This is a genomic window from Streptomyces sp. NPDC018019, assembly GCF_044327805.1.
Lineage (GTDB): Bacteria > Actinomycetota > Actinomycetes > Streptomycetales > Streptomycetaceae > Streptomyces.
In genome coordinates this window covers 57,672-115,342 of the sequence record NZ_JBIRGD010000019.1, presented here as the reverse complement: position 1 = coordinate 115,342, position 57,671 = coordinate 57,672, and the positions used below count along the sequence as shown (strand labels likewise).

The following is a 57,671-nucleotide window of genomic DNA, read 5'->3' as shown; positions in this document are numbered from 1 at the left end:
CTGGGCGTTCCCGCCCGCAATGCCGGTCTTGCAGGGCACGCTCTGCTGCATGCCGGGGGCGGAGATGATCCGGCCGTCCAGGACGATCGCCACCCGCCGCGCCGGATCGCCGGGGGCCGCGCACGCCGCCTCCCCGGTGATCCGCGCCCAGGCGTCGGCGGCGGCGCCGCGGAAGGCCAGGTCGACGGTCCAGCCGCGCCCGCCCTGCGGGTCGAAGACGGCCTCCGCGTCCTTGACGCCCTCGCCGGTCAGGGCAGGGGCACCGAGCCGCAGGGCCTGGCCGGGCGAGTCGGGGTCGGGCAGGGTGCGGGTGCGGTCGCCCTTGGGCTTCGCCTCCGGCGTGCCCTTCGGGTCCTGCGTGGTCCCGAGTACGGGATGGAACGTGAGCTGCGCGGTACGGCCGATGACCTCGACGGCCTCCTTGGGGTCCCGGACCCCGGGCAACTCGGCGACGATGCGCCGCTCACCGGAGCGGGACAGCGAGGGTTCCGCGACGCCGAGCGCGTCGATCCGCTGCCGCAGCACCTCCAGGGCGCGGTCGGTGGCGGCGGAGTCGGCGCGGGCGGTGGGCGCGTCCTTGGTCTCCAGGACGATCTGGGTGCCGCCGCGGAGGTCGAGTCCGAGGCGGGCGGGGGTGGTCAGGGCGAGGAACAGCGACACGGCGACGACGGCGAGCGCGAGCAGCGCACGCCACGGACGCCGCGACGGAGCGCGGGACGGCATGGGTCTCCCCTTCAGGGATACGGAGGCGGAGCGCCGGCCGGGGCGCGCGCCGGTCAGCGGCGGCGCGCGGGGCGTCGCCGGGCATGCCGGTGCTGCGGGCGGCCGTACGCCTGGGGCGTCAGCTGCTCCGTACGAAGGGCGGGGCGCGCGGGCTGCGCGGGGAGTACCGGGTCCAGGGCGGCGCCCGTTCCTGGCGGGGGCCGACGGTCTCGCCGTACCCGAAGGGGGAGTGGTGCGGGGCCGGTGCCGCGGACGGCAGCGCGCCCGGCAGACCGGGGAAGCGCGGGTGCGGGAGGACCGCCTGCGCCTGGGCGGTGGCGGTCTGGCGGGCCACCGGGCGGTCGGGGGCGGTGCGGACGTCGGCCCGTGGCGGGGCGGGCGCGGTGTGTGCGGTGAGCACCTGGGGTGCGGCGGCGGACGAGGGCTGGGAAGCGCTGCCGGTGGGGCCTGATGCAGCCGCTCCCAGCGGCCCGGGCCCCAGCGGTCCGGAAATGGCGCCCGCCGTTCCGGACGTACCCGCCAGCACCAGCAGGACGGCCCACAGCCCGGCCAGCGCGCGGGGCAGGAAGCCCGGCAGCGCCCGACGCGCGCGTCCGCTCACCGCCCACCCTCCCGCTCCGCCTGGCACCTGCCGTCCGGCTTCCGCCCTGTATCCGGCCCCCCGCCGCGATTCCGGCCCAGCGTAGTACGCCGTCTCCGGACCGCCCCGCCGGAGGAGCCGGCTGACCCGCTGGAAAAGTCTGTCTGCCCCATCGGAGAAGCCTGTCTACCCCGCCGGGAACCGGAGACGGAAGAGCGCCCCGCCGCCCGGCGCCTGCGCGGCCGTCAGTTCGGCGTGGTGCGCGCGGGCGATCTGGCGGGCCATGGCCAGTCCGAGGCCCGAGCCGGGCAGCGCGCGGGCCGCCTCCGCGCGGTAGAAGCGGTCGAAGACGTGTGGCAGGTCGTCGGGCGCGATGCCGGGGCCGTGGTCGCGGACGGTCAGCTCCAGGCCGTCCGCGGTGGCGGTCAGCTCCGTCTCGACCGGGCCGCCGGGCGGCGAGAACTTGGCCGCGTTGTCCAGGAGGTTGGTCAGCAGCCGGGACAGCCGCGCCGGTACGCCGGGGACGGCCGCCCCGGCCGCCGCCGCGTCGATCCGGGCCGTGAACGTGATCTCCGGCCAGTGCCCGCGGGCCGCCTCCACCGCGTGCTCCAGCAGCGCCGCCGGGCGCACCTGCTCCACCAGCGGCTGCGGCTCCTCGTCCCGGGCCAGCTCGATCAGGTCGTTGACGAGCGTGGTGACCTCGCGCAGCTGCCGGGCCAGGGCGCCCGAGGCGCGCTCGCGCTGGGCGTCGGTCAGCCGGCCGGAGCGGGCGAGGAGTTCGGCGTTGGTGCGCAGCGCCGTCAGCGGCGTCCGGAGCTCGTGGGAGGCGTCCGCGACCAGCCGCCGCTGCGCCGCCACCGACTGCTCCAGCTCGCCGAGCATGGTGTTGAAGCTGGCGGCCAGCCGGGTGACCTCGTCCTCGCGGCCGGGCGGCCCGGCGGGCAGCTCGATGCGGTGCCGGGCGTCGCGGGTGGCGGCGATGCGTTCGGCGGTGGCGGTGAGCCGGGCGACCGGGGCCAGGCCGGTGCGCGAGACCCAGTAGCCGAGCCCGGCCGCCAGCAGGACACCGGCGCCGCCGACCGCAGCCAGCGCCAGTGCGGCCTTCCGCACCCCGCGCTGCACGGTGTCCGACCGCAGTGCCACCTGGAGCGCCTCGTCCTTGCCGCGCAGCCTGGTGGTGTACATCCGCACCGGTTGGCCGGCCACGGTCAGCTTGCTGTAGTACGGCGCGTGCCGGCCGGCGGCGACCGCGCGGGTGGCGTCGGTGACCGGCAGCGCGTAGGCGTCGCGCGGGTCCCTGGCCCGGTCGGCGGGGACCGACTGGACACAGGGCACGGCCTGGAAACGGCAGCTCGTGTCACCCGCCGTCGGCCCCCACGTGCGGTACTTCTCGGTGTACTGCGACGCCGTCTGTGCCAGGTTCAGGTCCAGCTGGCGGGTCATCTGGTGGTGGATGATGAAGAACGCGGCCGCACTGATGCCGATCGCGACCAGCGCCACGGCGGCGGACGCGGCGATGGCCAGCCGCGTCCGCAGCGGGCGGCGCCGCCGCCAGCGCGCGCCCAGACCGCGCCGGCCGCTCATGCCCGGCCCGTTCTGCCGCCCCGGTCCGGCCTGCCGTTCCGGCCGGACTTGGGCTCGCGGTCCGGGTGGTCCGGCTGGTCCAGGCGGTAGCCGACGCCGTGCACGGTGTGCACCAGCCGCGATTCGCCGCCCGCCTCCAGCTTGCGGCGCAGGTAACCGACGTATACGGCGAGGGAGTTGGAGTCCGGGCCGAAGTCGCGGCCCCACACCCGCTCCAGGATCACCTCGCGCGGCATCACCTGGCCCGGGTGCAGCAGGAGCAGTTCCAGCAGCGCCCATTCCGTACGGCTGAACTCCAGCGGCCGGCCGCCCCGGTGGCCGGAGCGGGTCACCGGGTCGACGACCAGGTCGGCGAAGGACAGCGAGGTGTCGTCGGCGGCGCCGGCCGAAGCGCGGCGCAGCAGCGCCCGGACGCGCGCGACCAGCTCGTCCAGCGCGAACGGCTTGACCAGGTAGTCGTCGGCGCCCGCGTCCAGCCCGTCCACCCGCTCGCTGACCGAGTCCAGCGCGGTCAGCACCAGGATCGGCGTACGGTCGTCCAGCGCGCGCAGCCGGCGGCACACCGCCAGGCCGTCCAGCACCGGCATCATCACGTCCAGGACGATCGCGTCCGGCTGCCAGGAGGCGACCTCGGAGAGCGCGGCCAGCCCGTCGGCGGCGCCGCGCACCGCGTACCCCTCCACGCTCAGGCCGTCCTCGACGGCGGCCCGCACTTCCGGTTCGTCGTCGACGACGAGGATCTTCGGCGGGGACGCGGCGGGCTGCGGGGCGGCGCTCCGGTGCGCGGGATGCGGTGCAGGCGTGGACGGCATGCACACAGGCTGCCAAAAGTCCGTCTTAGAACCTTCTTAGGGCGCCTCGCGAGCGTGGCGGCCATGCGCACACCACTCTCAGTCGTCATCGGTGCGGGAGGTACCGGCGGCCACATCTACCCCGGGCTCGCCCTCGCGGACGCCCTGCGCCGGGCCGTGCCCGACGCGGTGGTCTCCTTCGTCGGCACGGAGCGCGGGCTGGAGACGCGGCTCATCCCGCAGGCCGGATACCGCCTGCACACCGTGGACATGATCCCCTTCGACCCGTCGCTCGGCGCCAGGCGGTACCTGCTGCCCGCCGCGCTGCTGAGATCCGGCAACCAGTGCCGCTCGATCCTGCGCACCCAGAACGCCCAGGTCGCCGTCGGCATGGGCGGCTACCCGAGCGCGCCGGTCATCGTCGGCGCCCGGCTGGCCGGGCTGCCCAGCCTGATCCACGAGTCCAATGCGGTACCGGGCCGGGCCAACAAGTTCGCCGCCCGGCTCACCCCGCACGTCGCGCTCGCCTTCGACCGCAGCCGCGAGCACCTGGTGGGCGGCGAGCACGCCGAGACCGTCGGCATGCCGCTGGTCGGGCCGCTGGCGAGCCTGGACCGTACGGCCCTGCGGGCCCGCGCCCGCCGCGAACTCGGCATACCGGAGGGCGCCCGGCTGCTGCTCGTCAACGGCGGCAGCCTGGGCGCGGCCCGCCTCACCGAGGCCGCGGTCGGCCTGGCGGCCCGCTACCGCACCCGTACGGACCTGCGGCTGCTGGTCAAGACCGGGCCCGCCGCCCTGGAGGAGACCCGGGAGCGGCTGGCCGCGACGGGCGGCGCGGCGGTCGCCGAGGCCGTCCCGTACCTGGACCGGATGGACCTGGCCTACGCCGCCGCCGACCTGGTGGTGTGCCGGGCCGGTTCGGCGACCGTCGCCGAACTGGCCACGATCGGTATGCCGTCGGTCCTGGTGCCGTACCCGCACGCGCCCGGCGACCACCAGACGCACAACGCGCGGGTGCTCTCCGACGCCGGCGCCGCGGTGCTGCTGCCGGACGCCGAGACCACCGCGGAGCGCCTGGACGCGCTCGTCACCCCGCTGCTCGACGACCCCGCCCGGCTGGCCGCCATGGGTCAGGCCGCCGATCCCGGCACCCACGCCCGGGCCGCCGACCTGCTGGCCGCCAAGGTCCTGCGGCTCGCCGGCCACCCCACCACCCCTCGCCTGAAGGAGACCGTATGACCACCGCCGACCACACCCTCATGGAAGCCCGCTGGAAGGGCCGCACCGTCCTGGTCACCGGCGCCGAGGGCTTCATCGGCTCGACGCTGGTGGACCAGCTCGTCGGGTACGGCGCGACGGTGCGTGCCCTCGTGCACTACAAGCCGTACGCCGAGAAGGGCCACCTCGCCCGCTACCTGGGACCGGACAGCCCGGTCGAGATGATCGCGGGCGATGTGCGCGACGCCGGCCGGGTCTCGGACGCGGTGGCCGGCTGCGACACGGTCTTCCACCTCGCGGCCCTGATCGGCATCCCGTACAGCTACGACTCGCCCGGCGCCTACGTCCAGACCAACGTCGTGGGGACCGAGAACATCGCCGAGGCGTGCCGCCGGCACGCCGTGCGCCGCCTCGTGCACACCTCCACCAGCGAGGTGTACGGCACCGCCCGGACCGCGCCGATCGCCGAGGACCACCCGCTCCAGCCGCAGTCCCCGTACTCCGCCTCGAAGATCGGCGCGGACATGATGGCGCTGTCCCACTGGCACGCCTTCGAACTGCCGGTCACCGTCGTGCGCCCGTTCAACACCTACGGCCCGCGCCAGTCCGCGCGCGCGGTGATCCCCACCATCCTCGCCCAACTGCACACCGGCTCCCGGCAGATCCGGCTGGGCTCGCTCACCCCGACCCGCGACTTCACCTACGTCACCGACACCGCGGCCGGATTCCTCGCGATGGCCGACTGCGACCGGGCGCTGGGCGAGGTCGTCAACCTCGGTACGGGGCGCGAGATCTCCATCGGCGACCTGGCGCGGGCCCTGATCGCGGCGTCCGGGCGGGACGCCGAGGTGGTGGTGGAGGGCTCCCGGCTGCGGCCCGCCGGCAGCGAGGTCCAGCGACTGCTTTCGGACAATTCGCGGGCACGCGAGTGGGCGGGCTGGACGCCCGAAGTGTCCCTGGAGGAGGGCCTGAAGCGGACGTCCGAGTGGGTGGCGGAGCACGTCCACCTGTTCGCCGCGGACCGGTACCAGGTCTGAGCGCAGGCCGTACCCGACGAGGGCCCGCTCGGAGGCAGGCCCGTGCCCGACGACGGCCCGCCCGGAGCGCTACGCGCCGGGCGGGCCCGCCCCGGTTTCCGTGTGCCCGCCCAGTCCGCCCAGTCCGGCCAGCAGCAGCGTGCTGAACTGCTGCGCCCACAGCTCGTCGACCGGCTCCGCGCTGACCAGCGCCCGGTGCACGACCGCACCCGCGATCACGTCGAAGATCAGCCCGACCGCCCGTCCGGCGGCCGCCGCGCCCTCCTCGCCGGCGGCGTCCGGCGGCAGCTCCCCGCGTGCCTGCGCCCGCTCCCGCCCGAGCACCACCAGCCGCTTCTGCCGCTCCACCACCGCGGAGCGGATGCGCAGCCGCAGCGCCTCGTCGGTGGTGGACTCGGCGACCACCGCCATCAGCGCCGTCTTGGTCTCCGGCCGGGCCAGCAGCGACGCGAACTGGAGGACGACGCCCTCGATGTCCGCCTGGAGGCAGCCGCGGTCGGGCAGCTCCAGCTCGTCGAAGAGGACCGCCACCGCGTCCAGGACCAGTTCGTTCTTGTTGGCCCAGCGGCGGTAGAGGGTCGTCTTGGCCACCCCGGCACGGGCCGCCACATCGCTCATCGTGAGCTTGCCCCAGCCCAGTTCGACCAGCGCGGCGCGGGTGGCGCCGAGGATGGCGCGGTCGGCCTCGGCGCTGCGCGGCCGGCCCGTACGGCCCCGGGGGCCCGTACGGCCCTCGGGGGAGCTGGTGCCGGTGAGGGGGCAGCGGTGCATGCGGGCGACCATACCGGCCAGTACGGCCCGTCCGGTCCGCCCCCGTGAGGCAGATCACGCCGGGCGTTCCCGACAGGTCTTGCCCGGCCGGGGCGCCGGACAGTTACGCTACGGGTCGTAGCGAAAGGGTCCGCCGTCGCGGCGTGCCCCGGATGCGACAGCCACTGGCCACGGGTGGGGACCCGGGGCCGTACGACACCGTCCGCCGGCCCCCCGGGACCGGCGGGAACGCGGCACCACCGTCCTGCGCCGGCACACCGGCGGGCCGCACGGACGCGCCCGGCGCCGCGTGTTTTTCGCGCACCGTGAATTTTCGGCACCGCTTTTCGCACCGGTCCGCGGAAGGGGGGAGGATAGGCCCATGCAGCCACGCAACATGTCCATGAGTGGAGTCGTCGACCTCGCCGCGGTGAAGGCGGCCGGGGAAGCCAAGCAGAAGGCGGAGCAGGCACGCGCCGAAGCCGCCCGTACGGGCAGGCCGGCCGGCGCCGGTGCCCGTCTGGTGTTCGACGTCGACGAGGCGGGGTTCCAGCAGGACATCCTCCAGCGCTCCACCGAGGTGCCGGTCGTCATCGACTTCTGGGCCGAGTGGTGCGAGCCGTGCAAGCAGCTCGGCCCGCTGCTGGAGCGGCTGGCGGGGGAGTACGCCGGCAAGTTCGTGCTGGCCAAGATCGATGTCGACGCCAACCAGGCGCTGTTCCAGCAGTTCGGTGTGCAGGGCATCCCGGCGGTCTTCGCGGTCGTCGCGGGCCAGCCGATCCCGCTGTTCCAGGGCGCGGCCCCGGAGGCGCAGATCCGCCAGGTGCTGGACCAGCTCGTCCAGGCCGCCGAGCAGCAGTTCGGAATCGTGGGCGCGCCGGTGGACCCGGCCGCCGCCGCCGAGGCCGATGAGGCCCCCGCGCCGGCCGGCCCCTACGACGCGCTCCTGGAAGCCGCGAACCAGGCCCTGGACAACGGCGACCTCGCCGGCGCGGTCCAGGCGTACAAGAACGTGCTCGCGGACGACCCGGCCAACCCGGAGGCCAAGCTCGGCCTGGCGCAGGCCGAACTGCTCCGCCGTGTCCAGGACCTGGACCCGCAGGAGGTGCGCAAGGCGGCGGCCGACGCCCCCGGCGACGTGCAGGCGCAGATCAAGGCGGCCGACCTGGACCTGGTCGGCGGCCACGTCGAGGACGCCTTCGGGCGGCTGGTGGACGCCGTCAAGCGCACCGCGGGCGACGACCGCGAGGCCGCGCGCGTACGGCTGCTGGAGCTGTTCGAGGTCATCGGCGCCGACGACCCGCGGGTGATCTCGGCGCGTACGGCACTGGCGCGGGTGCTCTTCTGAGCCTTCGGCGCTCCGTCTCCCGCGTCTCCTGGAGCGCGCGGGTCCCTTCCTCAGCGGCGGCCACGTTTTGCCAAATCTTGGCAAACGTGGCCGCTGTTACTTGGAGTAAGAGCAGCGCGGGTATTTGACGGATTTTGTCCGTGCGTACCCCATGTGGCATCACCGTTAGCGACAACCCTCGGTGCGCGCCCGATTTCGCGCCGTCGCGGGCCGGTTATCTCTCCGTTACTCGCAAGTAACGAACCCCTTGTGCGACGGCCCGCGATGCACCACGATCGGCCACGCTCGGTCCATTTCCCCCGCCCGGCAACCGGTCGGCGTCGCGGGGGCCGTGGGTCCCCACCGAGTGGCCGGCGGCACCGCCACCGGTCCAGGACAGGGGGGTTCCTGCCCACCCGGCAGGGCCTGTCCGACAAGGCCGCGCGCGAGCGTGGCCCGTGGTTGTCGCTCGGGGGTGATCGCCGGTGATTCGAAAACGCGCTACGCCTGTACGCCTTTCGATACGGGCGCTCTCCTTCCCGAGGACGTAGCACTTCTCCCATCCCAGGTACGGCCGCCGTCTCCCCGAGACCCGGACCGCAACCGGAGATGTACGTCCGAGAAGGAGGAAAGTCATGGAGTCCCTGGCTCGTGGCGGGACCAGATGGAAGCGGTTCGCGGTCGTCATGGTCCCGAGCGTCGCGGCGACGGCGGCCATCGGTGTCGCCATCGCGCAGGGTGCGCTGGCGGCGTCGTTCAGCGTCTCCGGTCAGCAGTTCAAGGTCACCGCGTCCGAACTCGACGGTGACGGATTCGTCCAGTACGGCGCCCTCGACAAGGGCAAGAACGGCCAGCACCCGGTCGCCGTGGTGGGCCTGAACTCCGCGAAGATCACCAACCTGTGCCAGTCGGTCGTCGTGCCGGTGCCGGTCTTCGGCGATGTGACGATGCAGCTCAAGGCGGGCGGTGGCGAGGACAAGGTCCTGGCGAAGAAGCTCTACATCGACGCCGACGACCTGCAGACCAACGCGACGTTCACCAACGTGGACATCGGCGTCTCGGTGGACGACACCGGCGCCGATGGCAAGACGCCCGGCCCGGCCAAGCCCGGCGAGGGCGGCAGGGGTGCCTACCTCCCCGGCTCCTTCGCCCAGCAGGCCGAGCATGTCCTGTTCAAGGACGTCAAACAGCGCGCCTGGGCCACCACGGCAGGCACGTTCCAGCTCAGCGGACTGCACATGAGCGTCAGCCGCGGCAAGAACGAGTGCTACTGACGCCTTGAGCGCACGGGTGGGGGTGCGTCGGACGGGCGGAGCGGTCCGCCGTCCGCGCGCCCCGCACCCGTACGCCGGTGACCGCCGCACCACGCACCCCAGCTCACGTACCACCGATTCGCCAGTCCCGAGGAGCTGTACGACATGAGCGCCGACACGCGACCACGGCTGAACGAGAGCATCGGCCGCAAGCGCACTTCGTTCCGGGAGTGGCGAGGACAGCGCCCGTTCTGGGGCGGGGTGCTGACGCTGCTGGCCGGATTCCCGATCATGTACATCCCCTACGCGAACCTCACGATCGGCTCCCTGACCGTCCGGATGGCGACGACCGCGGGCGCCGGCTCGCTGATCATCGGCGTACTCCTGGTCGTGCTCGGCCTGACCATGTGGTTCCAGCCCGCCTCGCGCGTCTTCGCGGGCGTGGCGGCGATCCTGCTGTCCCTGGTCTCCCTGGTGGTCTCCAACTTCGGCGCCTTCATGGTCGGCTTCGTGCTGGGCCTGGTCGGCGGCGCGCTGGGGGTCTCCTGGGCGCCGGGCAAGCCCCCGGCCCCCGAGAACGGCGCCCCGGCGGTCGGCCAGGGTGGCACACCGGACGACCTGTCAGGAGCGACCCCGGTCAACGGGACGAACGGGAGGCACAGTGCCGGGTGACGAACTGCACGAGACGAACGCGGCCGCCGCTGGGGCGAGAACCGGGCCGCGCCACGCGGCCCCGCGCAAGCCGCTGCTGACCCGGCTGCACGTGCCCGCGGGCAAGGCGATCGCCATCGCTGCGATGCCGTCCGCCGTCCTGATGGGCATGGGCCTGACCCCGCAGCTGGCGATGGCCAAGCCGCAGCCGCCGGAAAGCCCCTTCAGGAACGGCCCGTGCGTCAGCGCTCCCGACAAGGGGGAGCAGGACGCGAAGGAGAAGGCGGCGAAGGAGAAGGCCGAGAAGGAGAAGGCCGAGAAGGAGAAGGTCGAGAAGGAGAAAGCGGCCAAGGACAAGGCCGCTGAGGACAAGATGGCCGAGGACGGCAAGTCCGCCAAGCCCGGCAAGGACCAGGCCGCCGGTGGTACGGACACCGCGCCCACCCCGTCCCCCGACGCCTCCTCCCGGACTCCTTCCCCCTCCCCGGACAAGGCCGGAAAGGCCCCCGCGCCCACCCCGTCCCCGTCGGCCTCCTCTTCCTCCTCGGAGCAGAACCCCTGGTACGACCCCCTCGGCGTGGGCAAGAAGCTGCACGACGTCTTCCACCCCGGCCAGGGAAAACCGGCCGGCCCCGGCGCGACGCCGTCCCTGTCACCGTCGGGGAACTCCGGCACCGGCAAACCCGCGGACCAACCCTCCACCAAGCCCACCGGCCCGCTGAAGGACGCCGTCGGCAAGGTGGGCGAAGCGGCCGGGGACGCCACCGGCAAGACCGGAAAGGCCGCGGAGGACGCGGCGAAGGACGCCAAGGACAAGGCGGACGACGCCTCGCCGTCGGCCTCCCCGTCCCCCAGCGGCTACGCCGACCCGGGTGCCCCCGACGCGGACGGCAAGAAGCCGTTCCCCTGCGTCGAGGAGAAGAAGACCGCCGGCACGGACGAGCGGCCCCCGGCCACCGTCCCGAACCAGCCCTGGTACCTGGAGTCCAGCGGGCTCACCCTGCGCGGCCTGGACTACGAGGGCGTCGTCAACCTCACGATGCCCAACGGCCGTACCAAGCAGGCCCTGAAGTTCACCGCCGACAGCATCGACATCGGCGACCTCCACCAGATCGTGGACGGCCCGGCCGGGAAGAAGTACCACGTCCAGGCGGCCGCGGGCTCGACCTCCACGATCCGCGGCGGCAAGGTCACCATGTACACCGAACGCCTCCAGGGCAACCTCTTCGGCCTGATCCCGATCGTCTTCGACCCGGAGCACCCGCCCCCGATCAACGTCCCCTTCGCGTACTTCACCAAGGTCAAGATCACCCAGGCGGGCCAGTTCGGTGGCACCCTGACGATCCCGGGGCTGCATCAGTCGATCACGAGGTGACGACCGCCGCCCGCCCTCCCGTCCCGTTGAGCCTTACGGTCCATGCCCGCCTTTCCGAAGACGGGCATGGACCTTTTGGTGGCGAAGCGGTGGTCGGTGCGGAACAAGTCGAGACGGTCCAGGGCAAGTTGGTCATGTGTCGCAGTGTTTCCGTACCAACCGCCGGACATGAAGGCCCTGGCCCGCTCCGGGCTCAGCGGTACCCCGGACGAGCTGCATGCTGCCGCGGACCCGGAGTACTGGAAGAAAACCCCGCTGGCCACGGCCTACGAAAAGGACCAGGCGTGGTCCGACGGCAAGGTGGCGGAGCTCGACGGCCGGAACCGCGTCTGGGACGAGTCCTTGAACGTCCGGCAGATACCACCGGGTTACACCGTCACGGGTTTCACCTGGACACCCCGTGACCCCTCCATTTTCCAGCAGACCGGCCTCATGGGCTGGATGTCCGATCGGTTCTGGCAGAAAGAATCCGACTTCTACGCTGACCTGACCCCGGCCGCGGGAAGGAGTCCGCCGACGCCGTAACGAAGATCGCCACCAGCCGCTACTCCGAGGACCGCAAGGAGGACTACACGGACTGGAAGGCATGGGAGGGCATGACCTTCATGCACCCCATGTACGCGGATGACGCGCGGATCTTCCTGCAGAACGGCGGTTTCCCCACCTCCGCGCCCGCCGCGGACTCCATGGAATACCGCATCGACGTCGAGAACCTGAAAGCCCGCTTCGCTTCCTGCGTGAGCGCCGATCCGCCCGACCCGCACCAGGTACTCGACGGTGAGCTGGCGACCGCGTCGGCCGAATGGCAGAGCGAACTCGACGGCCAGAAGGCGCAGCGGGACGTCATCCTCGCCGCCGAGGCGAAGGCGTCCTCGGATCTGACTGTGGCGGCACAGGCCATGGCCGAAGCCCTCGGGCAGTCCTTGATCGCCAGTCGGCTGACCGAATGGCAGGCGTACTACCTTGCTGTGAGCCCCGAGAAGGCCGGCCTGGACTACCCCACCAAAGCCGAGTTCGAGACGGTGAAGACCCGCATATCCCAGGCACGGGCCCGCGCCTCGGGACGGCTCTATGCGGCGTCGCGTGCGGCACTGTCGGCGAAGTCGCAGAGCGAGCGGGCCCATGCGGCCCAGCAGGAGGCGTATGCCATCGCCGACCGGGCGGCACAGCCCAGGGGCCGCGGTCTGATGTACGCCCAGCAGGCCGCGCAGGTCGTCAAGGCGTCGGCCGCCGCCACGCAGGCCGCCGCCAAGGCGACGGAGACCGCGGTCCACGCCACCCGGGCGTCGGCCGCGGACAGCAAGACACTCAACGCCCTGGCTGTGACGCAATCCCATGCCACCAAGGCGGAGTTCCGGCGTAAGGCGGCAGAGGAGGCCGCCGCCCAGGCCAAGGAGGCCGCGGAGGGGCAGCCCTCCAGGCCAAAGAAGCTGCCGCGAACGCCACCAAGGCCAAGGAGGCCCAGGCCAAGGCCGAGGCAGCGGAGAAGACGGCCAAGGAAGCCGCGGCCGACGCCAAGGCGAAGCGGGCCACCGCCGAGCGTGAGCGGGATCTGGCCAAGGCGGAGAAGGAGAGGGCCGAGAGAGAGCGGGCCAACGCCGCCTCGGCCGAGGAACGGGCGCAGCAGCAGAGAGCGAAGGCCGCTGATGCCCTGACCGACGCGCGCGCGGCGGGGAACACCGCGAGCCAGAAGAAAGAAGCCGCGCTCGAAGCCGAACGCAAGGCGACCCGGGCGCGGGACGGCGCCCGTACGGCCGAGCGCGACCGCGACGCCCTGTCGGCGCGGGCCAACGCTCTTGAGGCACATGCCGCCGCCGTCGAAGGGACGTCGGCGGCCGGTGAGGCCCGTACGGCGGCCAACGACGCGAGAGCCGCGGCCGACCGGGCGACCACTGCGGCCACCGAGGCCCGGCGCGTGGCGAACGAGGCCACGACCGCGGCGATGAACGCACGCGAGGCCGCGACCCGGGCGGAGGCGGCCGCCTCTCGGTCGCAGGCCGCGGCCGACGGGGCGAAGGCGGACGTCGCCATCACCAACGCGGCGGTGAAGAAGGCCCATGCGGCCGCTGCCGAGGCCATTGCGGCATCCGAGGCGGCGGCACAGAACGCCCGTGCGGCCAAAGCCCATGCCGAGACCGCCACATCCCAGGCCGCCAAGGCACAGGCGAACGCCGTCATGGCCCGCCTGGAAGCCACCGGCGCCGCGGTTTCCGCGGTGCGCACAGCCGGATTCGCCTATGCCACCGCGCAGGCGGCGCAGGCGGCCCGTGACTCCGCCGCACAGGTCATCAAGCCGGCCAACGACGCCATCGAGCTCGGCTCTCCCTACAAGGAGACCGACGCCTCGGCGGGGCTGGCCGTGCTGACCGGGCAGGCCGCGAAGACCGCTGCCGAGCAGCAGCGGGCCGTCGCGAAGGCCAAGGCCGATCAGGCGGCCGCGGCGGCCGCCGAATCCGCGCGACAGGCGGTGGAATCGGCGGACCGGGCCGGTGCGTCCGCCGCGGAGGCAGCCGAGGCGGCGAAGGCGGCCAAGGAGTCCGAGGCCCGCACCGTCGAGTACGACCGGCAGGCCACCGCCGACGCGGAGGCCGCCCAGTCCGCCGCCACCACCGCGGGCGGGTATGCCACAGCGGCGCGGGAGTCGGCGACCGAGGCAGAGAAGGACGCGTCATCGGCGCGAGGAGCGGCGGACGCGGCCGAGGGCGACGCGGCCACGGCCCGCGGCATCGCCGACAAGGCGGACCGCGACGCGGACGCGGCGGAAGCCTCGGCAGCGCGTTCCCGGGAGCTGGCGAAGGAGGCCGAGGACTCGGCCACCCGGGCCGAGCGGGCCGAGGACGCTCAACGCGAGACGGTCCGGATGAGCGACAGTGGCCCCGCGGGCGCGTCGGGCATCGTCTCCTTCACCGAGGGTCTCCAGGACACCATCACGTCCGACGGCGACTGCGAAGGCAGCCACACGGGCTCGGACGTCGGCTGTGAGATCGACGTCACGCACCACATCACCGGCAGAGTGCACTTCATCCTGCTGACCTGCACGCTGCCGAACACCTCCGACGCCGCGTGCATCGGTCACTTCACCGGCGACTACCTGGGCAGCGCGCCGATCGACTTCACCAAGCCCGGCAAGATCCACGTCAACGGCTGGAAGCTGACGGCGGAAGTACTCAAGTCGGTCGCCACCGGCATGGTCCAGGACTACATCGACTGCGCCCATGGCGAGGTGAGCGGCTGCGCCTGGGCGGCGGCGAGTCTGGCCGCGCCGGCCATCATCAAGGCCATCGGCCGCAGCGTGAAGGCGCTGCGCGACGCCATCCGTGCGGGCTCCGGCATCGAGGAAGCGCTCGCGTCCGTCCGGGCCTCCGGTATCAACCCGGCCTCGCTGGCCGCCCTGGAGCGGCTCGCCCGTGCCGCCGCCAACTGCTTCCCGGCCGGCACGCCGGTCGCCGTGGCAGGCGGGACCAAGAAGATCGAAGACCTCCGGGTCGGCGACCGGGTGTGGGCGGCCGATCCGCGCACCGGAAGGAAGCGGCTGCGGCGGATCACCGAGCTGTACCGCCACAGTGCGGACGCGCTGGTGTCCGTCGGTACGGACCACGGCGCTGTGCGGGTCACCCCCGGGCATCCGTTCTGGGTGACGGGCAAGGGCTGGACCCCCGCACGGGACCTGCGGGCGGGCTACCGGCTGCCGCGGCAGGGCGGAGGCGATGCCGAGGTCGGTGCGGTCCGCGTCCTGCGGGGCGTGGTGCCGGTGTTCACCTTCGAGGTCGAGGGCGACCACACCTATTTCGCGGGCGACGCGCAGGTGCTGGTGCACAACTCCTGTCAGTTGTTCAAGAACACGATGCCATGGGCTTTGGAAGCGGAGCTCGCAACCGCCGAGCGGTTCGGTATCACACCGGCCCGGCCCGGTACCGCCCAGTTCGATCGGTACATTGACTACGACGGATCCGCTGAAGTGATCAAATGGGCTGTCCTGGAGGACAATTCCTTGGTGATCATCCCCATGAAAGTGAAGGGCCAAGAGCTTCACCATTCGGTGCTCAGTGGCGGCGCGCCGGTGAGGGCCGCTGGAGAGGCCCAGATCATGGGGAACAAGGAAGTGGGTTACTTCGGTACGAACCTCACCAACCACAGTGGTCATTTCCTGCCCTCGCAGGAGAGCCTGGAAATCGGCAGAGAAGCCTTCGCTGCGGCAGGAGTGCATTTCTGATGACCTATCACTTCACCCACCTGGACATCCTCGACCTGGACGGCCACCTACAGCGCTGGTCCCCGGACGGAGTGCGGACCGCGCAGGGAGATGTCAACCACTGGCTGGGCGCTGTCGGGAAGTTCGCGGACCGGATCATCGAGGCGGCCCCGGAGCTGGACGGGTCGCGGTGGCCCGCCGTGTCGGACGCCTGGCTGCGGCTTCTGGCCGCGGCCGAGAACAGCGTGGGCGGGCAGCGTCTGGAGTGGCGGCGCCGGGACCATAATCTGACGTCTGTGCTGCTGGAAGAGGTCGGGCCGCGGGCGGAGATCCCGTTGCGCGATCCGGCCCGGCTGCTGGACGACGTGCTGGACGCCATGCCGATGGACCGGGCGACGGCCCGGGAGCTGGGGCCGCGGTGGCGGGAACTGCCGCGTGAACAGATCAGCGACCTGCGGCTGATCCGGATGCTCGTCGCTCCGGCCCGGAGGGTGCGCCCCCTGCTCAACGGCCTCCCCCGTGCCCGCGAGCTGGACGCCTGGCTGGAGGTCTGCCCGCTGCTGCCCTGAGGGCGGGGCATCGCAGTACGGCGATGGGCCGCATCCCCAACCGGATGCGGCCCACAGCCGTATTCACGTCGGACGCCGTGCGTCAGGCGCGGTCGCCGCCCAGGTGGTGGACGCGGACCATGTTGGTGGTGCCGGGGACGCCGGGGGGCGAGCCGGCGGTGATGATCATGGTGTCGCCGTCGTTGTAGCGCTGGAGCTTCAGCAGCTCGGCGTCGACCAGGTCGACCATCTCGTCGGTGTGCTCCACGTGCGGGACGACGAAGGTCTCCACGCCCCAGCTCAGCGCGAGCTGGTTGCGGGTGGCCGCGTCGGTGGTGAAGGCCAGGATCGGCTGGGCCGCGCGGTAGCGCGACAGGCGGCGGGCGGTGTCACCGGACTTGGTGAAGGCGACCAGGGCCTTGCCGTTGAGGAAGTCGGCCATCTCGGCCGCCGCGCGGGCCACCGCGCCGCCCTGCGTACGGGGCTTCTTGCCGGGGACCAGCGGCTGCAGGCCCTTGGACAGCAGCTCCTCCTCGGCCGCCTCGACGATCTTCGACATCGTCTTGACGGTCTCGATCGGGTACTGGCCGACCGAGGACTCGGCGGAGAGCATGACCGCGTCGGCACCGTCCAGGATCGCGTTGGCGACGTCGGACGCCTCGGCGCGGGTCGGGCGCGAGTTGGTGATCATCGACTCCATCATCTGGGTCGCCACGATCACCGGCTTGGCGTTCCGCCGGCACATCTCCACCAGGCGCTTCTGCACCATCGGGACCTTTTCGAGGGGGTACTCGACGGCGAGGTCGCCGCGGGCCACCATGACGCCGTCGAAGGCCGCGACGACCTGCTCCATGTTGGCGACCGCCTGCGGCTTCTCCACCTTGGCGATCACCGGTACGCGCCGGCCGACCTCGTCCATCACGCGGTGCACGTCGTTGACGTCCTTGGCGTCCCGGACGAAGGAGAGCGCCACCAGGTCGCAGCCCATGTTGAGCGCGAACTTCAGGTCCTCGATGTCCTTCTCGGACAGCGCCGGGACGTTGACCGCCGCACCGGGCAGGTTGATGCCCTTGTGGTCGGAGATGACGCCGCCCTCGATGACGATGCAGCGCACCCGCGGGCCGTCGACCTCGACCACCTGGAGCGCCACGTTGCCGTCGTTGATCAGGACCGGGTCGCCCTTGGAGACGTCACCGGGCAGGCCCTTGTAGGTCGTGCCGCAGATGGTCTTGTCACCCGGCACGTCCTCGGTGGTGATGACGAACTCGTCACCGCGCACCAGCTCGACGGGGCCGTCGGCGAAGGTCTCCAGGCGGATCTTGGGGCCCTGGAGGTCGGCCAGCACGCCGATGGCGCGGCCGGTCTCCTCGGCGGCCTTGCGGACGCGGTGGTAGCGCTCCTCGTGCTCCGCGTGGGTGCCGTGGCTCATGTTGAATCGGGCCACGTTCATGCCGGCCTCGATCAGCGTCTTCAGCTGGTCGTAGGAGTCGACGGCGGGGCCCAGGGTGCAGACGATTTTGGAACGGCGCATGGGATCGATCCTATCGTTTGTTTCGGAGCGGAATTATTTGGGCTCGGGTGCCCGGAAGCGGGGGAGCGGCCAGGCGCCGGACGGGTGCCGCCGGTGCCTGGCCGCAGCTGCCACGAGTCAGTTGCTGACCAGGGCGTACGTCTGGTTGGCGATCTCCAGCTCCTCGTCGGTGGGGACGACGGCGACCGCGACGCGTGCGTACTCGGGCGATATCAGCCGCGCCTCGTCGGACCGCACAGCGTTCAGGTCGGCGTCCACCGCCAGCCCCAGCTCCTCCAGCCCCTTGACCGCGGCCTCGCGCACCGGGGCGGCGTTCTCGCCGACGCCCGCGGTGAACGCCACCGCGTCCACCCGGCCCAGCACCGCGCTGTAGGCGCCGATGTACTTCTTCAGCCGGTGGATGTAGATGTCGAAGGCGAGCGCGGCCCGCTGGTCGCCCTCGTCGACACGGCGGCGGATCTCGCGCATGTCGTTGTCGCCGCATAGCCCGATCAGACCGCTCTTCTTGTTGAGCAGGACGTCGATCTCGTCCGTGTCCATGCCCGCCACCCGCTTGAGGTGGAAGACCACGGCCGGGTCGATGTCGCCCGAGCGGGTGCCCATGACCAGGCCCTCCAGCGGGGTCAGGCCCATCGAGGTGTCCACGCAGCGCCCGCCGGCCACCGCCGACGCGGAGGCGCCGTTGCCCAGGTGCAGCACGATGACGTTGACGTCCTCGGGCGCCTTGCCGAGCAGCTCGGCGGTCTTGCGCGAGACGTACGCGTGCGAGGTGCCGTGGAAGCCGTACCGGCGGATGCGGTGCGCGTCGGCCGTCTCCACGTCGATGGCGTAGCGCGCCGCGTGCTCCGGCATCGTGGTGTGGAAGGCGGTGTCGAAGACCGCGACCTGCGGCAGGTCGGGCCGCAGCGCCTGGGCGGTCCGGATGCCGGTGATGTTCGCCGGGTTGTGCAGCGGCGCCACCGGCACCAGCCGCTCGATCTCCTTGAGCACCGCGTCGTCGATCACGGTCGGCTCGGTGAACTTCAGGCCGCCGTGCACCACCCGGTGCCCGATCGCGGCCAGCTCCGGCGAGTCCAGGCCGAGCCCGTCCGCGGACAGCTCCTCGGCGACCGCGTTCAGCGCCTCCTCGTGGTCGGCTATCCGGGCCGTGCGCTCCCTCTTGTCGCCGCCGGTGGCCAGCGGGGTGTGCGCCAGGCGCGACGTCTCCTCCCCGATCCGCTCGACCAGGCCCACGGCGAGGCGCGAGCCGTCGCGCATGTCGAGCAGCTGGTACTTCACCGACGAGGAGCCGGAGTTGAGGACGAGGACGCGGGTGGCGTTGGCAGTCATGAAGCAGCTTTCGGTTGGTTGTGGGGGGACGGGCGGGGCGGGGCGTCAGATGCCGGCGGTGGCGGGCGAGCCGCCCGGTGCCGCGCCCTGCGCCTGGATGGCCGTGATGGCCACGGTGTTGACGATGTCCTGGACCAGCGCGCCGCGCGAGAGGTCGTTGACCGGCTTGCGCAGGCCCTGGAGGACCGGGCCGACGGCGACCGCGCCCGCCGAGCGCTGGACGGCCTTGTAGGTGTTGTTGCCGGTGTTCAGGTCGGGGAAGACCAGCACGGTGGCCCGGCCGGCCACCTCGGACTCCGGCAGCTTCGTCTTGGCCACCGCGGCGTCCACCGCCGCGTCGTACTGGATCGGGCCCTCCACCAGCAGGTCGGGACGGCGCTCGCGGACCAGCTCGGTGGCCTTGCGCACCTTGTCGACGTCCGCGCCGGAGCCGGAGGAGCCGGTGGAGTACGACAGCATCGCGATCCGCGGCTCGACGCCGAACTGCGCGGCGGTGGTGGCCGACTGGATGGCGATGTCCGCCAGCTGCTCGGCGTCCGGGTCCGGGTTGACCGCGCAGTCGCCGTAGACCAGGACGCGGTCGGCCAGGCACATGAAGAAGACCGAGGAGACGATCTGCGCGCCCGGCTTGGTCTTGATGATCTCGAAGGCGGGGCGGATGGTCGCCGCGGTGGAGTGCACCGCGCCGGAGACCATGCCGTCGGCCAGGCCCTCCTGCACCATCAGGGTGCCGAAGTACGACACGTCCGCGACCACGTCGTACGCCAGCTCGTAGGTGACGCCCTTGTGGGCGCGCAGCTTGGCGTACAGCTCGGCGAAGCGCTCGCGCAGCGGCGAGGTCTGCGGGTCGGTGATCTGCGCGTCGGCCAGGTCGATGGCGAGGTCGGCGGCGCGCTTGCGGATCGCCTTCTCCTCGCCCAGCAGCGTCAGGTCGCACACGTCGCGGCGCAGCAGTACGTCGGCGGCGCGCAGCACCCGCTCCTCGGTGCCCTCGGGCAGGACGACGCGGCGGCGGCCGGAGCGGGAGCGCTCGATCAGCTCGTGCTCGAACATCATCGGTGTGACGCGGCCGGAGCGGGCGACGGAGATACGGTTCGTCAGCTCCGCGGTGTCCACATGCCGCTCGAACAGGCCGAGCGCGGTCTCCGCCTTGCGCGGCGCCGCGGCGTTCAGTTTGCCCTCGATGGCGAACAGCTCGGCCGCGGTCGGGAAGGAGCCGCCGGCCACCGAGATCACCGGAGTGCCGGGGGCGAGCCGGTTGGCCAGCGCCATGATGTCCGGGCCCGGCCGCTCGTCGAGGGTCAGCAGCACGCCCGCGATCGGCGGGGCGCCGGCGCTGTGCGCGGCGAGCGAGCCGATGACCAGGTCGGCGCGGTCGCCGGGGGTCACGACCAGGCAGCCGGGGGTCAGCGCCTTGAGGAAGGTCGGCAGCATGGCGCCGCCGAAGACGAAGTCCCGGGCGTCGCGGGCCAGCCCCGAGTCGTCGCCGAGCAGCACCTCGGCGCCGAGCGCGTGCACGATCTGGCCGACGGTGGGCGCGGAGAGCGCGCCGTCCTCCGGGAGCGCGTAGCAGGGCACCGGCAGGTGCGCGGCCAGCTGCTCGGCGACGGCCGCGCGCTGCTCCGGCGCCACCCGGTTGACGATCAGCGCGACGACGTCGCAGCCCAGCGAGTGGTAGGCGCGGTAGGCGTTGCGGGCCTCGGCGCGCACCGACTCGGCCTCCTGGCCCTGGCCGCCGACGACCGCCAGCACCGCGGCGCCGAACTCGTTGGCCAGCCGGGCGTTCAGGTTCAGCTCGGCCGGCAGGCTGGTGGCCGCGTAGTCGGAGCCGAGCACCAGGACGTACTCGTGGTCCCTGGCCACCCGGTGGAAGCGCTCGACGAGCCGGGAGACCAGCTCGTCGGTGCCCTGCTCGGCCTGGAGGCGGGCGGCCTCCTCGTAGCCGAGGCCGTAGACGGTCTCGGCGGGCTGGGAGAGCCGGTAGCGCGCCCGCAGCAATTCGAACAGGCGGTCGGGTCCGTCGTGCACCAGCGGGCGGAAGACGCCCACCCGGTCGACATGGCGGGTCAGGAGTTCCATCACTCCCAGCTCGACGACCTGGCGGCCGTCGCCGCGGTCGATCCCGGTCACGTACACGCTGCGCGTCACGCGTGCTCTCCGATCCATCCGTCGCTTCGCAAGGTCAAATTACCCGTTATGGTGAGCTTGCCCCCCTTGACAATACCTGCGGCTGTGGTTAAGCCGCTCTTCCAGTTTTACGCATGTGTCAGCGGGCGACGGCAGCGGTGCCCGGTGCCGTGCGGGCACCGCCTCCCGGCCCGTGAAACAATCGGACCGGCTCACACGAACCAGCAGCGAGCACACAGGAGACACAGCACCATGCGTATCGGAGTCCTCACCGCAGGCGGCGACTGCCCCGGCCTCAACGCAGTGATCCGTTCGGTGGTGCACCGGGCCCTGACGGGCCACGACGACGAGGTCATCGGCTTCGAGGACGGCTTCAAGGGGCTGCTCGACGGGCGCTACCGCAAGCTGGACCTGGACGCGGTCAGCGGCATCCTCGCCCGCGGCGGCACCATCCTGGGCTCCGCCCGCCTGGAGCGCGCCCGGCTGCGCGAGGCGTGCGAGAACGGCAAGGACCTCGCCCGTGAGTACGGCATCGACGTGCTCATCCCGATCGGCGGCGAGGGGACGCTCACCGCGTCGAAGATGCTCGCCGAGGCCGGTCTGCCGATCGTCGGCGTGCCCAAGACCATCGACAACGACATCTCCGCCACCGACCGCACCTTCGGCTTCGACACCGCCGTCGGTGTCGCCACCGAGGCCATCGACCGCCTCAAGACGACCGCCGAGTCCCACCAGCGGGTCATGGTCGTCGAGGTCATGGGCCGGCACGCGGGCTGGATCGCGCTGGAGTCCGGGATGGCCGGCGGCGCCCACGGCATCTGCCTGCCGGAGCGCCCCTTCGACGTGAACGACCTGGTCACGATGGTCGAGGAGCGCTTCGCCCGGGGCAAGAAGTTCGCCGTGGTCTGCGTCGCCGAGGGCGCGCACCCCGCCGAGGGCACGATGGACTACGGCCACGGCGAGATCGACCAGTACGGCCACGAGCGCTTCCAGGGCATCGGCACCGCCCTCGCCCGCGAGCTGGAGCGGCGCCTCGGCAAGGAGGCCCGCCCGGTCATCCTCGGCCACGTCCAGCGCGGCGGTACGCCCACCGCGTACGACCGGGTGCTGGCCACCCGCTTCGGCTGGCACGCCGTCGAGGCCGCCCACCGCGGCGACTTCGGCCAGATGACCGCCCTGCGCGGTACGGACATCGTGATGAGCCCGCTGGCCGACGCGGTCACCGAGCTGAAGACCGTGCCGCTGGACCGGATGCAGGAGGCCGAGTCGGTCTTCTGATCCCGCCCGCCCGCCGAACGGCGCGCGCTCCCCGCCGGGGACGCGCGCCGTTCGCGCTCTCCCGTCCCCGTACCCGGCCGTACGCGGGTTCCCGGCACCCGTACGGGCCAACGTTCCGGTTAACCGGCCCCTGAAGAGGTACCCGGCGCGCACAAGGAAGGAGGCGTGACCGGGATGAGCGATTTCGTGGATCACCGGACGGCCCGGCCGGACGGCAGGCCGGTCAACGAGCTGGTCACCCAGGCGTCGGAGCAGCTGTCCCGCCTGGTGCGCGACGAGATGCGCCTGGCGCAGACGGAACTGGCGCGCAAGGGCAGGCGCTTCGGCGCGGGCGGCGGGCTGCTCGGCGGTGCCGGGACGGTGGCGTTCCTGGCCGCACAGGCGCTGGTGGCGACCGCGATCATCGCGCTGGGGCTGGTGCTGCCGCTGTGGGCCGCGGGTCTCGTGGTCGTCGGAGCTCTGCTGGTGCTGGCGGCGGTCCTCGGGCTGCTCGGCCGGCAGCGGATCCGCCGGGCCACCCCGCCGGTGCCCGAGGAGGCCGTGCGCAGCGTCCGGCAGGACATCGAGACGATCAGGGAGAGGGCCCGGCGATGACCAGTGACTCCGGTGGTGGCGACGGCGCGAGCCCGGCCGAGCTGCGTGCCCGTATCGAGCAGACCCGGCAGGAACTCGGCGACACGGTGGCCGCGCTGGCCGACAAGGCCGATGTGAAGAGCCGCGCGCAGGAGAAGGCGGCGCAGCTCAAGGACCGGACGCGGCACCGGGCCGCGGCGGCAACGGACCGGCTGGCGGCTTCCACCGCCGTCCGCACGGCCGCCGTCGCGGGCGGGGTGCTGCTGGCCGGCGCGCTGGTGCTGCGGCGCCGTGGCCGCGCGCGGATGCGCCCGTACCTGTCGCGTACGAAGCTGCGTACGAAGAAGACCGCTCGCCCGCTCACCACGGCGGGCGCCAAGGCCCGGCGGGCCTGCCGGAGCAAAGGACGCCACTGATGATCAAACTGCTCTACAAGCCCCTGGGGATGATGTTCGGCGCCCTCGGCGGGGTGCTGGCCGGAGTGCTGTTCAAGCGCCTGTGGAAGCTGGCCGGCGGTGAGGAGGACGCGCCGAAGGCCACGGACGAGGAACGCCGCTGGCGGGAGGTGCTGCCGGCCGCCGCGCTCCAGGGCGCGACGCTGGCGGTGGTGAAGGCGGCCGTGGACCGCAGCGGTGCGGTGGCCGTCCGCAAGGCCACCGGCACCTGGCCCGGCTGACCGGTACCGGGACCGGCCGGCCCGTACGGCCGCCCCGGCGCCGCCGTGCCGTACCTCCGCACGGCGGCGCCGGGCCGTCACGGCCGCGGGTTGGTGCGGTGCCGGCGGGGGCGGGCGTCCCCGCCCCGGCACCCGGCCACCGACGCACAGCGCGGGCACACCCGCCGGACCCGGTCCGCGGCCCCGCCCGACTCGGGGAAGATGTCCGGCCATGCGATGTGCGGGAACCGCCCCAGCTGCGAGCGGCTGAGCGAGAGGCCGCACACGGTCTGGTTCAGGCCCTGCTCCCACGCGTGCACCTCGCCCGCGGGGAGCCTGCGCCCGTCCTCGTCGTCCACCCACCGTCCGGACGCCGCGACCGCGTACCGCCTGGGCGCTGCCATACCCGACCGGACCTCCTCTCAGGCGGTGACGACGTGCCGCTCGTCGGGGACGCAGTGGGTCATGGTGAGCCCGGTGACGTCCCGCGGCGGGTTGTCGCCGAGCCGCGCCAGCCGCTTGCGGTCGTCCTCCGTCAGGTCCTGGCTCGCCAGCGGCTCCAGGTGGGCCACGTCCCCGGGTCCGATGCCCAGCCCCTCGCCGACCCGCAGGCCGAGTTCGTTCTCGACGAGCAGGAAGTGCCATACCATCCGCTCCTGGACCGCGCGGTCGGCCTGGGAGAGCGCGGTGGTGAGGTTCGTGACGAGGTCGTCGCGCTCCCAGTCCTCCATGAGCCGGAAGCGCTGCCCGGCCTGGAGGTAGTCGTTGGTGCGCGGGATGCGCTTGCGGGTCAGCCGGCCCCGGATCTCCGGGCCCTGCTCGTCGTGTGTCGGGTACTGCCCCTCGTGCAGGCCCCCGAGGACCGACGGCTCGTAGTTGACCTCCGGGTTCCCGCCGTGCTGATCCTGCTCGTACGCCATCAGGCCGTCGCGCTGGTTGGTGTGCACGGCGGCGTGCTTGGCCCGGTTGACCGGCAGCTGGAGGTAGTTCGGGCCGACCCGGTAGCGCTGGGTGTCGCTGTAGGAGAAGGTCCGGCCGACGAGCATCTTGTCGTCGGAGAAGTCCAGGCCGTCGACGAGGACACCGGTGCCGAAGGAGATCTGCTCGTTCTCGGCGAAGTAGTTGTCCGGCATGCGGTCGAGCACCATCCGGCCGACCGGCTTCGGCGGGAAGTCCTGCTCCGGCCAGGTCTTGGTGTCGTCCAGCGGGTCGAAGTCCAGCTCGGGGTGGTCGTGGTCGTCCATCATCTGGACGAGCAGCTCCCACTCGGGGTGGTCGCCGCGGCCGACCGCCTCGTAGAGGTCCTTGGTCGCGTGGCCCAGCGCGTGGGCCTGTACGGCCGCGGCGTCCGCCTCGGTCATGCTGCGTACGCCCTGCTTGGGCATCCAGTGGTACTTGACCAGGACGGTCTTCCCCTCGGAGTTCACCCATTTGTAGGTGTTGACGCCGAAGCCCTGCATGTGCCGGTAGTCGGCGGGGATGCCGCGCGGGCTGAAGAGGTTGACCAGCATGTGCATCGACTCGGGCGTCTGCGACATGAAGTCGAAGATCCGCCCCGGCTTCTGCTCGTGCGAGACCGGGTCGGGCTTCAGGGCGTGGATGACGTCCGGGAATTTGATCGCGTCCCGGATGAAGAACACCCCCAGGTTGTTGCCGACCAGGTCCCAGTTGCCGTCCTCGGTGTAGAACTTCACCGCGAAGCCGCGCGGGTCGCGGGCCGTCTCGGAGGAGTCCCGCCCGCCGATCACGGTGGAGAACCGCACGGCCACCTCGGTGCGCTTGCCGGCCTCCTGGAACAGCCTGGCCCGGGTGTGGCGGCCGATAGGCTCGTCGCCCCACTTGCCGTAGCTCTCGAACCAGCCATACGCGGTCACGCCGCGCGCGTGCACCACCCGCTCGGGGATGCGCTCCCGGTCGAAGTGGCTGATCTTTTCGAGGAACTGGTAGTTCTCCAGCGTGGCCGGCCCGCGTGCGCCGACCGTCCGCTGGTTCTGGTTGTCGTAGACGGGGTGGCCCTGCCGGTTGGTGAGCACCGGCCGTTCGTCGCCGGGCGCCGGTCCCTGGCTCGCTACGTCTGTCACTGCTCTCGGTTTCCTTCAGCACTCGGAGGCGCTCGGGTCCGCGCCGTGGATGGGGCTCCGGAAGGACAGGGGTACCCGCTGGGGCGGCAGTAGTGCAGACGCTCACCTTTTTGGTGCAGTGGCCGCCCGAGGTCAGTGGTCCGGCGAGGGCTCCGGCCCCGTACGGCGGCGCCTGCGCGGCCGGCGCAGACGGTCCGGCCACGTACGGGTGTCCCGCGGCTCGACGTACGGCTCCTCCCGCGGCGGGTGCCCCTCGGCGATGGCCCGCTGCCGGGCCAGCTCGGCGTCGAACTCCAGCCCCAGCAGGACCGCCAGGTTCGACAGCCACAGCCAGACCAGGAAGACGATGACGCCCGCCAGGGTGCCGTACGTCTTGTTGTACGAGCCGAAGTTGGCCACGTACAGCGCGAAGCCCGCCGAGGCGGCCAGCCACAGCGCGACGGCCAGGAAGCTGCCCGGGGACAGCCACCGCAGACCCGGGCCGCGCACATTGGGTGTGGCCCGGTACAGGAGGGTGATCATCAGCACCACGAGCAGGAGCAGCACGGGCCATTTGGCGACCGACCAGACCGCGAGGCCGGTGTCGCCGATGCCCAGGGCCCGGCCCGCCTGCCGGGCCAGCGTGCCGGTGAAGACCACGATCACCGCGCTGACGGCGAGCAGCACCATCAGGACGACCGTCACGCCCAGCCGCAGCGGCAGCGTCTTCCACGCCGGCCGCCCTTCCGGGAGGTCGTAGACGGCGTTCGCGGCACGGATGAAGGCCGCGATGTAGCTGGAGGCCGACCACAGCGCGCCCAGCAGGCCCACGACGGCCAGCACGCTGCCCGTGCCGGGGCCGTCCTGCAACTGGCGCACCGCGCCGCGCAGGATCTGCTGCGCGGCACCCGGCGTGATCTCCTCCAGGTTCCCGAGGACGGCGTCGGTCGCGGACTTGCCGACCACCCCGAGCATCGCGACGAGCACCAGCAGCGCGGGGAAGAGGGAGAGCACCCCGTAGTACGTGAGGGCCGCGGCACGGTCGTGCAGTTCGTCGTCCACGAACTCCTTGGCCGTACGCCGCAGTACGGCCCACCAGGAGTGGGCGATCACAGCGGTGGGTTTCTCGGATTGCGGTTCGGCTGCCATGCCGGAGCGGGTTGCCCGTCCGGGACGGGCCAACCCTCGCTTCCGGTCCGGGCGGGCCCGGCGTCCGCTCCGCGCCGGAAAGCGTCCGCCCCGTCCCTGGGGGAGGAGGGACGGGGCGGACGGGCGGGAGGAGCGCTCAGGGGCGGGTCACTGGGCGCCGATGGACTCCAGCATGTTCAGCCGGGCGGCGCGGCGGGCCGGCCAGGCGGCTGCGAGGACGCCGACGACCAGGGCGATCGCCAGGAAGATGCCCAGCCGGTCCCACGGCAGGACCATCTCGTACGTCGGCATCGAGCCGGCCGCCATCTTGCCGCCGGCCCAGGCCAGGAAGACGCCCACGCCGATGCCGAGCACCGCGCCGAACAGCGAGATGACGACGGATTCCAGGCGGACCATCTGCTTGATGCCGCTGCGGGCGAGGCCGATGGCGCGCAGCATCCCGATCTCCCGGGTGCGCTCGAAGACCGACATCGCCAGGGTGTTGACCACACCGACCACCGCGATGATCACGGCCATGCCGAGCAGCCCGTAGACCATGTTCAGGACGGTGTCGATCTGCCCGGCGTTCTCCTTGCGCAGGTCGTCCCGGTCCTGGACCTTGAGCAGCGGGCTGTCGCCGAGGGACTTGCGGATCTCCTTCACCAGCCCGGCGTCGGGCCCGTTCGCGGTCTTGATCAGGACCTTCTCGTCCTTGAGGGGCTTGATGTGCGGGTCGACCAGCGCGGTGGCGCCGAACAGATCGCCGATGGCGGCGTTGTCCTCGTAGATGCCGGCGACCTTCAGCCGGGCCTTCTCCTTCTTGTCCGTGCCGGTGAAGAAGCCGACCTCGTGGGTCTCGCCCGTCTTCCAGCCCAGCTTCTCCGCCCGGCTGCGGGAGACCGCGACCCCGCCGTCGCGGACCGCGTCCAGCGAACCGCTGCGGAACGTGAGGTCGGTGACCTTGTCGATGTGCGCGAGGTCGGTACCGGTGAGCTGGCCGTAGCCGCCGTCCGTCTCGAAGGGGGCCGAGCGCATCGGCACCGCCGCGGTCACGCCCGGCAGCTTCGCGGTCCGCTGCGTCAGCTTCGGGTCCAGGCCGCGGAAGTTGGACGTGCTGACCTGGTAGTCGGCGGTCAGGCCCTGGGCGGCCATCTCGTCCGAGGCCCGCTGCCCCGAGACGCCGGCGACCGTCATGCCGGTGATCAGGGTGAGGCCGATCATCAGGGCGGAGGCGGTGGCGGCGGTACGGCGCGGGTTGCGCAGCGCGTTCTCCTTGGCCAGCTTGCCGCTGACCCCGAAGATCCGGGTGGTGACCTTGCCGGCCAGCGCGACCAGCGGGCGGGACAGCAGCGGCGCGAGGATGATGACACCGGTCAGCGTCAGCGCCGAGCCGGCCATGGCCGGCGTGATGTCCTCGGCGTTCTTCAGGGTGGAGACGTAGAGCATCAGCGCGACACCGACGGCGGTGACGATCGCACCGATGACGTTGCGGACGACCAGACTGCGCAGCGCGGGCGGCGCGTCCACGGTGTTCAGCGCCTCGACCGGGGCGATCTTCGCGGCCTTGCGGGACGGCAGCCAGGCGGCCAGCACGGTCACCAGCACACCGACGCCCAGCGCGGACAGCACCGCGTTCGGGCTGATCACCAGCGGGCCGTCGGGGAAGCCCGCGCCGTTGGCGTCGAGCACCGCCCGCATGGTGACCGCGATACCGGTGCCGAGCGCGAAGCCGACGACGGAGGAGACCAGGCCGAGCAGGCCCGCCTCGGCCAGCACCGAGCGCACCACCTGGCGGCGGGAGGCACCGATCGCCCGCATCAGCGCGATCTCACGGCTGCGCTGGGAGATGAGCATGGTGAAGGTGTTGGCGATGATGAAGATGCCGACGAACAGCGCGATGCCGGCGAAGGCCAGCAGCGTCTTGCTCATCGCCTGGTTGCTCTGCTCGACCATCCGGGCCTGCTCGGCCGCCAGTTCACTGCCGCTGGTCGCCGTCGCGTAGTCCTTCGGCAGCAGCTTCTCGACGGCGGCGGTCAGCGCCTTCTCGTCGGTGCCCGGCCGCGCGGCCACCACCAGCTCGTCGTACTGGCCGGGGCGGGTGAAGAGCCGCTGCGTGGTGGCGGTGTCGAACAGCGCGAGGCTGCCGCCCGCGGTGACCTTCGGGTCCTCGGAGTGCACGATGCCGACGAGCTTCTTGTGCAGGGCCGGACCGTCGGTGGCGAAGCGCACCGTGTCGCCGACCTTCAGCCCGCCCTTCTCGGCGGTGCCCTCGTCCAGCGCCAGCTCGCCGGCCGAGACCGGGGCGCGGCCCTGCACGAGCGGGTAGCGGCTGTCCTTGCCGTCCGGGCCCGGCTGGTAGTTGGTGGCCATGTTCTGCCAGTCGTTGCCGATCGGCTGGTTGTCCTTGTCGGCGACGGTGGCGCGGCCGGTGACGTTGGCGTGCACGGCGGCCACGCCCGGCAGCGCGCGGACCTGGTCCGCCAGCTTGTCGTTCAGCCGGGTGCTGCGGCGGCCGTGCTCGTCCTCCTGGGCGGGCGCGTCGGGCGGGGTGGTCGCCTGCACGGAGACGGCCACGTCCTGGAAGCTCTTGGACGAGGCTTTCCTGACGGCCTCGCCGACCGTGTCGCTGAAGACGAGGGTGCCGGAGACGAAGGCGACGCCGAGGAGGACCGCGAGCGCGGTCATCATCAGACGGGCTTTGTGCGCGAGGACGTTGCGCAGGGCGGTTCGGAACATGGTGGTGGTGTCAGTCCTGGGGTGGGGGGCGGCGGGCGTCAGCTCGTGCGGTTCTTGGCGTCGAACAGCCGCATCCGGTCCAGGACGGCGTCGGCGGTCGGCTCGTACAGCTCCTCGACGATGCGGCCGTCGGCGAGGAAGACCACCCGGTCCGCGTGGGCGGCGGCGACCGGGTCGTGGGTGACCATGACGATCGTCTGTTCCATCGCCCGTACGGACTCGCGCAGGAAGCCCAGCACCTCGGCGCCGGAGCGGGAGTCGAGGTTGCCGGTGGGCTCGTCGGCGAAGATGATCTCGGGCCGGGAGGCGAGCGCGCGGGCCACCGCGACGCGCTGCTGCTGGCCGCCGGAGAGCTGGCCGGGCCGGTGCTTGAGCCGCCCGGACAGGCCGACCGTGGTGATGACCCGGTCCAGCCAGGCGCGGTCCGGCTTGCGGCCGGCGATGTCCATGGGGAGCGTGATGTTCTCCAGCGCGGTGAGCGTGGGCAGCAGGTTGAACGCCTGGAAGATGAAGCCGATCTTGTCGCGGCGCAGCCGGGTCAGGTGCTTGTCGTTCAGCCCGGTCAGTTCCGTGTCGCCGATCCGCGCGGAGCCGGAGGATATGGAGTCCAGGCCGGCCATGCAGTGCATGAGGGTGGACTTGCCGGAGCCGGACGGGCCCATGATCGCGGTGAAGCGGGCCCGGCCGAACTCGACGGACACGTTGTCCAGGGCGACCACGCGGGTCTCGCCCTGGCCGTAGACCTTGCTCAGGTCCGTGGCGCGGGCGGCGACGGCCGCGGTGGCTCGGGCGGGGGCGGGGAAGGCGGCCGCATGGGACACGGGGAACTCCTGGAACGGGGACGGTCGGGCCCCGGGGCGGTGGGCCCCGGCGGCACACCGGACTCCGCGGAGCCGGGCGGGGCCCGTGGGGCGGAGGTGTGGTGCTGTCCCATTCTCGAACGCACAGGTCACCCGGATCCTCAGCCCGAAGTCGCGAAAGCCGCACCGGCCGGAAGTCCGACCCGGCCACCCCGTGTCATCCCGTGGACGGACGGCCGTCCGACTTATGGCCGACGGGGCGGACGGCGCCGGACGGCTCGGGGCCGAAGTCCGGTTCCGCGGCGGCCGGGCGGCGCAGCTCGTAGAAGCCCGGCACCGAGGCCATCAGCAGGGCGCCGTCCCACAGCCGCCCGGCCGTCTCGCCGCGCGGGGCGGGGGAGACCACCGGCCCGAAGAAGGCCACCCCGTCCACCGCGACGACCGGTGTGCCGACGTCCTCGCCGACCAGGGCGACGGCGCGCGCGTGCGAGGCCCGGATCGCCGCGTCGTACTCCGTCGTCCACGCCGCCGCGGCCAGTTCACCCGGCAGCCCCACGTCCGCGAGCGCGCGCTCGATCCCGTCCCACTCGCCCCGGTGGTGCAGCCGGACACCGAGGGCGAGGGAGAAACGGTCCAGGGCCTCGGGCCCGTACCGCTGCTCCACCGCGGCACAGGCCCGCACCGGCGCCCACAGGTACGCGCCCCACTCACCGTCCGGGTCCTCCGGGTTGACCTCCCGGCCCTCGTTCAGCACCTGAAGGCTCATCAGGTGCCGGCGCACCCGTACCGGGCGGACCCGCGCCACTTCGCGTATCCACTGCGCGGCGTTCCAGGTGTACGGGCACACGGGGTCGAACCAGAAGTCCGCCGTGGCGCCCTGAGCCGTACCGTCCACCGTGCTGCCTCCCCCGACATCGCGGCCGGGCCGCCGTCACCCTCCGCCGGCCCGCGCCCAGAACGCTTCCAGGATGCCATCGAGGAAGTCCTGCCCGGCCCGGCCCGATTCCACGGCGCTCCCGCTGCCGCCCCAGTTCAACGAGGCGGCCGTCAGACCCTGGTAGTCGCCGTGCAGCCCCTTCAGAGCGGCCTGGAGGCGCGGCCTGGGCAGCGGGACCACTGTGGCGACCGGGCGCACGTACGCCTGCCAGCGCGTGGTCGCGGCACTGCGCAGCAACTCGGCCAGCTTCCCGTTCTGGCCGGTCAGCTCGATCAGCGCGCGGCACGGCAGCTGGAGCGCCTCGGCCAGCCCGGCCGCCTGCCGCTCGTTTCCCGACCACACCCCGGACGCCTCCATGCGCGCGTACGCGACGGGCTCCATCCCGATGCGCAGGGCCAGGTCGTCCGCCGCCACGCCCCGGGCGAGCCGGTGTTCGCGCAGGGTGCGCGGCGTGCCGAGCAGTTCGCCCGGCGCGCACCACAGGGCACCGGCCAGCGCGGTCAGCTCGGGCCCGGAGGGGGACGCCGTGCCACGCTCCCAGGCGGTCACCGTGGCCGGCGCGACGCGGATCCCGTACGCCGCCCAGATCCCGTACGCGACGTGCGCGGGCGTCATACCGAGCGCCTCGCGCAGCCGCCGCGCCGCCGCGGCGTCGAACGGCGGTCCCGGCGGGCCGCCGGCGGGGTGCGTGGTCACCGGCACACGGTAGGGGCGGTGGCGGCGGCGTACCTATGGTGCGGAGGTCCAAGACGTGAAGTCGTAGGAAGCTACGGCCGCGGTCGTGCTCCGGCGCGCCGGGGGTGCCGCGGTGCGAGGACGTGCCGACTCGCACCACCCCCGTTGTGCCCCCCGGCGGTGCCGGCGAGCACGACTCTGCAACGCCGCGGAGTTGTCCGAAAGTGCAGCTCGCCCGTGACAAACAAGACGGACAATGGGGAGTTGGGCCGTGGGGGCGGCCCCGGGGCAGGGAAGAAGGTGGCGGGAATAGCAGGGCCAGGACAGCACAAGCCCCGGCTCGGTCGGCCGGAACGGCCGGTGGACCCGGAGGCCGGGCCGGTGGAGCGGCTGGCCTGGGAACTACGGCGGTTGCGGGAGCGGGCCGGGACACCGAGCTACCGCACGCTCGCCAAGACGGCGCACTATTCGGCCAGCACGCTGGCGGAGGCGGCCAAGGGGGAGCGGCTGGCGACGCTGGACGTCGTCCTGGCCTACGCCCAGGCGTGCGGCGGGGACCGGGCCGAGTGGGAGGCGCGGTGGCGGGCCGCCGCCGGGGCGGGCGAGGACCGGCCGGGCGCCGGGCGGTGCCCGTACCCCGGGCTGGCCCCCTTCGAAGCGGCGAACGCCGCGGAGTACTTCGGCCGCGCGACGCTGGTCGAGGAAGTGTCCGGGCGCGTCGAACAGCACGCGCTGACCGTGGTGTTCGGCGCCTCGGGCAGCGGCAAGTCCTCCCTGCTGCGCGCCGGACTGCTGCCGCACCTGGGCGCGCACTGGCACCCGGTGCTGCTGACCCCGGGCCCACGGCCGCTCACCGCCCTGGCGTCGGCGGTGGCCCGCCTGGTGGCGGAGCCGGGCCCGCGGAACGGCGACGGTACGGGCGCCGACACGGTCCCGGAGGCCGGGGACGCGGCCAGGGCGGTGGGGGCCGAGGCGGGTGGGGATGTGGAGGCGGGAGGGCCTGGGGAGGCGGGCCGGGACGGGGAGGAGGCCGGAGGCGGGGGCGCGACGGGCCCTGCGGTTCCGGGGGACGACGTGCCTACGGCCGTCCCGGGGACGGCCGATTCTCCCGGGGCCCGCGGGGGCGGCGAGGCTGCCGGGAGTCCCGAGGCTCCCGCGCCCTCCGGGACTCCGGAAGTTCCCGCGTCCTCCGGGGCCCCCGGAACTCCCGCGACCTCCGCGGCCCCCGAACCCTCCGCGGCCCCCGAACCCTCGGAGCCCCCCGAACCCTCAAAGCCCCCCGAGCCTGCCGCTCCCCGGCAGACCCCCACCCACGAGCCGCATCCCGTCCCCGACACCGACACTCCGACCACCACCCCCGAAGACCGGGCCGCCGCCCTCCGCCGCCGGATGGACGAGGACCCCGCCGCCCTCGACCTCGCGCTGCGCACCTGGCTCGCCGGGCGGCCCGACACCTCCCGTGCCCTGCTGGTCATAGACCAGTTCGAGGAGGTCTTCACGCTCTGCGCGGACGAGGCCGAGCGCACCGCGTTCCTCGGCGCGGTGGCCGACCTGGCCCGCTCCGGCGGCCGGCGCGTCCGGGTCGCCGCCGGCATCCGGGCCGACTTCTACGCCCGCTGCTTCACCCACCCCGACCTGGTCGCCGTGCTGCGCACCGCCGCCCAGCTGCCCGTCGGGCCGCCCAGCCGCGCCGAGCTGCGCGACATCATCGCAGAGCCCGCCGTCCGCTGCGGCGTCCGGGTGGACGCCGACCTGCTGGAGGCGGTGCTGGCCGAGGCGGCCGGACAGCCGGGTGCGCTGCCGCTGGTCGGGCACGCGATGCGGGAGACGTGGCACCGCCGCCGCGACGACACCCTGCGGCTGGCCGACTACCGCGCCACCGGCGGGATGCGCGGCGCCGTCGCGCAGACCGCCGAGCGGATGTACGACGAGGCCGCGCCCCGGCAGCGGGACGTCATGCGGGCGGTGTTCCTGCGGCTGACCGCGCTCGGCGAGGGCACCGAGGACACCCGGCGCCGGCTGTCCCGCCGCGAACTGGACGGCCTGGCCGGCCCGCACGAGATCGACGGGCTGCTGCGCAAGCTCGCCGACGCCCGGCTGATCGTGCTGGCCGACGGCACGGTCGAGGTCGCCCACGAGGCCGTCATCCGGGCCTGGCCCCGGCTGCGGCACTGGCTGGACGAGGACCGGGAGGCCCTGCGCACCCACCGCAGGCTCACCGCCGCCGCCGAGGCGTGGCACGAGCTGGGCCGGGACGCGGGCGCGCTGTACCGGGGCGCGCAGCTGGCCGGCGCGCAGGCCTGGGCGCGTCTGCACGGCTCCCAGCTCAACGCCCTGGAGCAGGACTTCCTGCGCAGCGCCACCGGCGCCGACCGGCGGCGCGGCCACCGCACGCGCTGGCTGACCGCGACGCTCGCCGCCCTCCTCGTCCTGGCCGTGATCGCGGCGGGCATCGCCTTCCAGCAGCGGGCGGGCGCCGAGCAGCAGCGCCGGATCGCGGTGTCCCGCCAGTACGCGGCGGAGGCCGGGGAGCTGCGCCGCGAGCAGCCCCAGGCGGCGGCACTGACCGCGCTGTACGGCTACCGGCAGGCGCAGACCGCCGAGGCGCGCGGCAGCCTGCTCAGCGCCTACGCCGCCTACCGCGCCAACCAGTTCACCGGTCACACCGGCGTCGTGAACGCGGTGGCCTTCAGTCCGAACGGCCGTACTCTGGCCACCGGTTCGATGGACCGCACGGTCAAGCTGTGGGACACCGCCACCAACCGCATGCTCGGCACCCTGGTCGGCCACGTGGGCCCGGTGTACGCGCTCGCCTTCAGCCCGGACGGCAAGGTCCTGGCGACCGCCGGGGACGACAGCACCGTACGGCTGTGGGACGTCGCCCGGCGCCGCCTGCTCGGTGTGCTGACCGGCCTCACCGGCCGCGTGGTGTCGCTGTCCTTCTCCCACGACGGCCGCACCCTCGCGTCCGGCAGTGCCGGCAAAGCGGTACGGCTGTGGGACGTGGCCTCGCAGCGCACGGTCGCCGACCTCGCCGGGCACACCGGCAACGTGACGGCGGTGGCCTTCTCGCCGGACGGCAAGGTGCTGGCGTCGGCCGGTGACGACCGTACGGTCCGGCTGTGGGACGCGCGCACCCGCCGGCCGCTGGCCACGTTCACCGGCCACCTCCAGTCGGTGTTCGCGCTGGCCTTCAACTGGAACGGCGGCATCCTGGCCAGCGGGGGCGGGGACCGCACGGTCCGGCTCTGGGACGTCGCCGGGCGCCGCTTCCTCGGCGAACTCACCGGCACCGCCGACCGGATCACCGCCCTGGCCTGGTCACCGGACCGCCGAACCCTCGCCGTCGCCAGCTACGACGGCATCGTCCGGCTGTGGGACGTGAATTCCCGGCACGCCCGGGAGAAGTTCACCGCCCGCGTGGAGTCGGCGAGCGCGCTGTCCTGGACGCGGTACGGCTCGGCCCTGGCGGCGCCGTCGGACGACGACACGGGCACGGTCCGGCTGTGGCGCTCCGCCGGCGGCGGCCCGGAGATGATCGGCGGCCGGCAGAGCGCGATCACCTCGGTGGCGGTGTCCCCGGACGGCCGGCGCATCGCCGCCGCGGGCAGCCAGCTGACGCTGTGGTCGGCCGACCGGCCGCGGCCGCTGCGGACGCTCGACGCACCGGCCGGCATGATCACGAGTCTGGTGTTCTCGCCGAAGGGCGACGTGTTCGCGTCCGTGCACGCCGACCGTACGGTCCGGCTGTGGGACGTGCGCACCGGCCGGCTGGTCGGCACCCTGCGCGGGCACACGAACACCGTCCGGCAGGCGGTCTTCTCGCCGGACGGCAGCAGACTGGCCACCGTCGGGGACGACCGCAACCTTCTCCTGTGGGACGTGGCCGGTCACCGGCAGACGGCCGCGCGCAAACTGGAGGGCAGCGGATCCACCGTCACCTTCGCGCCGGACGGCAGGACCCTGGTGGTCACCGAGAACGTCGACGACCAGGGCATCGTACGGCTGCGGGACGTGGCCACCCTCGACGAGACCGCCCGCTTCACCGGCCGCTCCTACCCCATCTTCGCCGCCGCCCTCACCCAGGACGGGAAGACCCTGGCCACCTCCGGCACGGACCACGACATCCTGCTGTGGGACGTACCGGGCCACCGGCTGTCCGCCAGGCTGCACGGGCACGCCAGCAGCGTCGCCTCGCTGGCGTTCGGTCCGGACGGCCGCACCCTGGCCTCGGGCGGGGACGACGACACCGTGCGCCTGTGGGACGTGGCGGCGCGCCGTACGTCGGCCGTGCTGTCCGGGCACACCGGCAGTGTGCTGTCCCTGTCGTTCTGGCCCGGCGGCCGGGCACTGATGAGCGGCAGCGCGGACGGCACGGTCCGCGAGTGGTACATCGCGGTGGAGAAGGCGGCCGAGGACATCTGCGCTGCGAGCCGGGAGGGCCACTGGGCGCAGACGGCGCGGGGCGTACCGGCCGACTGGTACTGCAAGTGAGCGCCGGGCCCGCGCCCGTGGGGGCGGACGCGGGGCGCGCCGCTCAGTGGAGGGTGAGGCCGAACGTCTGCAACGCCGGGACGACCGGCTGGAGGTACGAGGTGCCGCCGGTCGCGCAGGAACCGCTGCCGCCCATGAGGAGGCCGATCGCGGTCCCGCCGGAGAAGGCCGGGCCGCCCGCCGCCGTGCCCGGCTCGGCACAGGCCGTGGTCCGGGCGACCCCGTACACCGTGCCCTCGGGGTAGTCGACGCTCACGTTCACGGCCTGGACCCGGCCGCACTGCTGCCCGGTCGTGGTGCCTGCCAGGCACACCGACCGGCCCACGATGGGCTGCGCCGCGCCGGTGATGTCCAGGAAACGGCCACCGCCGAGGTCGATCTCGCCGGGGTAGGAGACGGCCGGGTTGGTGTAGCGGATCACGGCGTAGTCGTCACCGGGGAAGCGCAGCGCCTCGGTCACGCCGACGTGCACGGTCCGGGCCACGTCGGCGTACCAGTCCTTGGCGCCGCCCGCACAGCGGCCTTCCATGAGGGCGTAGTACGTGCCGCCCTTGGTGGCGTTGAAGCCGACGGTGCAGCGGCCCGACGCGCTGTACAGGACGGCGCCGCCGCGGACCGCGGCCGGGGCGGCGCTGCGGTCCGGGGCGGCGGCGGCCGGAGGCGCGGCGGCCAGGGCGGTCAGCGCGGCGGTGGCCAGGGCGGCCAGGGAACGGAGCACGGCGATGGGTCCCGGTCTCACGGGTCCTCCTCGGGAGGGCGGATGGGTGGCCGGCCGCGGTACCGCTCAGCCCTTGACCGCGCCGCCCAGCGCGAACCCGCCGCCCAGCCGGCGCGAGATCAGCACGTACAGCAGGACGACCGGCGTCGAGTACAGGACCGAGAACGCCGCCAGCTGGCCGAAGGCGATGGCGCCGTAGTTGCCGAAGAACGTGAACACGCTGACGGAAGCGGGCAGTTGGTCGGGCGACAGGAGCAGCAGGAACGGGACGAAGAAGTTGCCCCACATGATGGCGAAGGTGTAGATCGTCACCACCGTGACGCCCGGCCCCATCAGCGGCAGGATCACCCGCCACAGCGTCTGGAACCACGAGGCGCCGTCGGTCCAGGCGGCCTCCTCCAGGGCCCGGGGGATGCCGTCCATGAAGTTCTTCATCAGCCAGACGGCGAAAGGGAGCTGGGCGGTGGCGAGGAAGAGCGCGGTGCCGTGGACGGTGTCGATCAGGTTGACCCGGACGTACAGCGCGTAGACCGGGACCATGATCGCGGTGATCGGCAGACAGGTGGAGAACAGGAGGGTCAGCAGGTACGGGCGGCTGAACCGGGAGCGGTAGCGGGACAGCGGATAGGCCGCCAGGGCCGCGCAGGCCACCGTCACGGCGGTCGCGCTGCCGCACAGCACCAGGCTGTTGAGCATCGGGGTGAAGGTGATCTCGTCCGTCAGGACCGCCGAGAAGTTCTCCAGCGACGGCGCCTGCGGCACCCGTACGCGCAGCGTCGCCGCGGTGTCGAGCGAGGAGAGCACCAGCCAGGCGAGCGGCACCGCGAACGCGACGGCGACGACGAGCAGCGCCGCGTCGGCCGCGAGGCGGCGCCGGGCGCGGCGGGACAGCAGGGGCCGGGCGGCCGGTACGGGCACCGCGTCACACCTCCTCGCGCAGCAGGCGCAGGTAGACGGCGGAAAACAGGGCGCCCACCACGAGCAGCAGCAGGGCGACGGCCGTGCCGTATCCGATCAGCGACTTCAGGAACGCCTGGTCGTACATGAACACCGGCAGCGTCTGGCTCCGGCTGCCGGGGCCGCCGCGCGTCATGGCCCAGATCAGCCCGAAGACGGAGAGGGTCTGGAGGGTGTTGAGCATCAGATTGGTGCCGATGGAGCGGCGGATCATGGGCAGCGTGATGTGCCACAGCCGCTGCCGGCCGCTCGCGCCGTCCACCTCGGCGGACTCGGTGACCTCCTGGGGGATCTCGGAGAGCGCGGCCGAATAGATCAGCATCGAGAAGGCCGTGCCCCGCCAGACGTTGGCGAACGACACCGCCAGGATTGGCAGCGTGAACAGCCAGTTCCGCGTGGGCAGATGGAGCAGGTCCAGGATCGCGTTCAGCGTGCCGCGGCGCTCGAAGAACGTGTAGAGCAGGAAGCCCGCGACGATCTCCGGCAGGACCCAGGCGGTGATGACGACCGCGCCGGTGACGGCGCGCACGGTCTTCGAGGCGCGCCGCATCAGCCCGGCGAGCGCCAGCCCCAGCGTGTTCTGTCCCAGGACCGACGAGATCAGGGTGAAGACCAGCGTCAGGACCACCGCGTTCAGGAAGGCCGGGTCGCCGAACGCGTACCGGAAGTTCTCCAGGCCCACGAACGAGGTGGTCTCCTGCCCGGTCAGCTGCATGTCGGTGAAGGCGATGTAGACGCAGTAGCCGATCGGCCCGGCGAGGAAGAGCAGCAGCAGTACGGTCGCGGGCGCGAGCGGTGACCAGCGCAGCAGGGCCCGGCGGCGGGACCGGGCGCCGCGGCCCGCCGTGCCGTACGCGGTCGTCGTGGCGGCGCGGCTCATGGCTTGGCGACGACCTGGCCGTCGACGAGGGACTTCAGCTGCTCGTCGTAGGCGTCGGCGGCCTGCTCGGGCGACGCGGTACCGGAGGTGACCGCCTCCATCGCCTCACCGATCGCCGCCGACACCTTGGGGTAGACGGGCAGCGCGGGCCGGTACCGGCTGACCTCCACCAGATCGGTGAAGAAGCCGATGCCGGGCAGGGACTTCAGGTACGCGGGGTCGGCGGCCACGTCCTTGCGTACCGCGATCTGCGCGCCGCGCACGCACCACTCGACCGCGTTGCGCTTCGTCTGGAGCGTCTCGATCAGCTTCCAGGCGAGGTCCGGATGCTGCGACTGCCGCGGCACGGACCAGGTCCACCCGCCCGCCAGGCTCACTTTGCCCGGCGCCGCGCCGTGCTGGGTGGGGAACGCCGCCCGGCCCAGCACCGTCCGCCACTCGGGCCACGGCTTCCCGCCGCCCTTGGGCTGCCACTGCTGGCCCAGCCAGGAGCCGTCCAGGTCGATCGCCAGCTTCTCCTCCGGCATCAGCTCGGTGGCGACGTTGGTCTGGATGTTGGGGCTGAGCGCGTCGGCCACGTCGGGGCCCAGCTTCTCCCCGTACACGGTGCGCAGGAACTCCAGGCTGTCCCGGAAGCCCTTGGTCCCGGTGACCCACTTCTTCGTCGCCGGGTCGTAGAGCTGGTCCTTGCCGGTGCCGTACAGCAGCATCGCGAAGCCCTGCATCACGGCGGCCTCGCCCGCGCCCTTGCCGGTGAAGACGTTCAGCGGGATGACGCCGGGGACCTTCCGCTTGATGGTGCGGGCGGCGGCCAGCACCTCGTCCCAGGTCTTCGGCTGCCAGTCCAGCGGCAGCCCCGCCTTCTTGAAGATCTTCTTGTTGAACCACAGGCCGCGGGTGTCCGTGCCGTCCGGCACGCCGTACGTCCGGCCGTCCTGCGCCCGGGCGGCGGCCCGCGCGGCCGGCTGGAACTGCTTCCAGTCCGGCCACTCGGCGAGGTAGGGGTCCAGCGGGCGCAGCAGCCCGGCCGCGATGTCGGAGTTGATGAGGAAGGTGTCCTCGTAGACCAGGTCGGGGGCGGTCTTCGGGGAACGCATCATCTGCTGGATCTTGGCGTAGTAGTCGTTCTCGGACGCCTGGATCGGGACCAGCTCGACCTTCTTGCCGGGGTTGGCCTTCTCGAAGGCGCGGGCCACCATCTCGACGTAGTCGTCGCGGACCGTCACCTTGTTGTTGGTGTCCTTGGGGAAGGCGACCTTCAGGGTGTTCCGGTCGCCTCCGGAGCCGCCGCAGGCGGTGAGCGTGCCTGCGGCCAGCACGGCGGCGGTGAGCAGAGCCATCGGAGCGGTGCGGCGCACGGCATGACCTCCAACTAGCCACGGCTGGCTGCCCGGTGACCGTAAGTCAGGGGTAAGGGGAGGTCAATGCCCCGTCCAGCGGTACCGCAATTCGGGACGGCCCACCTGTCCGTACTGCGGGGCGCGGGCGGCGCGGGCCGTCTCGACGAGGTGTTCGAGGTAACGGCGGGCGGTGATACGGGAGATGCCGGTCTCCTCGGCGGCCGCGGCGGCACTGAGCCCGCCGGGGGCGGCGCGCAGCGCGTCGGTCACCAGGCGCAGGGTCGCCGCGGTCAGGCCCTTGGGCAGCGCGGCGGGCTGCGGCGAGCGGAGGGCCGCGATGGCCCGGTCCACCTCGTCCTGGCCGCTCGCCTCGCCGGCGGCGGCGCGGAAGGCGGCGTACCGCAGCAGACGGTCGCGCAGGGTGGCGAAGGTGAACGGCTTGAGCACGTACTGCACGACGCCGAGCGAGACGCCCTCCCGGACGACGGCCAGGTCCCGGGCCGAGGTGACGGCGATGACGTCGGCGGCGTGCCCGGCCGCGCGCAGCGACCGGACGAACGCCAGGCCGTGGCCGTCCGGCAGGAAGAGATCCAGCAGGAGCAGGTCGACGGCGTGCCGGTCCAGGTGCCGGCGGGCGCCGGCGACGGACCGCACGGTCCCGGACACGGTGAAGCCGGGCACCCGGCCCACGTAGAGCGCGTGGGCGTCCGCCGCCACGGGGTCGTCCTCGACGACCAGCACCCGCAGCGGCGGGGGTCCGGCGTCGGGGTGCGGGCCGCTCATCCGGTGCCGCCTGGCCTGGCCGTGGCGTCCGTCCCGGCCGTGCAGCCCGCGACCGCCGTGCCGTCCGTACCCGCCGTGGCCTCCGCCCGGTCCGCCGTCCGCAGCGGCAGGCGCACCGTGAACTCGGCGCCGCCTTCGGGCGCCGGATTCACCCGTACGGTCCCGCCGTGCCGGCGCACGGCCTGCCGTACGAGCGCCAGTCCGAGCCCCCGGCCCGCGCCCTCCTTCGTGCTCCACCCCCACCGGAACACGTCCTCGGCGTCCGGCACTTCCCGGAACCCGGCGCCGCTGTCCGCCACCCGCAGCAGCAGCTCGCCGCCGTCGGCCAGCGCGGTGACCCGCACGCGGGCGCCTTCCGGGGCCGCCTCGATCGCGTTGTCCAGGAGGTTGCCGAGGACCGTGACCAGGTCGCGCGGCGGCAGGGCGGCCGGCAGCACGCCGTCGTCGATGCGGCTGTCCGGGGTGAGGACCAGCTCGACGCCGTGTTCGTTGGCCTGGGCGGCCTTGCCGAGCAGGAGGGCGGCCAGGACCGGCTCGGCGACCGCGCCGACGACCTGGTCGGTGAGGGCCTGCGCCAGCTCCAGCTCGGCGGTGGCGAACTCCACGGCCTCCTCCGTACGGCCCAGCTCGACGAGGGAGACCACGGTGTGCAGCCGGTTGGCGGCCTCGTGCGCCTGGGAACGCAGCGCTCGGGTGACGCCGCGTACGGAGTCCAGCTCGCCGGTGAGCGCCTGGAGTTCCGTGTGATCGCGCAGCGTGACGACCGTGCCGCGCCGCTCGCCGCCGGAGACCGGCGAGGTGTTGACGACCAGGACCCGGTCGTCGGTGAGGTGGAGTTCGTCGGTGTGCGGGGCGGGCGAGAGCAGGGCGGCGGTGAGGCCGGGCGGCAGGCCCAGCCCGGCGGCGGGCCGGCCGACCGGGTCCCCGCGCAGCCCGAGCAGCTCGCGCGCCGCGTCGTTGACGAGCGCCACCCGCCGCTCCCCGTCCAGCATCAGCAGTCCCTCGCGCACCGCGTGCAGCGCCGCCTCGTGGTAGTCGTGCAGCCGGCTCAGCTCGGTGGCGTTCATGCCGTGGGTGTGCCGCCGCAGGCGCGCGTTGACCAGGTACGTACCGAGGCCGCCCAGGAGGAGCGCACCGGCCGCGACGGCGGCCAGCGTCACCATCTCCCGCCGCAGCCCGTCACTGATCGTCTCGACGGTGATGCCGCAGCTGACCAGGGCGACGATGCGCCCGCCGTGCTCCCGGTCCCGGACCGGCGTGATGACCCGCACGGACCGGCCGAGCCGGCCGGGGTGGGTCTCGGTGAAGGTCCGGCCGGCCAGCGCCTGCGCCCGCTGTCCGAGGTAGGTGCGGCCGATGGCGGACGGCTGGGGGTGCGTCCACCGCTTTCCTGCCGTGTCCATGACCACAATGAAGTCGACCCCGGCGTCCCGCCGCAGCCGTTCGGTGTACGGCTGGAGCTCGGCCGTCGGGTCGGCCGAACGCACCGCCCGCGCCACCGCCGGCGCGTCGGCGACCGCGGTGGCCACCGCCGTCGTCTGCCGCCGCGCGGTCTCCTGCGCCTGCCGCCCGGCACCGGCGTACGCGAAGACCAAGCACCCCGCCACCACCACGCCGACCAGCGCCGCCTGCACCGCGAACAGCTGCCCGGCCAGGCTGCGCGGCCACCGCACGCGCGGACGGGGCAGGCCGACGGCGCCGCGCGCGGTACGCGGCGGACCCCCACGGCGGGAACTTCGCATGCGCGCCAGTCTGCCCGCTCATTTATGCGTGAACGAAATGCACGCAAGGGTGACGGGCGCCACAACGGCGTGCATAGTCACCGGGACTGTTCTGCGTACGGGCCGCGTACCGGCACCGGCACGGGCCGCGTACGGGTTGCAGAGCCGCAGACCGGCGCAGAACCGAAGACCCGAGGAGTCAGCCGTGGCCGCACAGACCCCACCGTCCGGGGGGACGACCGAGGAGACCGCACCGCAGCGCAAGCGGGACCGGACGCACTACCTCTACATCGCCGTCATCGCCGCCGTGCTCGCCGGCATCGCCGTGGGCTTCGCCGCCCCCGGCTTCGCCGTCGGACTCAAGCCGCTGGGCACCGGCTTCGTGAACCTGATCAAGATGATGATCTCGCCGGTGATCTTCTGCACGATCGTGCTGGGCGTCGGCTCGGTCCGCAAGGCCGCCAAGGTCGGCGCGGTCGGCGGCCTGGCGCTGGGCTACTTCATGGTGATGTCCACGGTCGCGCTGGCCATCGGCCTGGTGGTGGGCAACGTACTGGAGCCCGGCTCCGGCCTGCATCTGACCGAGTCGCTGCGGCACGCCGGACAGGCCCAGACGAAAGGCGGCGCCGAGTCGACCACGGACTTCCTGCTGGGCATCATCCCGGAGACGCTGGTCTCGGCGCTCACCCACGGCGAGGTGCTCCAGACGCTGCTGGTGGCGCTGCTGGTCGGCTTCGGCCTCCAGGCGATGGGCGCCTCCGGCGAGCCGGTGCTGCGGGGCATCGGGCACCTCCAGCGCCTGGTCTTCCGCGTTCTGTCCATGATCATGTGGGCCGCTCCGGTGGGCGCGTTCGGCGCGATGGCCGCGGTGGTCGGCGCGACCGGCGTGGACGCGCTGAAGTCGCTCGCCGTCATCATGGTCGGCTTCTACGTGACCTGCCTGCTGTTCGTGCTCGTCGTCCTCGGCACACTGCTGCGCCTGATCGCCGGCGTGAACATCTTCGCCCTGCTGAAGTACCTCGGCCGGGAGTTCCTGCTGATCCTGTCCACCTCCTCCTCCGAGTCCGCGCTGCCGCGGCTGATCGCGAAGATGGAGCACCTGGGCGTCAGCCGGCCGGTGGTCGGCATCACCGTGCCGACCGGCTACAGCTTCAACCTCGACGGCACCGCCATCTACCTGACGATGTCCTCGCTGTTCATCGCGGAGGCGATGGGCAGCCCGCTCTCGATCGGCCAGCAGGTCTCGCTGCTCGTCTTCATGACCATCGCCTCCAAGGGCGCGGCGGGCGTCACCGGCGCCGGCCTGGCGACACTGGCGGGCGGCCTCCAGTCGCACCGCCCCGAACTGGTCGACGGCGTCGGCCTGATCGTCGGCATCGACCGCTTCATGAGCGAGGCCCGCGCCCTCACCAACTTCGCGGGCAACGCGGTGGCCACGGTCCTGGTCGGCACCTGGACCAAGGAGATCGACAAGCCCCGCGCCGCCGAAGTCCTCGCCGGCCGCCTGCCGTTCGACGAGCGAACGCTGAGTGCGGACGGGCACGACCCGGCGCCCGACGTGCCGGAACAGAACGCGAACGGCAGCAAGGAACCGGCGAAGGTCTGAACCCGGGAATCGGGCCCTGTGGGCGCGCGGCCTCCGCGCGCCCACAGGGCCCGTTCGCGTTCCGGCGCTCCGTTCGTCAGTCCTTGGCCCCGGCCGCCCTCGCCACCCGCGTCTCCTCCGCCACCCGTACCGCCTCGGTCGTGCGGTCGGACGGTACGCCTGAGGCTGCCAGGACTGTTTCGGCTGCTGCCTGGCCGGCGGATTCGGCGGGGAGGTCGCCGTCGTTGACCGCCTGCATCAGCCCGAACAGCATGTGTTCGTGGACGTGGGCCAGGGCGCCGGGGGTGAGCGGTGAGCGGAACAGGCCCGCCTCCAGGCCGCGTGTCAGGATGGCCGTCGCGCGGCGCCGTACGGGTTCCAGACGGGCGCGGATGCCCGCGTCGGTGACGCTGGACTGGGCGAGCGAGACCAGCAGGCGGTAGCGGTCGGCGCATTCCCATGTGGCGAGCGTGGCACGTGCCAGGGCCACGTCGGCGGGCTCGGACGGGTCGGCCGTGCCGTCGGCGAAGGCGGTCGTCACATCGTCCACGGCGGCGTCCGTCAGCGCGGTGATCAGCGCCTCCCGGCTCGGGAAGTGCCCGTAGACGGTGCGTCGCACCACTCCCGCGGCCCGGGCGATCTGGTCCATGGTCGCGTCCGGGTGCCGCAGCAGTTCGGCCAGTGCGATGTCCATGATCCGGCGGCGGTTGGCGTGGGCCCGGCTGGTCGGTGCGGTCATGGCGCGGCGGCTCCTCGGTCGGCGGACGCGTGCGGTCACGGTCCCGCTCCTCCCTCATTTTGCACACGGCTGTGCAGCGACGTAAATTGCACACTGTTGTGTAATTGCACATGTGTGTGCAAGATTTTGTGCGCGGATGTGCGTGCCGTCGAGATCGTTTGGAGAGTCAGGGTGAACCGGGTGCCTCCTCCGCAGACCCGGCCGGTCCAGGACACGGACCGGCCCTACCCGAAGCGCTGGTGGGCCCTGGGCGTGCTGTGCCTGAGCCTGCTGATCATCGTGATGGCGAACACCTCGCTCACCGTCGCGGCCCCCGACATGACCGCCGACCTGGGCCTGAGCAGCTCCGACCTGCAGTGGGTGATCGACGCCTACACCGTCCCGTACGCCGCGCTGATGCTGATGCTCGGCGCCGTCGGCGACAAGTACAGCCGCCGCGGGGCGCTGCTCCTCGGCCTGCTGGTGTTCGCGGGCGGCTCGGTCGCGGGCGCCCTGGTGGACAGCTCCGGCGGGGTGATCGCGGCGCGCGCCGTGATGGGCGTGGGCGCGGCCATGATCATGCCCGCGACGCTGTCGCTGCTGGCCGCCACCTTCCCGCGCGGCGAACGCGCGCTGGCCATCACCATCTGGACCGCCACCGCCGGGCTCGCCATCGCGGTCGGCCCGCTGGTCGCCGGCGCGCTCCTGGAGGACCACGGCTGGGCCTCGTCCTTCCTGATCAACGTGCCGGTCGCGGCGCTCGGCATCGTCGGCGCGCTGCTGGTCGTCCCGGCCTCCAAGGCGGGCCACAGCGATCGCCTCGACTACGTCGGCGGTCTGCTGTCCGTCGTCTGGGTCGGCTCGCTGATCTACATGCTCATCCAGGGTCCGCACTTCGGCTGGGACGCCCGCGCCATCGGCGCCGCGGTGGCCGCCGGTGTCGGCCTGGTCCTGTTCGTCGTCTGGGAGCTGCGCCACCCGCGCCCGGTCCTGGACGTACGCCGCTTCGCCCACCGCGGCTTCGCGGGCGCCAACTTGGCCGTGGCGCTCTTCTTCCTCGCCGTCTTCGGCGCGTTCTACTACCTGACCCAGCACCTCCAGTTCGTGCTGGGGTACTCGCCCCTGGACACCGGCATACGGATGCTGCCGCTGGCCGGCGCGGTCTTCGTGGGCGCCGCGCTGACCGGCTTCCTGACGCCGCGCCTCGGCATGAAGGTCACCGTCACCACCGGCATGGTCGGCGGCACGGCCGCCCTCGCCCTGCTCACCCGCGTGGACGCCGGTTCGTCGTACGGGGACTTCCTCGCCCCGCTGATCGTCCTGGGCCTGGCCATCGGCCTGTCCCTGTCGCCGTGCACGGACGCCATCATGGGCGCCTTCCCCGAGGACCAGCTCGGCGTCGGCGGCGCGGTCAACGACACCTCCATCGAGCTGGGCGGCTCGCTCGGCATCGCCATCCTGGGTTCGGTCCTGGCGAGCACCTACTCCTCCAAGCTGTCCGACGCGGCGGCGTCGGCCGCGGCGCACGGCGGCCCGAAGCTGCCGGGCAGTGCCCTGTCCACCGCCCAGGACTCGGTGGGCGCCGGGCTCGCGGTGGCCAAAGAGGTCGGCAAGCAGGTGGCGAGCGGTGCCGCGCCCAAGGCCGGCCCGGAGAAGGCGCAGGCGCTCGGCCTCCAGCAGGCCCAGGCGGTCGCGGACGCGGTGCGCGGGGCGTTCTCCGACGCGGTGGCGCACACCAGCCTGGTCGGCGCGGTGGTGCTCGGCGCGGGCACGGTGCTGGTCGCCGTCCTGCTGCCGCGCCGCCGTCGTACGCAGCAGCAGGACGCCGGGCCGGACTCCGCTCGTGAACCGGTCGCGGCGGGCAGCGGCAGCACGTCCGCGCACCGCTGAGCCGCGTCCGCGCGATTCCCGCTCCGCCGTCGGGCCGATTGTCAGTGGCAGGTGTCACGATGCAATCGGCCCGGTGGTGGTGCGGGCGTGTTGGGGCGGTGACGAGTGAGGGGCGAAAGCTGATGGGGGCGCGGGGCATGGGGCCGTTCGACAACGACGGGGCGGCGGATCTGCTGGACGACCTGGCCGCCATGCCGGCCGACCGGCGGCTCGGCGCGATACGGGGCGTGCTGTCGACCGCCGCCGCCGAACGGGACTACCTGGAGCGCCCGGAAGGGGAGATGGCGGTGGCCGCCGCGGCCCTGATAGCCGCCGCCCGCGCCCGCAGCGGCTGCCCCGCCGGTTCCGCGTACGGCCCGGAGCTGACGGTCCCCGAGCCGCCGCGCCGGCTCGCCGTGCTCGCGGTGCACGCCCTGGACCGGGTGCTCGCGCCGGACTCCGAGCTGGCCGAGCTGTGGGCCGAGGCGGACGGCGGCCACGCGTGGCCGGCGCAGCTGGCCCGGCTGCGCGCGGAGCTGACCGGGGCCGGCGACTGAGCCCGCGCCCGTACGCGGCCACGCCACGCCCGGACCATCGTGCGTCCCCTGGGCCACGTCATGTCCGGCCCGTGCGTCTCCCGGGCCATGCCACGCCCGGCCCGCCGTGCGTTCCCCCGGCCCCGCGCCTACGGTTGATCGCGGACGTCGTCCGCGTCGTCGTCCGTGCCGTCGACCGAGGAGGAACCGTGGAGTACCGCACGCTCGGGCGGTCCGGTCTGAAGGTGTCCCGGCTCGTGCTCGGCACCCTCAACGTGGGCGCGGGGGAGCAGTTCGCGCAGATCGGCGGGCTCGGCGTGGACGAGGCCCGCCGGCTGTTCGACATCGCGCTGGACGCCGGCGTGAACATGATCGACACCGCGAACATGTACTCCTTCGGACAGGCCGAGGAGATCACCGGCGAGGCGCTGCGCGGCCGGCGGGACGACGTCCTGCTCGCCTCGAAGGTCCGGATGCAGGTGGGCGACGGGCCGAACGAGGGCGGTGCGTCGGCGTACAGCGTCCTGCGCGAGGTCGAGCGCAGCCTGCGCCGGCTCCAGACCGACCACCTGGACCTGCTGTACCTGCACCAGTGGGACGGCCAGACGCCGGTCGAGGAGACCCTGACCGCCCTGGACCGGCTGGTCGCCGACGGCAAGGTCCGCTACGTCGGCATCTCCAACTTCAACGGCTGGCAGATCATGAAGACGCTGTACACGGCCCGGCTGCACGGCCTGGTCGCGCCGGTGGCCCAGCAGGTCTACTACACGCCCGAGGCCCGCGAGGCGGAGTACGAGATCCTCCCGGCCGCCCTGGACCAGGGCCTGGGCACCCTGGTCTGGAGCCCGCTGGGGGAGGGCCTGCTCGGCGGCAAGGTGCGGCGCGGGCAGCAGGTGCCGGCCACCACCCGGCAGGGCACCGACTGGCCCGAGCCGCATGTGGTCGACAAGGAGCGGGCCTACGACATCATCGAAGCCCTTTCCGGGATCGCCGACGCCCACGGCACGTCCGTGCCGCGGGTCGTGCTCGCCTGGCTGCTCGGCCGGCCCGGCGTCACCGGCCTGGTGATCGGCGCCCGCGACGAGGAGCAGCTGCGCGACGACCTCGCCGCCACCGCACTGCGCCTGAGCGAGGCCGCGACCACCCGGCTCACCGAACTCTCCCAGCTGCCCGCCTACTACCCGTACTGGCACCGCGTGCTGAACGCGTGCGACCGCCCGGACCCGGCCGAAGCGCCCTTCCTGGACGGGTGGCGGCGGGCCATGGGCCGCTGAGCCGGTCCGGTCCGGTCTCGTCCCGTCCGGTCCCGGGCGCCGCGGCCCCGGACCGCCCGCTCACACCGGCCGCAGCCAGACCGTCGCCAGCGGCGGCAGTACCGGCGTGATCGACGCCGGCCGCCCGTGCCACGGGACGGACGCGTCGGGCACCAGCGGCTCCGGGTTGCCCACCCCGCTCCCGCCGTACCGGACATCGTCCGTGTTCAGCACCTCCCGCCAGGCCGGCACGCCCTCCGGCACCCCGAGCGGGTACGCGTGCCGCACCACCGGCGAGAAGTTGGAGACCGCCAGCAGCGGCGTACCGTCCCGGCCGCAGCGCAGGAAGGCGAAGACGTTGTCCTCACCGGCGTCCCCGACGATCCAGGAGAAGCCCTCCGGCACGGTGTCCTGCTCCCACAGCGCGGGCGTGTCCGTGTACCGGCGGTTCAGGTCGCGCACCAGGTCCCGGACACCGCGGTGGTCCGGCTCGGCCGAGTACGACGGGTCCAGCAGCCACCAGTCCGGCCCGTGGCCCTCCGCCCACTCGGCCCCCTGCGCGAACTCCTGCCCCATGAACAGCAGCTGCTTGCCCGGGTGCGCCCACATGAACCCGAGGTACGCCCGGTGCGTGGCCCGCTGCTGCCACCAGTCGCCGGGCATCTTGGACACCAGCGACCGCTTGCCGTGCACCACCTCGTCGTGGGAGATCGGCAGCACGTAGTTCTCCGAGTACGCGTACACCATCGAGAACGTCATCTCGTTGTGGTGGTACTTGCGGTGCACCGGCTCCTTGCTCACATAGCCCAGCGAGTCGTGCATCCAGCCCATGTTCCACTTCAGCCCGAAGCCGAGCCCGCCGAAGCCGCCGGGCCCCACGTGGTGGGTGGCCCGGGTGACACCGTCCCAGGCGGTGGACTCCTCGGCGACGGTGACCACGCCGGGGCAGCGCCGGTAGACGGTCGCGTTCATCTCCTGGAGGAAGGCGACCGCGTCCAGGTTCTCCCGGCCGCCGTGCACGTTGGGCGTCCACTCGCCGCTCTCGCGGGAGTAGTCGAGGTAGAGCATCGAGGCGACGGCGTCCACCCGCAGCCCGTCGATGTGGAACTCCTCGCACCAGTACACCGCGTTGGCGACCAGGAAATTGCGCACCTCGGCGCGGCCGTAGTCGAATTCCAGGGTCCCCCAGTCGGGGTGCGCGGCCCGCGCCGGGTCCTCGTGCTCGTACAGCGGCCGTCCGTCGAACTCGGCCAGCGCCCAGTCGTCGCGCGGGAAGTGCGCCGGCACCCAGTCCATCAGGACCCCGATCCCGGCCCGGTGCAGCGCGTCGACCAGGTACTTGAAGTCGTCGGGGGTGCCCATCCGGGCGGTCGGCGCGTAGAAGCCGGTGACCTGGTAGCCCCAGGAGCCGCCGAAGGGGTGCTCGGCGACCGGCATCAGCTCGACGTGGGTGAAGCCCAGGTCCTTGACGTAGGCGGGCAGCTGCTGCGCCAGCTGACGGTACGTCAGGCCGGGGCGCCACGACCCGAGGTGCACCTCGTAGACGGAGAACGGCGCCTCGTGCACCGGCCGCTCGGTGCGCCGCTCCATCCAGGCCGCGTCCTGCCACCGGTAGTGCGAGGCGTGCACGACCGAGGCGTTGGCGGGCGGGCACTCCGTACGGCGCGCCATCGGGTCCGCGCGCAGCGTCTTCGTCCCGTCCGGCCGGGTGATCTCGAACTTGTACAGCTCGCCCTCGCCCAGCCCCGGCAGGAACAGCTCCCACACCCCGGACGAGCCGAGCGAGCGCATCGGGAAGCCGGTGCCGTCCCAGTAGTTGAAGTTGCCGACCACACGCACGCCCCGGGCGTTCGGCGCCCAGACGGTGAAGCGCGTCCCGGTGACGCCCTGGTGGACCATCGGCCAGGCGCCCATCGCCTGCCACAGCTCCTCGTGGCGGCCCTCGCCGAACAGGTACAGGTCCAGTTCGCCGACGGCGGGCAGGAAGCGGTACGGGTCGTGCACGGTCACGTCGTTGTCGTCGTACGAGACCAGCAGCTCGTACTCGGGCACCGCGGACAGCGGCAGGACGCCGCCGAACAGGCCGTCGCCCTCGTCGTGCAGGTCGGCGCGCAGGCCCTTGGCGAGGACGGTGACGCCCTTCGCGTACGGGCGCAGGGTGCGGAAGAGCACCCCGCCGCGCACCGGATGGGCGCCGAGCAGGCCGTGCGGGTCGTGGTGGGCGCCGGACAGCAGCCGGTCCCGGTCCTCGGGGTCGAGCGGCGGCGCGGTCCGCACGCCCCGGCTCCCGCCGCTGGGGTCGGGGGCGGGGCCGCTCCGCGCGCCGTCGGTCCGCGCGCCGTCCGGGCGCGCGCCGGCGGGCGGCTCCGGCAGGGGCTCGCCGTGGTCGCGCTGGTGCGGTGGCCGCTCGGCGGCCTCACCGGCCCCCTCGGTCTCACGCGTCTCGGCGGTCCGGTCGGGCGAGGCGGTTCCGCCGGGTCCGGCAGGCTCATCACGCCCCGGCAGGAAGGTCGCCGGGACACCGGACCGGCCGGCGGGTGCCTCCGGGGGCGTACCCCGGACGGCCGTGCCACGGGCGGGCGCGGGTTCTTGCGATGGGCGGCGGGACGACGAACGGGCGGTCACGAGAGGAGCCTCCTCGGCCAGATGGCAGGTATCAGGGTTGTCTCAGGTGGTGTCTGAGGTGTCCGGGGTGCGGGAGTCCGGCGCGCACCGGGTGTACCGGACGTACCGGGCCCGCGGGCGGTGCCGCCGGTGCCGCACCCGCCGATGCTGGTGCTCCGTAGAGCTGCGGGTGGCCCGCTCCCGCCGTTTCATGCGCGCCCATCGGCCACATCCAGGTCCGGGCCCGTGCCGGGGTCGGCGCCGGTGGCGCCCCGGGACGCCTGCGCCCCGGCGAGCCGCCGCACCGCGGCCATCGGTACGGGCAGCCAGTTCGGCCGGTGGCGGGCCTCGTACAGCACTTCGTACACCGCCTTGTCGGTCTCGTACGCGCGCATCAGCTCGGGCGCCGAGCGCGGATCGAGCCCCCCGGCCTCCGCGTACCCGAGGCAGTAGGCGGCCCGGGTGCGCCGCGCCCACTCCAGCGACCAGGGGTCGCCGCCCGAAGGGCCGCTGCGCGCCGCGTAGTCGAAGGAGCGCAGCATGGCCGCCACGTCCCGCACCGCGGGCTGCGGGCGGCGCCGCTCGGCCAGCGGCCGGGACGGCTCGCCCTCGAAGTCGATCAGCGACCAGCGGCCCTCGTCGGCGGTCCGCAGCGTCTGGCCCAGGTGCAGGTCGCCGTGGATGCGCTGGGCGGGCCAGGCGCGGCCGTCGTGCCCGAGGGCGGCCAGCTCGTCGAAGGCGGTGCGCAGCCGCGCGCAGTACGGCCGCAGGGCGGGCACCACCCGCGCGGTGGCCACCAGCCGCTCGTTCATCCGGGCCGCGATGGCGTCGAGTTGGGGGCGGCGCAGCTCGGTGGTGGGCAGCGTCTCGGCCAGCGCGGTGTGCACCTCGGCGGTGGCGTGCCCGAGCGCCCGCGCCGAGCTGGTGAAGTCGGCCTGTACGGCGAGGGCGTTGAGGGCCAGCTGCCAGCCGTCGGCCGAGCCGCTCAGGTAGGGCTGGAGCACGCCCAGCGTCACCGGCTCGCCCTCGTCGGGCCCCGGGTCGGTCTCGAACCAGGCGGCGGGGGCCGGGACCCGGCCGCACTTGGCGCGGGCCAGCGCCAGCGGCAGCTCCAGGTCCGGGTTGAGGCCGGGCGCGGTCCGCCGGAAGATCTTGAGGATGTACGAATCTCCGTAGATGACCGAGGAGTTGGACTGCTCGGCGGTGACCGGGCGGGCCGGCATGCCGGAGGAGATGGCGCTGTCGGGCACCCGGCAGAACCGCAGCCCGCCGAGCCGCCCCGGCACGCGCAGCCGCTCCAGCAGGAGCGCGCACAGCCGCGTGTCCAGCAGGGCGTCGTAAACCGTACGGCCGTGCAGGGGGCCGCTGCCGGGGCGGCCGATCATGGCGGGGGCGAGCTGCGGCGGCAGCGCGCTGTGCACGCCCAGCAGGAGTTGGTAGCAGTCCGGGGCGGCCGTCGGCCCCCCGGGCGGCCCGGCTGCCGTTTCGGCGGGGCCCTCCGCCGGATCCGGCTGCGGGGCCCCTGGAGGAGGCGCCGACTGCTGGGCCCGTACGAGCAGGTGCAGCAGTCCCGGTGTGGCGCCACCCGCGGCGCACGGCAGCAGCTCGGTCGCCGACACCAGCTGGAACCCCGTGAGCGGCCGCCCTTTGCCGGCGAACCACCGCTGCCGCGGCAGCCATTCGGTCAGCAGGGGGACGAGGGAGGACAACAGCGCGGGCGCGGTGATCGAGAGGCGGTCATGCGAACTGCGGATGGCACGGGTCGAGGCGGTCTCCGACATGGCGTCGCGTCCTTTCCCCGGGCACACGACAGATAGGGCAAAGTGTCCCGGAATGCGGCCTTGACTGTGCGGCGGTGCGGGACGTGTCGGGTGAGGATCGTCCGTACGGCAGCGGCGTCCGTGGGGATTACCCCTGACACCGGGGTTTCGGCGCTGGCTCACCCGGCCCGTGCGGTAGTAGGGAGACTGCCCGTGGGGGCGGTCGGAAAACGCCCGTACCCGCTGCGCGGGCGGATACGGGCGGCGGTTTTCCGCCGCCCCGGCCGGACGCCGGTGGGGCCCCTAGACCGCCCCCCTCCGCAGCCGGAACCAATAGAAGCCGTGCCCGGCCAGGGTCAGCAGATAGGGCCATTCCCCGATGGGCGGGAAACGGACGCCGCCGATCAGCTCGACCGGGTGGCGGCCGTTGAATGTCCGCAGGTCCAGTTCGGTGGGCTGCGCGAAACGCGAGAAATTGTGTACGCAGAGCACCAGGTCGTCCTGGTATTCGCGCAGGAAGGCCAGCACCGCGGGGTTGGACGAGGGGAGTTCGGTGTAGGTGCCGAGCCCGAAGGCCGGGTTCTGCTTCCGGATCTCGATCATGCGGCGGGTCCAGTGGAGCAGCGACGACGGCGAGGACATCGACGCCTCGACGTTGGTGACCTGATAGCCGTAGACCGGGTCCATGATGGTCGGCAGGAAGAGCCGGCCGGGGTCGCAGGAGGAGAATCCGGCGTTGCGGTCCGGGGTCCACTGCATCGGGGTGCGGACGGCGTCCCGGTCACCGAGCCAGATGTTGTCGCCCATGCCGATCTCGTCGCCGTAATACAGGATCGGCGAGCCGGGCAGCGACAGCAGCAGCGCGGTGAACAGCTCGATCTGGTTGCGGTCGTTGTCGAGCAGCGGGGCCAGCCGGCGGCGGATGCCGATATTGGCCCGCATGCGCGGGTCCTTGGCATATTCCGCATACATATAGTCGCGCTCTTCGTCCGTGACCATTTCGAGCGTCAGCTCGTCGTGGTTGCGCAGGAAGATGCCCCACTGGCAGTTGGCCGGAATCTCCGGGGTCTTGGCCAGGATTTCCGAGACCGGGTAGCGCGATTCCCGACGGACCGCCATGAAGATGCGCGGCATGACCGGGAAATGGAACGCCATGTGGCATTCGTCCCCGCCCTTGGAGTAGTCGCCGAAATAGTCGACGACGTCCTCCGGCCACTGGTTGGCCTCGGCCAGCAGCACCGTGTCCGGGTAATGCGCGTCGATCTCGGCCCGCACGTGCTTGAGGAAGGCGTGCGAGGCGGGCAGGTTCTCGCAGTTGGTGCCCTCTTCGGCGTACAGGTACGGGACCGCGTCCAGCCGGAACCCGTCGATCCCCAGGTCGAGCCAGAAGCGCAGCGCGGAGAGCATCTCCTCCTGGACGGCCGGGTTCTCGTAGTTCAGGTCCGGCTGGTGGGAGAAGAAGCGGTGCCAGAAGTACTGCTTGCGCACCGGGTCGAAGGTCCAGTTCGACGCCTCGGTGTCGACGAAGATGATCCGCGCGTCCTGGTACTGCTTGTCGTCGTCGGCCCAGACGTAGTAATCGCCGTACGGCCCGTCCGGGTCGGTGCGGGACTCCTGGAACCACGGGTGCTGGTCGCTGGTGTGGTTCATGACGAAGTCGATGATCACCCGCATCCCGCGCTGGTGCGCGGCGTCCACGAACTCCACGAAGTCCGCCAGGTCCCCGAATTCCGGCAGCACGGCGGTGTAGTCCGAGACGTCGTAACCCCCGTCCCGCAGCGGCGACTTGAAGAACGGCGGAAGCCACAGGCAGTCCACGCCGAGCCACTGGAGATAGTCCAGTTTGGCCGTGATGCCCTTGAGGTCGCCGATGCCGTCACCGTTGCTGTCCTGGAAGGAGCGGACCAGGACCTCGTAGAAGACGGCCCGTTTGAACCAGTCGGGATCGCGGTCCTTGGCCGGGGTGTCCTCGAACTTGTCCGGGACGGGCTCGTTGACGATCAATTGGGTGACCCTCCGATCGGTGAGGACGGTCGCAGGGAGAGCAGGTGCGCGGGGGCCGGCGAGCGGCCCGGATCGAGGCGCACATAGTTGTCCCTGCCCCAGTGGTAGGTCTCGCCGGTGAGCTCGTCGCGCACCGGGACGGAATCGTGCCAATCGAGGCCGAGTTCCGGCATGTCCAACGACACCGTCGCCTCGTGGGTGTGGTGCGGGTCGAGGTTGACGACGGTGAGCACGGTGTCGGCGCCGGCACCGTTCCCGGCCCGCTTGGAATAGGCGAGAACGGCGTCGTTGTCGACGGCGTGGAAATGGAGGTTGCGCAGCTGCTGGAGTGCCGGGTGGCGGCGTCGCAAGCGGTTCAGTGCGGTGATGAGAGGTGCGATCGTACGGCCCTGGCGGCCCGCTGTCTCCCAATCCCGGGGCCTGAGTTGGTACTTTTCGGAATCCAGGTACTCCTCGCTGCCACTTCGTACCGGCGTCGATTCGCACAGCTCGAATCCGGCGTAGACGCCCCACGTCGGGGAGAGGGTGGCGGCCAGCACCGCGCGTACCTCGAACGCGGGCCGTCCGCCGTGCTGGAGATAGGCGTGCAGGATGTCCGGCGTGTTGACGAAGAAATTCGGCCGCATGTACGAGGCCGATACGCGCGACAGCTCGGTGAGGTACTCGGTGAGCTCGTGCTTGGTGTTGCGCCAGGTGAAGTAGGTGTACGACTGCTGGAACCCGATCTGGGCCAGCGTGCGCATCATGGCGGGCCGGGTGAACGCCTCGGCCAGGAAGATGACGTCCGGATCGGTGCGGTTGACGTCCGCGATGACCTTTTCCCAGAAGACCACCGGCTTGGTGTGCGGATTGTCGACGCGGAAGATGCGCACCCCGCGCTCCATCCAGAAGCGCAGCAGCCGCTCCGTCTCCCGCACCAGGCCGCCCAGGTCGGCGTCGAACGCGAGGGGGTAGATGTCCTGGTACTTCTTCGGCGGATTCTCGGCGTAGGCGATGGAGCCGTCCGCGCGGTGGTGGAACCACTCGGGGTGCTCGGTGACCCAGGGGTGGTCCGGCGAGCACTGGAGGGCGAAGTCCAGTGCCACCTCCATGCGCAGGTCGCGCGCCGTTTGCACGAAGTGGTCGAAGTCCTCGAAGGTGCCGAGGTCCGGATGGAGCGCGTCGTGCCCGCCCTCGGCCGAGCCGATGGCCCACGGCGACCCGACGTCGTGCGGCCCGGCGGAGAGCGCGTTGTTGGGTCCCTTGCGGTAGGACGTGCCGATCGGGTGCACGGGCGGCAGGTACACGACGTCGAAGCCCATGGCGGCGACCGCCGGCAGCCGCTCGGCGGCCGTCCGGAACGTTCCGCTGACCGGCGCCGCGCCCTTGCGCACCACCGCGCCCTCCGACCGCGGGAACAGCTCGTACCACGATCCGAACAGCGCGCGGCGGCGCTCGACCAGCAGGGGCGCGGTGCGCGAGGCGGTGACCAGTTCGCGCAGCGGGTGGCGGTCGAGGGCGCCGGTGACCTCGGGGGCGAGCGCGGCGGCCAGCCGGGTGGCGGCGGGCAGCCGGGTGTCGCGCAGGGTGTCCGCGGCGGCCAGCACCGCTTCCCGGCCGTCTCTTTTCGGCACCTGCTCCGCGGCGCGTTCATGGAGCACCGTGCCCTCGGCGAGCACCAGTTCGGTGTCGATACCGGCCGGGATCTTGATGCCGGCGTGGTGGCGCCAGGTGCCGACCGGGTCTGACCAGCCCTCGACGCCGTACGTCCACCGGCCCTCCACGTCCGGGGTGACCTCGGCGCCCCAGCGGTCGGTGCCGGGCGCCAGTTCGCGCATGGGGGTCCAGGGCCCCGGCCGGCCGAGGGGGTCGCGCAGGACGACGTTGGCGGCGACCGCGTCATGGCCCTCGCGGAAGACGGTGGCCGAGATCTCGAAGGTCTCGCCGACCACCGCTTTCGCCGGGCGCCGGCCGCAGTCGATCAGCGGGTGGAGGTCCAGCACGGGGATGCGGCCGATCATGGGGTCACCTGACGGTTGGGATGTACTACTGGATTCTGGCCTTTCTATCGTTTTCGCGACAGTTGGACGGGCTGCGGGCATGGGCTCTCCTGTCCGCTTTCACTCGGTTGGCGGATGGGGCGTGCGGGAAGCCGTGCGGCGCGATGCGCGGGGACGGTACCGCCAAAGCCTTCCCGGGGCGCGCGGTCGGGCAATCCGGCCGTCCGCGCACTACCGGCACGTAACCGTGGAACGGAATATGACCCGGGCCCGTCCCGCGCCCGGCGGGGGCGCCGGCACCCCCGGGCGGGCGGCCGCGGTCCGTCGGCACCGGGCCGGCGGCCGGTGCCGCCCACATTCCGCTAACGGGTTCTGACCTGCAACAACGCGGTCGGTGAGCCGGGGCCCGCCGCCGTGATCCGGTGCCGGGCCGCGGTGGCGGCCAGCGCGTGGTGCACCTCCTTCGGTCCGGCCCGCCGATGGGACGACAGGTAGAGCGCAGCCGCGCCGGCCGCGTGCGGAGCGGCCATGGACGTGCCGGAGAGGGTCCGCTGCGCGGTGTCTCCCGAGTGCCACGCCGACGTGATGTCCACACCCGGTGCGAACAGGTCG

The 57,671-nt window shown here is 72.8% G+C and carries 46 protein-coding genes (2 of these 46 cut by a window edge); 19 read left to right on the top strand and 27 right to left on the bottom strand.

Going from position 1 to position 57,671, the window contains the following annotated elements; all coding sequences use genetic code 11:
* The 4 genes from secD to ACH4FX_RS28395 all read right to left on the bottom strand — a co-directional run.
* Positions 1-723 carry the 5' end (the start) of a protein translocase subunit SecD gene (gene secD / locus ACH4FX_RS28410; protein ID WP_398483638.1) on the bottom strand. 1,620 nt of this gene lie to the left of the window's left edge, so the window shows 723 of its 2,343 coding nt (coding positions 1-723); its start codon is at positions 721-723; its stop codon lies beyond the left edge, outside the window.
* A 118-nt stretch (positions 724-841) separates the two neighbouring features.
* Positions 842-1,324 carry a hypothetical protein gene (locus ACH4FX_RS28405; RefSeq protein ID WP_398483637.1) on the bottom strand — a complete coding sequence of 161 codons (483 nt, stop codon included), beginning with the start codon at positions 1,322-1,324 and terminating at the stop codon, positions 842-844.
* 165 nt (positions 1,325-1,489) lie between these two features.
* Positions 1,490-2,887, bottom strand: a complete 1,398-nt coding sequence (locus ACH4FX_RS28400) for an ATP-binding protein (RefSeq protein WP_398483635.1) — start codon at positions 2,885-2,887, stop codon at positions 1,490-1,492.
* Positions 2,884-3,699 carry a response regulator transcription factor gene (locus ACH4FX_RS28395; RefSeq protein ID WP_398483633.1) on the bottom strand — a complete coding sequence of 272 codons (816 nt, stop codon included), beginning with the start codon at positions 3,697-3,699 and terminating at the stop codon, positions 2,884-2,886. The genes ACH4FX_RS28400 and ACH4FX_RS28395 overlap by 4 nt, the downstream gene beginning before the upstream one ends.
* 63 nt (positions 3,700-3,762) lie before the next feature.
* On the opposite strand from ACH4FX_RS28395, the gene ACH4FX_RS28390 reads away from it, so the two are divergent.
* Positions 3,763-4,917 carry a UDP-N-acetylglucosamine--N-acetylmuramyl-(pentapeptide) pyrophosphoryl-undecaprenol N-acetylglucosamine transferase gene (locus tag ACH4FX_RS28390; RefSeq protein ID WP_398483631.1) on the top strand — a complete coding sequence of 385 codons (1,155 nt, stop codon included), beginning with the start codon at positions 3,763-3,765 and terminating at the stop codon, positions 4,915-4,917.
* Positions 4,914-5,933, top strand: coding sequence for a GDP-mannose 4,6-dehydratase (locus tag ACH4FX_RS28385; protein ID WP_398483629.1), 1,020 nt, complete (start codon positions 4,914-4,916; stop codon positions 5,931-5,933). The genes ACH4FX_RS28390 and ACH4FX_RS28385 overlap by 4 nt, the downstream gene beginning before the upstream one ends.
* 69 nt (positions 5,934-6,002) lie before the next feature.
* Here ACH4FX_RS28385 and ACH4FX_RS28380 read toward each other — a convergent pair whose 3' ends face one another.
* Complete coding sequence (locus ACH4FX_RS28380) at positions 6,003-6,716, bottom strand: TetR/AcrR family transcriptional regulator (RefSeq protein ID WP_398483627.1); 714 nt, start codon at positions 6,714-6,716, stop codon at positions 6,003-6,005.
* 349 nt (positions 6,717-7,065) lie between these two features.
* Between ACH4FX_RS28380 and ACH4FX_RS28375 the strand changes: the two genes are divergently transcribed.
* From ACH4FX_RS28375 to ACH4FX_RS28340, 8 genes are all read left to right on the top strand, one after another.
* On the top strand, positions 7,066-8,031 hold the full coding sequence (locus ACH4FX_RS28375; RefSeq protein WP_398483625.1) for a tetratricopeptide repeat protein: 966 nt from the start codon (positions 7,066-7,068) through the stop codon (positions 8,029-8,031).
* Between the two features lie 614 nt (positions 8,032-8,645).
* A complete protein-coding gene (locus tag ACH4FX_RS28370; protein WP_398483623.1) occupies positions 8,646-9,284 on the top strand; it encodes a DUF6230 family protein in 639 nt (212 codons plus the stop codon).
* Between the two features lie 144 nt (positions 9,285-9,428).
* Positions 9,429-9,935, top strand: a complete 507-nt coding sequence (locus ACH4FX_RS28365; protein ID WP_343433700.1) for a DUF6114 domain-containing protein — start codon at positions 9,429-9,431, stop codon at positions 9,933-9,935.
* Positions 9,925-11,289 carry a hypothetical protein gene (locus ACH4FX_RS28360; RefSeq protein WP_398483621.1) on the top strand — a complete coding sequence of 455 codons (1,365 nt, stop codon included), beginning with the start codon at positions 9,925-9,927 and terminating at the stop codon, positions 11,287-11,289. Before ACH4FX_RS28365 ends, ACH4FX_RS28360 begins: the two co-directional genes overlap by 11 nt.
* 168 nt (positions 11,290-11,457) lie before the next feature.
* Entirely contained in the window at positions 11,458-11,814 is a 357-nt protein-coding gene (locus tag ACH4FX_RS28355) for a hypothetical protein (RefSeq protein WP_398483619.1), read from the top strand.
* A 71-nt stretch (positions 11,815-11,885) separates the two neighbouring features.
* Positions 11,886-12,944, top strand: coding sequence for a hypothetical protein (locus tag ACH4FX_RS28350; protein ID WP_398483617.1), 1,059 nt, complete (start codon positions 11,886-11,888; stop codon positions 12,942-12,944).
* A 287-nt stretch (positions 12,945-13,231) separates the two neighbouring features.
* On the top strand, positions 13,232-15,502 hold the full coding sequence (locus ACH4FX_RS28345) for a Hint domain-containing protein (RefSeq protein ID WP_398483615.1): 2,271 nt from the start codon (positions 13,232-13,234) through the stop codon (positions 15,500-15,502).
* Complete coding sequence (locus ACH4FX_RS28340; RefSeq protein ID WP_398483613.1) at positions 15,502-16,050, top strand: hypothetical protein; 549 nt, start codon at positions 15,502-15,504, stop codon at positions 16,048-16,050. Before ACH4FX_RS28345 ends, ACH4FX_RS28340 begins: the two co-directional genes overlap by 1 nt.
* Positions 16,051-16,132: 82 nt before the next feature.
* On the opposite strand, the gene pyk is transcribed toward ACH4FX_RS28340, so the two are convergent.
* The 3 genes from pyk to pta form a co-directional block, all read right to left on the bottom strand.
* On the bottom strand, positions 16,133-17,560 hold the full coding sequence (gene pyk / locus ACH4FX_RS28335) for a pyruvate kinase (RefSeq protein ID WP_398483612.1): 1,428 nt from the start codon (positions 17,558-17,560) through the stop codon (positions 16,133-16,135).
* Between the two features lie 117 nt (positions 17,561-17,677).
* Complete coding sequence (locus ACH4FX_RS28330; protein ID WP_398483610.1) at positions 17,678-18,889, bottom strand: acetate kinase; 1,212 nt, start codon at positions 18,887-18,889, stop codon at positions 17,678-17,680.
* A 45-nt stretch (positions 18,890-18,934) separates the two neighbouring features.
* Positions 18,935-21,037: a phosphate acetyltransferase gene (gene pta, locus ACH4FX_RS28325; RefSeq protein WP_398483608.1), complete on the bottom strand. Its 2,103-nt coding sequence runs from the start codon at positions 21,035-21,037 to the stop codon at positions 18,935-18,937.
* Positions 21,038-21,268: 231 nt separating this feature from the next.
* Between pta and ACH4FX_RS28320 the strand changes: the two genes are divergently transcribed.
* The 4 genes from ACH4FX_RS28320 (at position 21,269) to ACH4FX_RS28305 (ending at position 23,543) form a co-directional block, all read left to right on the top strand.
* Positions 21,269-22,294 carry an ATP-dependent 6-phosphofructokinase gene (locus ACH4FX_RS28320; RefSeq protein ID WP_398483606.1) on the top strand — a complete coding sequence of 342 codons (1,026 nt, stop codon included), beginning with the start codon at positions 21,269-21,271 and terminating at the stop codon, positions 22,292-22,294.
* 174 nt (positions 22,295-22,468) lie between these two features.
* Positions 22,469-22,888, top strand: a complete 420-nt coding sequence (locus ACH4FX_RS28315) for a phage holin family protein (RefSeq protein ID WP_398483604.1) — start codon at positions 22,469-22,471, stop codon at positions 22,886-22,888.
* Positions 22,885-23,283, top strand: coding sequence for a DUF3618 domain-containing protein (locus ACH4FX_RS28310; RefSeq protein ID WP_398483602.1), 399 nt, complete (start codon positions 22,885-22,887; stop codon positions 23,281-23,283). Before ACH4FX_RS28315 ends, ACH4FX_RS28310 begins: the two co-directional genes overlap by 4 nt.
* Complete coding sequence (locus ACH4FX_RS28305; RefSeq protein ID WP_398483600.1) at positions 23,283-23,543, top strand: DUF4235 domain-containing protein; 261 nt, start codon at positions 23,283-23,285, stop codon at positions 23,541-23,543. Before ACH4FX_RS28310 ends, ACH4FX_RS28305 begins: the two co-directional genes overlap by 1 nt.
* A 77-nt stretch (positions 23,544-23,620) precedes the next feature.
* Here ACH4FX_RS28305 and ACH4FX_RS28300 read toward each other — a convergent pair whose 3' ends face one another.
* The 7 genes from ACH4FX_RS28300 to ACH4FX_RS28270 form a co-directional block, all read right to left on the bottom strand.
* Entirely contained in the window at positions 23,621-23,926 is a 306-nt protein-coding gene (locus tag ACH4FX_RS28300; RefSeq protein WP_398483598.1) for a hypothetical protein, read from the bottom strand.
* Positions 23,927-23,944: 18 nt separating this feature from the next.
* A complete protein-coding gene (locus ACH4FX_RS28295) occupies positions 23,945-25,603 on the bottom strand; it encodes a catalase (protein WP_398483596.1) in 1,659 nt (552 codons plus the stop codon).
* Positions 25,604-25,735: 132 nt separating this feature from the next.
* The gene (locus tag ACH4FX_RS28290) at positions 25,736-26,731 is read right to left on the bottom strand and encodes a YihY/virulence factor BrkB family protein (RefSeq protein ID WP_398483594.1); all 996 of its coding nucleotides are present in this window, start codon (positions 26,729-26,731) and stop codon (positions 25,736-25,738) included.
* A 147-nt stretch (positions 26,732-26,878) separates the two neighbouring features.
* Complete coding sequence (locus ACH4FX_RS28285) at positions 26,879-29,446, bottom strand: ABC transporter permease (RefSeq protein WP_398483592.1); 2,568 nt, start codon at positions 29,444-29,446, stop codon at positions 26,879-26,881.
* Positions 29,447-29,484: 38 nt separating this feature from the next.
* Complete coding sequence (locus ACH4FX_RS28280) at positions 29,485-30,267, bottom strand: ABC transporter ATP-binding protein (RefSeq protein ID WP_398483590.1); 783 nt, start codon at positions 30,265-30,267, stop codon at positions 29,485-29,487.
* Positions 30,268-30,463: 196 nt separating this feature from the next.
* A complete protein-coding gene (locus ACH4FX_RS28275) occupies positions 30,464-31,141 on the bottom strand; it encodes a disulfide bond formation protein DsbA (RefSeq protein ID WP_398483589.1) in 678 nt (225 codons plus the stop codon).
* Between the two features lie 36 nt (positions 31,142-31,177).
* Positions 31,178-31,885 carry a helix-turn-helix domain-containing protein gene (locus tag ACH4FX_RS28270; RefSeq protein ID WP_398483587.1) on the bottom strand — a complete coding sequence of 236 codons (708 nt, stop codon included), beginning with the start codon at positions 31,883-31,885 and terminating at the stop codon, positions 31,178-31,180.
* 273 nt (positions 31,886-32,158) lie between these two features.
* Here ACH4FX_RS28270 and ACH4FX_RS28265 point away from each other — a divergent pair, with 273 nt between their 5' ends.
* Entirely contained in the window at positions 32,159-36,352 is a 4,194-nt protein-coding gene (locus ACH4FX_RS28265) for a hypothetical protein (RefSeq protein ID WP_398483585.1), read from the top strand.
* Positions 36,353-36,395: 43 nt separating this feature from the next.
* Here the strand turns inward: ACH4FX_RS28265 and ACH4FX_RS28260 are convergent, their stop codons facing one another.
* The 6 genes from ACH4FX_RS28260 to ACH4FX_RS28235 all read right to left on the bottom strand — a co-directional run bounded on the left by ACH4FX_RS28260 (position 36,396) and on the right by ACH4FX_RS28235 (position 42,772).
* Positions 36,396-37,091, bottom strand: a complete 696-nt coding sequence (locus ACH4FX_RS28260; RefSeq protein ID WP_398483583.1) for a S1 family peptidase — start codon at positions 37,089-37,091, stop codon at positions 36,396-36,398.
* 45 nt (positions 37,092-37,136) lie between these two features.
* The gene (locus ACH4FX_RS28255) at positions 37,137-37,988 is read right to left on the bottom strand and encodes a carbohydrate ABC transporter permease (RefSeq protein ID WP_398483582.1); all 852 of its coding nucleotides are present in this window, start codon (positions 37,986-37,988) and stop codon (positions 37,137-37,139) included.
* 4 nt (positions 37,989-37,992) lie between these two features.
* Entirely contained in the window at positions 37,993-38,907 is a 915-nt protein-coding gene (locus ACH4FX_RS28250) for a carbohydrate ABC transporter permease (RefSeq protein WP_398483580.1), read from the bottom strand.
* The gene (locus tag ACH4FX_RS28245; RefSeq protein WP_398483578.1) at positions 38,904-40,265 is read right to left on the bottom strand and encodes an ABC transporter substrate-binding protein; all 1,362 of its coding nucleotides are present in this window, start codon (positions 40,263-40,265) and stop codon (positions 38,904-38,906) included. Before ACH4FX_RS28245 ends, ACH4FX_RS28250 begins: the two co-directional genes overlap by 4 nt.
* 63 nt (positions 40,266-40,328) lie before the next feature.
* On the bottom strand, positions 40,329-41,030 hold the full coding sequence (locus tag ACH4FX_RS28240; RefSeq protein WP_398483576.1) for a response regulator: 702 nt from the start codon (positions 41,028-41,030) through the stop codon (positions 40,329-40,331).
* Positions 41,027-42,772 carry an ATP-binding protein gene (locus ACH4FX_RS28235; RefSeq protein WP_398483574.1) on the bottom strand — a complete coding sequence of 582 codons (1,746 nt, stop codon included), beginning with the start codon at positions 42,770-42,772 and terminating at the stop codon, positions 41,027-41,029. The genes ACH4FX_RS28240 and ACH4FX_RS28235 overlap by 4 nt, the downstream gene beginning before the upstream one ends.
* A 184-nt stretch (positions 42,773-42,956) precedes the next feature.
* On the opposite strand from ACH4FX_RS28235, the gene ACH4FX_RS28230 reads away from it, so the two are divergent.
* Complete coding sequence (locus ACH4FX_RS28230; protein WP_398483572.1) at positions 42,957-44,357, top strand: cation:dicarboxylate symporter family transporter; 1,401 nt, start codon at positions 42,957-42,959, stop codon at positions 44,355-44,357.
* Positions 44,358-44,433: 76 nt separating this feature from the next.
* Here ACH4FX_RS28230 and ACH4FX_RS28225 read toward each other — a convergent pair whose 3' ends face one another.
* Positions 44,434-45,075, bottom strand: a complete 642-nt coding sequence (locus tag ACH4FX_RS28225) for a TetR/AcrR family transcriptional regulator (RefSeq protein ID WP_398483570.1) — start codon at positions 45,073-45,075, stop codon at positions 44,434-44,436.
* Between the two features lie 180 nt (positions 45,076-45,255).
* Here ACH4FX_RS28225 and ACH4FX_RS28220 point away from each other — a divergent pair, with 180 nt between their 5' ends.
* The 3 genes from ACH4FX_RS28220 to ACH4FX_RS28210 all read left to right on the top strand — a co-directional run bounded on the left by ACH4FX_RS28220 (position 45,256) and on the right by ACH4FX_RS28210 (position 48,733).
* Positions 45,256-46,944 (top strand): MFS transporter, encoded by a 1,689-nt coding sequence (locus ACH4FX_RS28220; RefSeq protein WP_398483568.1) that lies wholly within the window; start codon positions 45,256-45,258, stop codon positions 46,942-46,944.
* A 137-nt stretch (positions 46,945-47,081) separates the two neighbouring features.
* Positions 47,082-47,480: a DUF4259 domain-containing protein gene (locus ACH4FX_RS28215; RefSeq protein WP_398483566.1), complete on the top strand. Its 399-nt coding sequence runs from the start codon at positions 47,082-47,084 to the stop codon at positions 47,478-47,480.
* Positions 47,481-47,668: 188 nt separating this feature from the next.
* Entirely contained in the window at positions 47,669-48,733 is a 1,065-nt protein-coding gene (locus ACH4FX_RS28210) for an aldo/keto reductase (protein WP_398483564.1), read from the top strand.
* A gap of 60 nt (positions 48,734-48,793) precedes the next feature.
* Here the strand turns inward: ACH4FX_RS28210 and glgB are convergent, their stop codons facing one another.
* The 5 genes from glgB to ACH4FX_RS28185 all read right to left on the bottom strand — a co-directional run.
* Positions 48,794-51,337 carry a 1,4-alpha-glucan branching enzyme gene (glgB, locus tag ACH4FX_RS28205; protein WP_398483562.1) on the bottom strand — a complete coding sequence of 848 codons (2,544 nt, stop codon included), beginning with the start codon at positions 51,335-51,337 and terminating at the stop codon, positions 48,794-48,796.
* Positions 51,338-51,525: 188 nt separating this feature from the next.
* A complete protein-coding gene (locus ACH4FX_RS28200) occupies positions 51,526-53,097 on the bottom strand; it encodes a phosphotransferase (RefSeq protein WP_398483560.1) in 1,572 nt (523 codons plus the stop codon).
* Positions 53,098-53,379: 282 nt separating this feature from the next.
* Positions 53,380-55,080: a maltose alpha-D-glucosyltransferase gene (gene treS, locus ACH4FX_RS28195; protein ID WP_003982225.1), complete on the bottom strand. Its 1,701-nt coding sequence runs from the start codon at positions 55,078-55,080 to the stop codon at positions 53,380-53,382.
* Positions 55,077-57,080 carry a maltotransferase domain-containing protein gene (locus ACH4FX_RS28190; RefSeq protein ID WP_398483558.1) on the bottom strand — a complete coding sequence of 668 codons (2,004 nt, stop codon included), beginning with the start codon at positions 57,078-57,080 and terminating at the stop codon, positions 55,077-55,079. The genes treS and ACH4FX_RS28190 overlap by 4 nt, the downstream gene beginning before the upstream one ends.
* 341 nt (positions 57,081-57,421) lie before the next feature.
* On the bottom strand, positions 57,422-57,671 hold the 3' portion of the coding sequence (locus tag ACH4FX_RS28185; protein WP_398483556.1) for a S8 family peptidase. Its footprint extends 956 nt past the window's final position; 250 of the gene's 1,206 nt are visible here — the last part of the coding sequence; the start codon falls outside the window, past its right edge; the stop codon is at positions 57,422-57,424.

Coding starts and splice junctions, on each gene's coding strand:
- ACH4FX_RS28340 (WP_398483613.1), top strand. CDS start 15,502: ATGACCTATCACTTCACCCACCTGGACATCCTCGACCTGGACGGCCAC.
- ACH4FX_RS28215 (WP_398483566.1), top strand. CDS start 47,082: ATGGGGCCGTTCGACAACGACGGGGCGGCGGATCTGCTGGACGACCTG.
- ACH4FX_RS28380 (WP_398483627.1), bottom strand. CDS start 6,716: ATGGTCGCCCGCATGCACCGCTGCCCCCTCACCGGCACCAGCTCCCCC.
- ACH4FX_RS28390 (WP_398483631.1), top strand. CDS start 3,763: ATGCGCACACCACTCTCAGTCGTCATCGGTGCGGGAGGTACCGGCGGC.
- ACH4FX_RS28375 (WP_398483625.1), top strand. CDS start 7,066: ATGCAGCCACGCAACATGTCCATGAGTGGAGTCGTCGACCTCGCCGCG.
- ACH4FX_RS28285 (WP_398483592.1), bottom strand. CDS start 29,446: ATGTTCCGAACCGCCCTGCGCAACGTCCTCGCGCACAAAGCCCGTCTG.
- ACH4FX_RS28305 (WP_398483600.1), top strand. CDS start 23,283: ATGATCAAACTGCTCTACAAGCCCCTGGGGATGATGTTCGGCGCCCTC.
- ACH4FX_RS28190 (WP_398483558.1), bottom strand. CDS start 57,080: ATGATCGGCCGCATCCCCGTGCTGGACCTCCACCCGCTGATCGACTGC.
- ACH4FX_RS28235 (WP_398483574.1), bottom strand. CDS start 42,772: ATGCGAAGTTCCCGCCGTGGGGGTCCGCCGCGTACCGCGCGCGGCGCC.
- ACH4FX_RS28355 (WP_398483619.1), top strand. CDS start 11,458: ATGAAGGCCCTGGCCCGCTCCGGGCTCAGCGGTACCCCGGACGAGCTG.
- ACH4FX_RS28310 (WP_398483602.1), top strand. CDS start 22,885: ATGACCAGTGACTCCGGTGGTGGCGACGGCGCGAGCCCGGCCGAGCTG.
- ACH4FX_RS28300 (WP_398483598.1), bottom strand. CDS start 23,926: ATGGCAGCGCCCAGGCGGTACGCGGTCGCGGCGTCCGGACGGTGGGTG.
- ACH4FX_RS28365 (WP_343433700.1), top strand. CDS start 9,429: ATGAGCGCCGACACGCGACCACGGCTGAACGAGAGCATCGGCCGCAAG.
- ACH4FX_RS28395 (WP_398483633.1), bottom strand. CDS start 3,699: ATGCCGTCCACGCCTGCACCGCATCCCGCGCACCGGAGCGCCGCCCCG.
- ACH4FX_RS28315 (WP_398483604.1), top strand. CDS start 22,469: ATGAGCGATTTCGTGGATCACCGGACGGCCCGGCCGGACGGCAGGCCG.
- ACH4FX_RS28400 (WP_398483635.1), bottom strand. CDS start 2,887: ATGAGCGGCCGGCGCGGTCTGGGCGCGCGCTGGCGGCGGCGCCGCCCG.
- ACH4FX_RS28385 (WP_398483629.1), top strand. CDS start 4,914: ATGACCACCGCCGACCACACCCTCATGGAAGCCCGCTGGAAGGGCCGC.
- ACH4FX_RS28345 (WP_398483615.1), top strand. CDS start 13,232: ATGAACGCACGCGAGGCCGCGACCCGGGCGGAGGCGGCCGCCTCTCGG.
- ACH4FX_RS28350 (WP_398483617.1), top strand. CDS start 11,886: ATGACCTTCATGCACCCCATGTACGCGGATGACGCGCGGATCTTCCTG.
- ACH4FX_RS28225 (WP_398483570.1), bottom strand. CDS start 45,075: ATGACCGCACCGACCAGCCGGGCCCACGCCAACCGCCGCCGGATCATG.
- ACH4FX_RS28200 (WP_398483560.1), bottom strand. CDS start 53,097: ATGTCGGAGACCGCCTCGACCCGTGCCATCCGCAGTTCGCATGACCGC.
- ACH4FX_RS28370 (WP_398483623.1), top strand. CDS start 8,646: ATGGAGTCCCTGGCTCGTGGCGGGACCAGATGGAAGCGGTTCGCGGTC.
- pyk (WP_398483612.1), bottom strand. CDS start 17,560: ATGCGCCGTTCCAAAATCGTCTGCACCCTGGGCCCCGCCGTCGACTCC.
- ACH4FX_RS28320 (WP_398483606.1), top strand. CDS start 21,269: ATGCGTATCGGAGTCCTCACCGCAGGCGGCGACTGCCCCGGCCTCAAC.
- ACH4FX_RS28240 (WP_398483576.1), bottom strand. CDS start 41,030: ATGAGCGGCCCGCACCCCGACGCCGGACCCCCGCCGCTGCGGGTGCTG.
- ACH4FX_RS28290 (WP_398483594.1), bottom strand. CDS start 26,731: ATGGCAGCCGAACCGCAATCCGAGAAACCCACCGCTGTGATCGCCCAC.
- ACH4FX_RS28330 (WP_398483610.1), bottom strand. CDS start 18,889: ATGACTGCCAACGCCACCCGCGTCCTCGTCCTCAACTCCGGCTCCTCG.
- ACH4FX_RS28250 (WP_398483580.1), bottom strand. CDS start 38,907: ATGAGCCGCGCCGCCACGACGACCGCGTACGGCACGGCGGGCCGCGGC.